65 protein-coding genes, 2 tRNA genes, 1 pseudogene and 1 riboswitch (1 of these 69 only partly in view) are annotated in these 52,215 nt (G+C 63.3%); of the genes and pseudogenes, 27 read left to right on the top strand and 41 right to left on the bottom strand.

From position 1 onward, the window contains the following. Positions 1-335 carry the 3' portion of a PIN domain-containing protein gene (locus AB6802_RS07440; RefSeq protein WP_371009399.1) on the top strand. 106 nt of this gene lie to the left of the window's left edge, so only the last 335 of its 441 coding nucleotides appear in the window; its start codon lies off the left edge, out of view; it ends in the stop codon at positions 333-335. A gap of 62 nt (positions 336-397) precedes the next feature. On the opposite strand, the gene AB6802_RS07435 is transcribed toward AB6802_RS07440, so the two are convergent. Further along, a tRNA-Arg gene (locus tag AB6802_RS07435) sits at positions 398-474 on the bottom strand. A 58-nt stretch (positions 475-532) separates the two neighbouring features. Continuing rightward, a complete protein-coding gene (locus tag AB6802_RS07430) occupies positions 533-838 on the bottom strand; it encodes an ETC complex I subunit (protein ID WP_371009398.1) in 306 nt (101 codons plus the stop codon). 266 nt (positions 839-1,104) lie between these two features. Between AB6802_RS07430 and AB6802_RS07425 the strand changes: the two are divergent. From AB6802_RS07425 to AB6802_RS07415, 3 genes and pseudogenes are all read left to right on the top strand, one after another. After that, positions 1,105-1,674, top strand: a pseudogene (locus tag AB6802_RS07425) (NADPH-dependent FMN reductase); the annotation flags it as partial. A gap of 27 nt (positions 1,675-1,701) precedes the next feature. Further along, positions 1,702-2,073, top strand: coding sequence for a nuclear transport factor 2 family protein (locus AB6802_RS07420; RefSeq protein WP_371009955.1), 372 nt, complete (start codon positions 1,702-1,704; stop codon positions 2,071-2,073). A gap of 145 nt (positions 2,074-2,218) precedes the next feature. Continuing rightward, positions 2,219-3,415: a flavin-containing monooxygenase gene (locus AB6802_RS07415; RefSeq protein WP_371009397.1), complete on the top strand. Its 1,197-nt coding sequence runs from the start codon at positions 2,219-2,221 to the stop codon at positions 3,413-3,415. A gap of 72 nt (positions 3,416-3,487) precedes the next feature. Here the strand turns inward: AB6802_RS07415 and AB6802_RS07410 are convergent, their stop codons facing one another. After that, entirely contained in the window at positions 3,488-4,003 is a 516-nt protein-coding gene (locus tag AB6802_RS07410; RefSeq protein WP_371009396.1) for a YbjN domain-containing protein, read from the bottom strand. A gap of 178 nt (positions 4,004-4,181) precedes the next feature. On the opposite strand from AB6802_RS07410, the gene AB6802_RS07405 reads away from it, so the two are divergent. Together AB6802_RS07405 and AB6802_RS07400 are read left to right on the top strand one after the other, a co-directional pair. Further along, positions 4,182-4,258: transfer RNA gene (locus tag AB6802_RS07405), tRNA-Pro, on the top strand. Positions 4,259-4,633: 375 nt separating this feature from the next. After that, on the top strand, positions 4,634-4,900 hold the full coding sequence (locus tag AB6802_RS07400; protein WP_371009395.1) for a hypothetical protein: 267 nt from the start codon (positions 4,634-4,636) through the stop codon (positions 4,898-4,900). 7 nt (positions 4,901-4,907) lie between these two features. Here AB6802_RS07400 and hdaA read toward each other — a convergent pair whose 3' ends face one another. Genes hdaA through AB6802_RS07385 form a run of 3 tightly spaced genes read right to left on the bottom strand, consistent with a single transcriptional unit; the run spans position 4,908 to position 7,378 of the window. Continuing rightward, complete coding sequence (gene hdaA / locus AB6802_RS07395) at positions 4,908-5,612, bottom strand: DnaA regulatory inactivator HdaA (protein WP_371009394.1); 705 nt, start codon at positions 5,610-5,612, stop codon at positions 4,908-4,910. 1 nt (position 5,613) lies between these two features. Next, complete coding sequence (locus AB6802_RS07390; RefSeq protein WP_371009393.1) at positions 5,614-6,855, bottom strand: AI-2E family transporter; 1,242 nt, start codon at positions 6,853-6,855, stop codon at positions 5,614-5,616. Next, entirely contained in the window at positions 6,776-7,378 is a 603-nt protein-coding gene (locus AB6802_RS07385) for a CDP-alcohol phosphatidyltransferase family protein (RefSeq protein WP_371009392.1), read from the bottom strand. The genes AB6802_RS07390 and AB6802_RS07385 overlap by 80 nt, the downstream gene beginning before the upstream one ends. 255 nt (positions 7,379-7,633) lie before the next feature. Between AB6802_RS07385 and purM the strand changes: the two genes are divergently transcribed. Together purM and purN are read left to right on the top strand one after the other, a co-directional pair. Beyond that, the gene (gene purM, locus AB6802_RS07380; protein ID WP_371009391.1) at positions 7,634-8,713 is read left to right on the top strand and encodes a phosphoribosylformylglycinamidine cyclo-ligase; all 1,080 of its coding nucleotides are present in this window, start codon (positions 7,634-7,636) and stop codon (positions 8,711-8,713) included. Further along, positions 8,710-9,417 (top strand): phosphoribosylglycinamide formyltransferase, encoded by a 708-nt coding sequence (purN, locus tag AB6802_RS07375; RefSeq protein ID WP_371009390.1) that lies wholly within the window; start codon positions 8,710-8,712, stop codon positions 9,415-9,417. The genes purM and purN overlap by 4 nt, the downstream gene beginning before the upstream one ends. Before the next feature lie 44 nt (positions 9,418-9,461). On the opposite strand, the gene AB6802_RS07370 is transcribed toward purN, so the two are convergent. Then, positions 9,462-9,602, bottom strand: a complete 141-nt coding sequence (locus tag AB6802_RS07370; protein WP_371009389.1) for a hypothetical protein — start codon at positions 9,600-9,602, stop codon at positions 9,462-9,464. On the opposite strand from AB6802_RS07370, the gene AB6802_RS07365 reads away from it, so the two are divergent. Continuing rightward, positions 9,602-10,117, top strand: a complete 516-nt coding sequence (locus tag AB6802_RS07365) for a histidine phosphatase family protein (protein ID WP_371009388.1) — start codon at positions 9,602-9,604, stop codon at positions 10,115-10,117. The genes AB6802_RS07370 and AB6802_RS07365 overlap by 1 nt on opposite strands. Positions 10,118-10,236: 119 nt before the next feature. Here the strand turns inward: AB6802_RS07365 and AB6802_RS07360 are convergent, their stop codons facing one another. From AB6802_RS07360 to AB6802_RS07340, 5 genes are all read right to left on the bottom strand, one after another. After that, positions 10,237-10,479, bottom strand: coding sequence for a DUF680 domain-containing protein (locus AB6802_RS07360; RefSeq protein WP_371009387.1), 243 nt, complete (start codon positions 10,477-10,479; stop codon positions 10,237-10,239). A gap of 282 nt (positions 10,480-10,761) precedes the next feature. After that, positions 10,762-10,965, bottom strand: coding sequence for a DUF680 domain-containing protein (locus AB6802_RS07355; protein WP_371009386.1), 204 nt, complete (start codon positions 10,963-10,965; stop codon positions 10,762-10,764). 32 nt (positions 10,966-10,997) lie between these two features. Then, positions 10,998-11,195, bottom strand: coding sequence for a DUF680 domain-containing protein (locus tag AB6802_RS07350; RefSeq protein WP_371009385.1), 198 nt, complete (start codon positions 11,193-11,195; stop codon positions 10,998-11,000). 57 nt (positions 11,196-11,252) lie between these two features. After that, positions 11,253-11,486: a DUF680 domain-containing protein gene (locus AB6802_RS07345; RefSeq protein ID WP_371009384.1), complete on the bottom strand. Its 234-nt coding sequence runs from the start codon at positions 11,484-11,486 to the stop codon at positions 11,253-11,255. A 57-nt stretch (positions 11,487-11,543) separates the two neighbouring features. Next, on the bottom strand, positions 11,544-11,777 hold the full coding sequence (locus AB6802_RS07340) for a DUF680 domain-containing protein (protein WP_371009383.1): 234 nt from the start codon (positions 11,775-11,777) through the stop codon (positions 11,544-11,546). 462 nt (positions 11,778-12,239) lie between these two features. Here AB6802_RS07340 and AB6802_RS07335 point away from each other — a divergent pair, with 462 nt between their 5' ends. Both AB6802_RS07335 and AB6802_RS07330 read left to right on the top strand, forming a co-directional pair. Further along, a complete protein-coding gene (locus AB6802_RS07335) occupies positions 12,240-12,917 on the top strand; it encodes a response regulator (RefSeq protein ID WP_371009382.1) in 678 nt (225 codons plus the stop codon). A gap of 12 nt (positions 12,918-12,929) precedes the next feature. Then, complete coding sequence (locus AB6802_RS07330) at positions 12,930-14,291, top strand: sensor histidine kinase (RefSeq protein WP_371009381.1); 1,362 nt, start codon at positions 12,930-12,932, stop codon at positions 14,289-14,291. Positions 14,292-14,297: 6 nt separating this feature from the next. Here AB6802_RS07330 and AB6802_RS07325 read toward each other — a convergent pair whose 3' ends face one another. The 5 genes from AB6802_RS07325 to speB form a co-directional block, all read right to left on the bottom strand. Further along, positions 14,298-15,176, bottom strand: a complete 879-nt coding sequence (locus tag AB6802_RS07325) for an ABC transporter permease (RefSeq protein WP_371009380.1) — start codon at positions 15,174-15,176, stop codon at positions 14,298-14,300. Between the two features lie 13 nt (positions 15,177-15,189). Continuing rightward, complete coding sequence (locus AB6802_RS07320; protein ID WP_371009379.1) at positions 15,190-15,999, bottom strand: ABC transporter ATP-binding protein; 810 nt, start codon at positions 15,997-15,999, stop codon at positions 15,190-15,192. Positions 16,000-16,108: 109 nt separating this feature from the next. After that, positions 16,109-17,068 carry an ABC transporter substrate-binding protein gene (locus AB6802_RS07315; protein ID WP_371009954.1) on the bottom strand — a complete coding sequence of 320 codons (960 nt, stop codon included), beginning with the start codon at positions 17,066-17,068 and terminating at the stop codon, positions 16,109-16,111. 331 nt (positions 17,069-17,399) lie between these two features. Continuing rightward, positions 17,400-18,173, bottom strand: coding sequence for a 4-hydroxy-tetrahydrodipicolinate reductase (dapB, locus tag AB6802_RS07310; RefSeq protein WP_371009378.1), 774 nt, complete (start codon positions 18,171-18,173; stop codon positions 17,400-17,402). A 67-nt stretch (positions 18,174-18,240) separates the two neighbouring features. Further along, positions 18,241-19,041, bottom strand: a complete 801-nt coding sequence (gene speB, locus AB6802_RS07305; RefSeq protein ID WP_371009377.1) for an agmatinase — start codon at positions 19,039-19,041, stop codon at positions 18,241-18,243. A gap of 199 nt (positions 19,042-19,240) precedes the next feature. On the opposite strand from speB, the gene AB6802_RS07300 reads away from it, so the two are divergent. Both AB6802_RS07300 and AB6802_RS07295 read left to right on the top strand, forming a co-directional pair. Continuing rightward, the gene (locus AB6802_RS07300; protein WP_371009376.1) at positions 19,241-22,051 is read left to right on the top strand and encodes a tetratricopeptide repeat protein; all 2,811 of its coding nucleotides are present in this window, start codon (positions 19,241-19,243) and stop codon (positions 22,049-22,051) included. Between the two features lie 47 nt (positions 22,052-22,098). Then, positions 22,099-22,428, top strand: coding sequence for a hypothetical protein (locus AB6802_RS07295; protein ID WP_371009375.1), 330 nt, complete (start codon positions 22,099-22,101; stop codon positions 22,426-22,428). Between the two features lie 31 nt (positions 22,429-22,459). Here AB6802_RS07295 and AB6802_RS07290 read toward each other — a convergent pair whose 3' ends face one another. Beyond that, positions 22,460-24,565 (bottom strand): molybdopterin-dependent oxidoreductase, encoded by a 2,106-nt coding sequence (locus AB6802_RS07290; RefSeq protein WP_371009374.1) that lies wholly within the window; start codon positions 24,563-24,565, stop codon positions 22,460-22,462. A 283-nt stretch (positions 24,566-24,848) separates the two neighbouring features. On the opposite strand from AB6802_RS07290, the gene AB6802_RS07285 reads away from it, so the two are divergent. Continuing rightward, positions 24,849-25,136, top strand: a complete 288-nt coding sequence (locus AB6802_RS07285) for an addiction module antidote protein (protein WP_371009373.1) — start codon at positions 24,849-24,851, stop codon at positions 25,134-25,136. Between the two features lie 40 nt (positions 25,137-25,176). On the opposite strand, the gene AB6802_RS07280 is transcribed toward AB6802_RS07285, so the two are convergent. Further along, on the bottom strand, positions 25,177-27,054 hold the full coding sequence (locus AB6802_RS07280; protein WP_371009372.1) for an ABC-F family ATP-binding cassette domain-containing protein: 1,878 nt from the start codon (positions 27,052-27,054) through the stop codon (positions 25,177-25,179). Between the two features lie 403 nt (positions 27,055-27,457). Between AB6802_RS07280 and AB6802_RS07275 the strand changes: the two genes are divergently transcribed. After that, positions 27,458-27,661 (top strand): hypothetical protein, encoded by a 204-nt coding sequence (locus AB6802_RS07275; RefSeq protein WP_371009371.1) that lies wholly within the window; start codon positions 27,458-27,460, stop codon positions 27,659-27,661. On the opposite strand, the gene AB6802_RS07270 is transcribed toward AB6802_RS07275, so the two are convergent. From AB6802_RS07270 to AB6802_RS07250, 5 genes are all read right to left on the bottom strand, one after another. Further along, positions 27,643-27,939, bottom strand: a complete 297-nt coding sequence (locus tag AB6802_RS07270; RefSeq protein WP_371009370.1) for a hypothetical protein — start codon at positions 27,937-27,939, stop codon at positions 27,643-27,645. The two genes, AB6802_RS07275 and AB6802_RS07270, sit on opposite strands and share 19 nt — an antisense overlap. Positions 27,940-27,942: 3 nt before the next feature. Beyond that, positions 27,943-28,386, bottom strand: coding sequence for a MucR family transcriptional regulator (locus tag AB6802_RS07265; RefSeq protein ID WP_371009369.1), 444 nt, complete (start codon positions 28,384-28,386; stop codon positions 27,943-27,945). A 353-nt stretch (positions 28,387-28,739) separates the two neighbouring features. Next, positions 28,740-28,964: a hypothetical protein gene (locus tag AB6802_RS07260; protein ID WP_371009368.1), complete on the bottom strand. Its 225-nt coding sequence runs from the start codon at positions 28,962-28,964 to the stop codon at positions 28,740-28,742. After that, a complete protein-coding gene (locus AB6802_RS07255; RefSeq protein ID WP_371009953.1) occupies positions 28,942-29,946 on the bottom strand; it encodes a DMT family transporter in 1,005 nt (334 codons plus the stop codon). The genes AB6802_RS07260 and AB6802_RS07255 overlap by 23 nt, the downstream gene beginning before the upstream one ends. A 59-nt stretch (positions 29,947-30,005) precedes the next feature. After that, complete coding sequence (locus tag AB6802_RS07250) at positions 30,006-30,839, bottom strand: hypothetical protein (RefSeq protein ID WP_371009367.1); 834 nt, start codon at positions 30,837-30,839, stop codon at positions 30,006-30,008. Positions 30,840-30,952: 113 nt separating this feature from the next. On the opposite strand from AB6802_RS07250, the gene AB6802_RS07245 reads away from it, so the two are divergent. Continuing rightward, positions 30,953-31,921 carry a LysR substrate-binding domain-containing protein gene (locus tag AB6802_RS07245; protein ID WP_371009365.1) on the top strand — a complete coding sequence of 323 codons (969 nt, stop codon included), beginning with the start codon at positions 30,953-30,955 and terminating at the stop codon, positions 31,919-31,921. Between the two features lie 239 nt (positions 31,922-32,160). Here AB6802_RS07245 and AB6802_RS07240 read toward each other — a convergent pair whose 3' ends face one another. Next, a complete protein-coding gene (locus AB6802_RS07240; RefSeq protein WP_371009364.1) occupies positions 32,161-32,343 on the bottom strand; it encodes a hypothetical protein in 183 nt (60 codons plus the stop codon). Between the two features lie 133 nt (positions 32,344-32,476). Here AB6802_RS07240 and AB6802_RS07235 point away from each other — a divergent pair, with 133 nt between their 5' ends. The 4 genes from AB6802_RS07235 to AB6802_RS07220 all read left to right on the top strand — a co-directional run bounded on the left by AB6802_RS07235 (position 32,477) and on the right by AB6802_RS07220 (position 35,955). Next, positions 32,477-32,644: a hypothetical protein gene (locus tag AB6802_RS07235; protein ID WP_371009363.1), complete on the top strand. Its 168-nt coding sequence runs from the start codon at positions 32,477-32,479 to the stop codon at positions 32,642-32,644. Between the two features lie 232 nt (positions 32,645-32,876). Then, positions 32,877-34,958: an ATP-dependent helicase gene (locus AB6802_RS07230; protein ID WP_371009362.1), complete on the top strand. Its 2,082-nt coding sequence runs from the start codon at positions 32,877-32,879 to the stop codon at positions 34,956-34,958. A gap of 186 nt (positions 34,959-35,144) precedes the next feature. Beyond that, complete coding sequence (locus tag AB6802_RS07225; RefSeq protein ID WP_371009361.1) at positions 35,145-35,444, top strand: hypothetical protein; 300 nt, start codon at positions 35,145-35,147, stop codon at positions 35,442-35,444. Between the two features lie 208 nt (positions 35,445-35,652). Beyond that, a complete protein-coding gene (locus AB6802_RS07220) occupies positions 35,653-35,955 on the top strand; it encodes a DUF982 domain-containing protein (RefSeq protein ID WP_371009360.1) in 303 nt (100 codons plus the stop codon). A 55-nt stretch (positions 35,956-36,010) separates the two neighbouring features. On the opposite strand, the gene AB6802_RS07215 is transcribed toward AB6802_RS07220, so the two are convergent. Next, positions 36,011-36,826 (bottom strand): sterol desaturase family protein, encoded by an 816-nt coding sequence (locus AB6802_RS07215; RefSeq protein ID WP_371009359.1) that lies wholly within the window; start codon positions 36,824-36,826, stop codon positions 36,011-36,013. A gap of 363 nt (positions 36,827-37,189) precedes the next feature. Here AB6802_RS07215 and AB6802_RS07210 point away from each other — a divergent pair, with 363 nt between their 5' ends. Beyond that, on the top strand, positions 37,190-37,609 hold the full coding sequence (locus tag AB6802_RS07210; RefSeq protein WP_371009358.1) for a hypothetical protein: 420 nt from the start codon (positions 37,190-37,192) through the stop codon (positions 37,607-37,609). 80 nt (positions 37,610-37,689) lie between these two features. On the opposite strand, the gene AB6802_RS07205 is transcribed toward AB6802_RS07210, so the two are convergent. The 3 genes from AB6802_RS07205 to AB6802_RS07195 all read right to left on the bottom strand — a co-directional run bounded on the left by AB6802_RS07205 (position 37,690) and on the right by AB6802_RS07195 (position 40,388). Further along, entirely contained in the window at positions 37,690-38,481 is a 792-nt protein-coding gene (locus AB6802_RS07205; RefSeq protein WP_371009357.1) for a GGDEF domain-containing protein, read from the bottom strand. Positions 38,482-38,920: 439 nt separating this feature from the next. Continuing rightward, entirely contained in the window at positions 38,921-39,532 is a 612-nt protein-coding gene (locus tag AB6802_RS07200; protein ID WP_371009356.1) for a hypothetical protein, read from the bottom strand. 343 nt (positions 39,533-39,875) lie between these two features. Beyond that, positions 39,876-40,388 carry a DinB family protein gene (locus AB6802_RS07195; RefSeq protein WP_371009355.1) on the bottom strand — a complete coding sequence of 171 codons (513 nt, stop codon included), beginning with the start codon at positions 40,386-40,388 and terminating at the stop codon, positions 39,876-39,878. A gap of 59 nt (positions 40,389-40,447) precedes the next feature. Here AB6802_RS07195 and AB6802_RS07190 point away from each other — a divergent pair, with 59 nt between their 5' ends. Continuing rightward, positions 40,448-41,143, top strand: coding sequence for a glutathione S-transferase family protein (locus AB6802_RS07190; protein ID WP_371009354.1), 696 nt, complete (start codon positions 40,448-40,450; stop codon positions 41,141-41,143). A 22-nt stretch (positions 41,144-41,165) separates the two neighbouring features. Further along, the gene (locus tag AB6802_RS07185; protein WP_371009353.1) at positions 41,166-41,462 is read left to right on the top strand and encodes a DUF1905 domain-containing protein; all 297 of its coding nucleotides are present in this window, start codon (positions 41,166-41,168) and stop codon (positions 41,460-41,462) included. A gap of 3 nt (positions 41,463-41,465) precedes the next feature. Here AB6802_RS07185 and AB6802_RS07180 read toward each other — a convergent pair whose 3' ends face one another. Next, on the bottom strand, positions 41,466-41,711 hold the full coding sequence (locus AB6802_RS07180; RefSeq protein ID WP_371009352.1) for a hypothetical protein: 246 nt from the start codon (positions 41,709-41,711) through the stop codon (positions 41,466-41,468). A 136-nt stretch (positions 41,712-41,847) separates the two neighbouring features. On the opposite strand from AB6802_RS07180, the gene ndk reads away from it, so the two are divergent. The 3 genes from ndk (at position 41,848) to AB6802_RS07165 (ending at position 43,390) form a co-directional block, all read left to right on the top strand. After that, positions 41,848-42,270, top strand: a complete 423-nt coding sequence (gene ndk, locus AB6802_RS07175) for a nucleoside-diphosphate kinase (RefSeq protein ID WP_371009351.1) — start codon at positions 41,848-41,850, stop codon at positions 42,268-42,270. Positions 42,271-42,444: 174 nt separating this feature from the next. Next, positions 42,445-42,654, top strand: a complete 210-nt coding sequence (locus AB6802_RS07170) for a hypothetical protein (protein ID WP_371009350.1) — start codon at positions 42,445-42,447, stop codon at positions 42,652-42,654. Positions 42,655-42,784: 130 nt separating this feature from the next. Continuing rightward, positions 42,785-43,390, top strand: coding sequence for a class I SAM-dependent methyltransferase (locus tag AB6802_RS07165; RefSeq protein WP_371009349.1), 606 nt, complete (start codon positions 42,785-42,787; stop codon positions 43,388-43,390). 90 nt (positions 43,391-43,480) lie between these two features. Here the strand turns inward: AB6802_RS07165 and AB6802_RS07160 are convergent, their stop codons facing one another. The 9 genes from AB6802_RS07160 to AB6802_RS07120 all read right to left on the bottom strand — a co-directional run bounded on the left by AB6802_RS07160 (position 43,481) and on the right by AB6802_RS07120 (position 49,757). Further along, positions 43,481-43,819: a DUF190 domain-containing protein gene (locus tag AB6802_RS07160; protein ID WP_371009348.1), complete on the bottom strand. Its 339-nt coding sequence runs from the start codon at positions 43,817-43,819 to the stop codon at positions 43,481-43,483. Between the two features lie 14 nt (positions 43,820-43,833). Beyond that, entirely contained in the window at positions 43,834-44,262 is a 429-nt protein-coding gene (crcB, locus tag AB6802_RS07155; protein WP_371009347.1) for a fluoride efflux transporter CrcB, read from the bottom strand. 4 nt (positions 44,263-44,266) lie between these two features. Further along, positions 44,267-44,659 carry a fluoride efflux transporter CrcB gene (crcB, locus tag AB6802_RS07150; protein WP_371009346.1) on the bottom strand — a complete coding sequence of 131 codons (393 nt, stop codon included), beginning with the start codon at positions 44,657-44,659 and terminating at the stop codon, positions 44,267-44,269. Positions 44,660-44,813: 154 nt separating this feature from the next. Continuing rightward, positions 44,814-44,876, bottom strand: a riboswitch (Fluoride riboswitch). A 26-nt stretch (positions 44,877-44,902) separates the two neighbouring features. Next, positions 44,903-45,316: a YbaY family lipoprotein gene (locus tag AB6802_RS07145; protein WP_371009345.1), complete on the bottom strand. Its 414-nt coding sequence runs from the start codon at positions 45,314-45,316 to the stop codon at positions 44,903-44,905. Positions 45,317-45,392: 76 nt separating this feature from the next. Continuing rightward, positions 45,393-45,872, bottom strand: a complete 480-nt coding sequence (locus tag AB6802_RS07140) for a molybdenum cofactor biosynthesis protein MoaE (protein WP_371009344.1) — start codon at positions 45,870-45,872, stop codon at positions 45,393-45,395. A gap of 1 nt (position 45,873) precedes the next feature. After that, complete coding sequence (gene moaD / locus AB6802_RS07135) at positions 45,874-46,131, bottom strand: molybdopterin converting factor subunit 1 (RefSeq protein WP_371009343.1); 258 nt, start codon at positions 46,129-46,131, stop codon at positions 45,874-45,876. A 1-nt stretch (position 46,132) separates the two neighbouring features. Then, positions 46,133-46,729 (bottom strand): CDP-diacylglycerol--glycerol-3-phosphate 3-phosphatidyltransferase, encoded by a 597-nt coding sequence (pgsA, locus tag AB6802_RS07130; protein ID WP_371009342.1) that lies wholly within the window; start codon positions 46,727-46,729, stop codon positions 46,133-46,135. 164 nt (positions 46,730-46,893) lie between these two features. Next, entirely contained in the window at positions 46,894-48,807 is a 1,914-nt protein-coding gene (uvrC, locus tag AB6802_RS07125; protein WP_371009952.1) for an excinuclease ABC subunit UvrC, read from the bottom strand. A gap of 185 nt (positions 48,808-48,992) precedes the next feature. After that, positions 48,993-49,757 (bottom strand): SDR family oxidoreductase, encoded by a 765-nt coding sequence (locus AB6802_RS07120; RefSeq protein WP_371009341.1) that lies wholly within the window; start codon positions 49,755-49,757, stop codon positions 48,993-48,995. Positions 49,758-50,168: 411 nt separating this feature from the next. On the opposite strand from AB6802_RS07120, the gene AB6802_RS07115 reads away from it, so the two are divergent. Then, the gene (locus tag AB6802_RS07115; protein ID WP_371009340.1) at positions 50,169-50,816 is read left to right on the top strand and encodes an outer membrane protein; all 648 of its coding nucleotides are present in this window, start codon (positions 50,169-50,171) and stop codon (positions 50,814-50,816) included. Positions 50,817-51,013: 197 nt separating this feature from the next. Here AB6802_RS07115 and AB6802_RS07110 read toward each other — a convergent pair whose 3' ends face one another. Then, positions 51,014-51,442 (bottom strand): GFA family protein, encoded by a 429-nt coding sequence (locus tag AB6802_RS07110; RefSeq protein WP_371009339.1) that lies wholly within the window; start codon positions 51,440-51,442, stop codon positions 51,014-51,016. An 83-nt stretch (positions 51,443-51,525) separates the two neighbouring features. Further along, positions 51,526-51,900: a TfoX/Sxy family protein gene (locus tag AB6802_RS07105; protein ID WP_371009338.1), complete on the bottom strand. Its 375-nt coding sequence runs from the start codon at positions 51,898-51,900 to the stop codon at positions 51,526-51,528. Positions 51,901-52,215 lie beyond the last annotated feature (315 nt).

The following is a 52,215-nucleotide window of genomic DNA, read 5'->3' as shown; positions in this document are numbered from 1 at the left end:
TCATCGCTGCGCTGACGGTCGCCGAAATCCGCCGCGGCATCCTGGAAAAGCCGGTCGGCCGCAAGCGCGACGCCCTTGAGCTCTGGTTCGCAGGCCTTGAAGGTCCCCAGTCGCTGTTTGCCGGGCGTGTGCTGTCTTTCGACGAACAGGCCGGCCTGATCTGGGCAACGCTGATGGCCGAAGGGAAGCTGGCCGGACGTCCACGCAACGCCCTCGACATGATTATCGCGGCAGTCGCCGCTGCCAATGATTGCGTGGTCGTAACCGACAATGAAAGAGATTTTTCGGATCTCGATTTCATCAACCCGCTTCGGGGCAAAGCTTCAACCGAATAGCCGATAAGCAGTGCTCGGTATAAACCGTAACCTGTGTGTCCGGAACGGACCCCCAGGAGAAATGGCGATCCCGACAGGATTCGAACCTGTGACCATCGGCTTAGAAGGCCGGTGCTCTATCCAGCTGAGCTACGGGACCGTCGGCCGGCCGGGCCGGCTGGTGCGCTTGACGCCAGGCGACGCAAAGACTCGGGTGGTCAGTGCGTCCAAGGCGTCCTGCGGTCATAGCGGAAATTGTCGGAATAGGAAATCTGCCGGCGCTTGGTCTCTTTCGGTTCCTCGACGCGATAGGCGATCTTTTCCTTGTCGGCGTAGGCCATCGCCTCTTCCTTCGTCTCGAAGGTGAGCTTCACCTGGCTCAGCATGTCGCCCGAGGTGGTGTAGCCCATCAACGGATCGATCTCCTTGCGCTGGGCCGGATCGAACTCCAGCACCCAATGTCCGGTCTTGGCCTTGCCGGACTGCATCGCGGTTTTGGCTGGGCTGAAAATGCGCGCGGACATGACCACCTCGTTGTCGCCCGAATCCGGGCACCCTTTCCGAAGCGCTTGAGCCTGCCGGTTTCCGGCCTGAACTCGCGCGCCAATCCGTCAATACTGTGCAACCGCGCCGGCGGCAAGGCCGCAGGCGGCCTAGGCGCGTAGCGGGGTGTTGCGGAACCTCGCGCTCTGCCCGGCATTATCCGAACGTCAGTCGGCCGCTTCCGCCAGACAATGCGGGCCAATTGCGGCCGCTTCCCCTAAGCCACATCAAAACCGGACATTCCCCCATGACCAAAGCAACCGAACAAGCCGTTCTCCAGGTCGCCGTCCTTGTCGGCAGCCTGCGCGCCCAGTCCTTCAGCCGCAAGATCGCCAAGGCGCTTGCCGCGCGCGCCCCGGATTCGCTGCGCTGCCGCTTCATCGAGATCGGCGAATTGCCGCTCTACAACGAAGACCTCGACGGCGATAAGCCGCCGGCGGCATGGTCGGCCTTCCGTGCCGCGATCCGCGAATGCGATGCCGTCCTGTTCGTCACGCCCGAATACAACCGTTCGATCCCCGGCTGCCTGAAGAACGCGCTCGATGTCGGCTCGCGCCCTTCGGGCAAAAGCGTGTTCAAGGGCCTGCCCGCCGGCGTCGTCAGCGTCACGCCCCACAAGCTCGGCGCATTCGGCGCCAACCATGCCTTGCGCCAGACCTTCGTGTTCCTCGACATGCCGGTGATGCAGCAGCCGGAAGCCTATATCGGCAGTGTCGGTGAGCTGCTCGACGACAAGGGCGCGGTGAAAAGCAGCGAAACAGCCGATTTCCTGGAAAAGTTCATGGGCGCGCTGGAAAACTGGATCAACACTGTTCGTCCCGGCACCTCGGCCTTCGATGCCTTCATGAAGGAACGCGAGAAGATCGCGGCGGACTATGTCAATGGCGACGCCACCTCGCTCAAGGCCATCGTCACCCATTCGGAACCGGCAACCTTCTTTTCGCCGCGCGGCGATCATCTCAAGGGCGCCGAAGCGGTTGCCGGCCGCTATGAGCGCGATGCGGCGAGCTTTCACAAAGGCGGCAGCACCGACCTCGAGGTGCTGCAGTCATCGGCAAGCGGCGACCTGGCTTTCTGGAGCGGCCTTCAGCACGCCAAGGCGAGGATGGGCAAGAACGGCGACGCGACCGACATGACCCTGCGGGTGACGGAGGTGTTCCGGCTGGAGGACGGCGCCTTCAGGCTGGTGCATCGGCACGCCGACCCGGTTCACTAGGCAGCCCAGTTCATTAACCGGGCCGGTTCATTAGCCGGCGCTTGCCAACTCCGCGACACAATGCCGGGCTTGTTTGCAACGGGCGCCTATTCCCTTTGCCGCGCGAGCGGCATATGTCGGATACATGGCCGTGTCAGGTGAGGCCATGACGAAGATTAAGACCAGAATGGGCATGGAAGCGGAAATCGCGCCGGGCTGGAGCGACGAGCCGGCGATCCTCGACGGCGCGATCGTCATCGGCGCGGGCGCCGCCGGGCTTGCCGTTGCCCATGCGCTGGTCGACGTCGGCATGAAGACGCAGGTGCTGGAACGCGAAGGGCGGCTGGCCGAGCCCTGGCACCGCCGGCACGACAATCTGCACCTCAACACGCATCGCGACCTTTCTGCGCTGCCGGGCGTATCCTATCCGGCCGGCACGCCAGCTTTTCCGCACCGCAGCACCGTCATCGGCCATCTCAACGACTTCGCCAAGACGCACCGGCTGCCGATCAGCTTCGGGGTCAGCGTCGAGGAGATCGAATTTCGCGGCGACCACTGGCTGTTGCGGACAAACATCGGGCTGAAAGCGGCGCGCCATGTGGTGATCGCCACAGGACGCGACCAGCATCCCTTCATCCCGGCCTGGAAAGGCATGCAGGATTTTTCAGGATCGATCCTCCATTCGGCCGATTTCGGCCGGGCGAGCGACTATGTCGGCAAAAAGGTGCTGGTGATCGGCGCCGGCAATTCCGGCTTCGACGCGCTCAACCATCTTTCCCGTGTCGAGACCGGCCAGATGTGGCTGTCGGCCCGTAACGGTCCTTCGTTGCTGCCAAAGCGCATCGGCCAGATCGCGGTGCATCGCTTCTCCCCGATCATGGCGAGCCTGCCCACCAAACTGGCGGATGCGGCCATGGCGGCCACGCAGCGGCTGGTGTTCGGCGACCTCACGAAGTATGGCCTGCCCTCTGCCCCGTCCGGCGGCGCCAGCCGGCTCGGCTCCGACTACACCGCGATCGCCGCCGATGACGGCGCGGTGGACGCCATCAAGACGGGACGCATCATCGTCGTGCCGCAAATAAGCGAATTCAGGCACGACAGCGTCATCCTCGACAATGGCCAGGCGATCGCGCCCGATGTCGTGATTGCTGCGACCGGTTATCGCACCGGACTGGAGACGATGCTGGGCAGGCTTGGCGTGCTCGATGGCAAGGGCGTGCCGCTGTTCAACGGCGCGGCCGGTGATCCGAAGCTGCCTGGCCTGTGGTTCACCGGCATGCGGCCGAGCATCCGCGGCTGCTTTGCCAATGCACGGATCCAGGGCGCGGTGATCGCCAAGAAAGTCGCGAGGCGGAAGCGCTAGTCTATGCAACGTCGCCAAGATCGGCCTGTCGACCGCTTCCCTGGCGCGCGCCGAGCGCAATTTTTAGACCGGCTACTGCTGTTTCTGCATGAAGGTCGCGAAGGTGTCGGCGGAAGAGGCGAAGTCCTCGACCACCCCTTGCAGCCACGCCTTTGTCACGCCACCCGTCAGGTCGGCGCGGTAGTCGCCGTAGTACTTGCCGTCCTTATAGGTCATCGCGGTGATCCAGGCACCGTTGTCGAAATGGAACTGGTTGAGCGCTTCCACCGTCGGCGGCGTTTTCAGCGTCCAGCCGCCGGTTTCCATCAGGATGGATTTGCAGATCTTCTGGTCGTCGCAGCCGCCGAGGCTGGCAAAGAAATTCCTGCCGCCCGAAGCGCTGGAGACGTAATCGCCGCTGCTGTCGTTCTTGATCTGGGCGCGATAGCCGGCGTTCTGAAGCGCATCGCGGATGTCTTCCAGGGTGACCTTCGTCAACACCTCCGGCTTTTCATTCACATTCAGCTTGGCGGAATCTTCGGCCAGCGCCGGCAGACCGGCAAGAACCAACGGAAAAGCAAAAGCAATGACGCGTGCAAAGCGTGCCATGTTTCAAACCCCCAATTGACCCAGGGGAAAGTCAACATCAGACGTTTTTGCTTGTCAACGAAACCGAGGCCCCGCGCCGTTCAACACTGTGGCATCCGCCCGCCGATGGCCGGATCGAGGACGCTGCCGATTTTGTGTTGCCTTCCGGCCGTGCGCCCCCTATACGCCGCGGTGACCTCGGAGTGTAGCGCAGCCTGGTAGCGCACCTGATTTGGGATCAGGGGGTCGCAGGTTCGAATCCTGCCACTCCGACCATCACCCCTTCATCGCAAAGTGCTGGCCGCCATGCCCGGGATCGGGCTGGAAACGGTAAACCCGCCGGGCGAGAACCCCAATCTCGAGCCCGGCGAGCCTACAACCCGATCTGGAACGCAATCGGGACCGGGGTCAGCCGGCAATTTTGCGTTGCAAAAGGGATGCCATCGACGGGGTCCCGAAATGGGACAGATCAGGGCGCGCGCCCGGCTCAAATAATCCCTCGCTTAAAGTTCCATCGCCAGTCTGGAGCAGTCCAGCATTTCAAGGAATCGCTGAACCGCTCCAAGTATTTGTTTTTGCGCAATTCCGGACGGAAAACCGCTACGCACTTTTCCTGGAATTGCTCTAGAGTTTGGGCAACGAGGAATCCGGATGCTTGTTCTTGAGCCATTGCTGCCGCTGATCGGCCCTGCCTATTTCGCTTATAGCGGCTACACGGTTCCGTTCATCGTCGTCTGGGCAATTTTGTGCGCTGCCCTGTGGATCTGGAACAACCGGCCGAGCAAGAAGCAGGATGGCCGCGCGCCCCGGTCGTGGTCCGCCGGGCTGATGTTCTTTGCCGTGGTCGCCGCCTGCTACGTGGCGGTGCATACGGGGGTTTATCTGCTGGTCCGGCATCTGGCCGGGCTATGGGCTTAGGGCGGCCCTAAATATCGAATTCGCCCTGCCCTTCGTCCATGGCGCCGACCGTCTCGGCGGCCAAAGCGCGGGTGATCGGCGTTTTGCGTTCCAGGCCAGCGCGGTCGAGACGCTCGACGACGCGCATGGCTGTCGCCAGCGAGCGCTCGATGCGGCGCACCAGATATTGCACGACATGCGGCTCGACCTCGACCTGGCGGTCGGCGAAGAGCTTTGTGATGACGCCTGCGAGCAAAAGGTCGTCCGGCTCGTGGATTTCGACCGTCGCCGCCGCCTTCAGACGCGAGATCAGATCGGGCAGCGCAACGCGCCAGGCCGAAGGAAAACGCCGCGCCGTCAACAGCAGTGTCGAGCCGGCGCCGCGCACTGTGTTGATCAGGTGGAACAGGCCCTGCTCGTCGATCAACCCATTGTCGACGTCGTCGATAAGCGCCGGCCGGCTGCCCAGCCCGGCGATGTGATCGCCAATGCGGGCGGGGTCGATGACGACGGCATGCGCCCGCTCCTGCCATATCCGGGCGAGATGCGTCTTGCCCGAGCCGGGCGGACCTGCCAGCACCACCACCGGCGAAGGCCAGTCCGGCCAGCGCTCGATCAGGGACGCTGCCTGCGCATTGGTCCCGGAGACGACCAGCTCATCGCGCGAATAGCCGGTGCCGTGGCCGAGATCGAGCGGCAATTGGCGCGGCGGATTGACGGGCTGAGCAGCCATTTCAGCCCCGCGTCGAGCGATGGCCGCCGCCGCGATCGGCTGGCAATGGCGGCGCCGGCTCGGCGGCATGGCCCTTGTAGAGCGGCGATTGCAGATAGCGGGAAATGGCGAAGCGCACCAGAACGGCAATCGCCGCCGAAGCCGGCACAGCGATCAAGAGACCGACGAAGCCGAACAGCGCGCCGAAGGCAAACAGCGCAAACATCAGCCAGACCGGATGCAGGCCGACGCTTTTGCCGACCAGCCTCGGTTGCAGGATGTTGCCTTCGATGAACTGGCCGACGACGAACACGCAGGCAACCGCCGCCACCATTGTCCAGTCCGGCCAGAACTGGACGAAGGCGACGCCGACGGCGAGCACCAGCCCGGTCAGCGAACCGACATAGGGAATGAAGGAGATCAGCCCGGCGAAGAAGCCGATAAGGATGGCGAAATTCAAGCCGGTGAACGTGAGCCCGGTGGCATACATGGCGCCAAGCACCAGGCAGAGCGTGCCCTGGCCGCGCACGAAACCGGCGGTGGCGGTGTTGATGTCGCGGGCGAGCGAGCGCACCGTCTCGACATGGTCGCGCGGCACCCAGCTGTCGACCTCGGCCACCATGCGATCCCAGTCGAGCAGCATGTAGAAGGCGACGACCGGGGTGACGACGAACAGACTGACCAGCGACACCAGCGCCACGCCCGAGCTCCAGAGCGAGGTGAAGACGGTGGTCACAATGCTGAAGCCGGAGGAGAGCAGCGAATTCAACCCGTCACGCAGGCTGCCGGCGTTGACGCCGAAACGCTGCTCCAGCCATTTCGGATCGATGCTGGTGATCAGCGACTGCAGGCGCGTCAGATAGTCCGGCAGCTTGCGGCCGAAATCGGCCATCTGTGTCGTCAATACCGGCACCAGGATAACGAAAGCCAGCACCACGACAATGATGAAGGTGATCAGGATAACCACCGTCGCCATCAGCCGCGACAAGCCTAGACGCTGCAGCCGGTCGGCGACCGGGTCGAGGAAATAGGCAAGCACCATGCCGGCCACGAAAGGCAGGAGGATGTTCGAAAAAAGGTAGAGGAAGAGGGCCAGCAAAACGGCCGAGCCCAACCAGAAGAAGATCTGGCGGCGGAGCGCACCGGTTCCGTCTTCAGCCGCCGCTGCCGCCGAGGCGCTGTTGTCAGGTGCCCGTCTTGGTGCTGCCGGTGTTGGTGCTGCCCGTCTTGGGGTCGCTCGGCTGGGAGCCTTCGCCATAACCACTCATATGCCTTAGCCAGGCCACGAGATAGGCCGCGGCCGAAGCCACGGTCAAGACCCCGGTCAGCAATATGAGCGCCGAGCGCAGCGGACCGAGGTGGATGGAGAAGGCCAGTTCGCCGAGCACAAGCGCTGCCAGCACGATCTGCGCGGCAGTGTTGGCCTTCGACACAAAAAGCGGCTTCATCTCGACCGGATGGCTCATGACGCTCGACAAGAGCACCGCGCAGACGATCAGCCCATCGCGCGAGACCATGGTCACCACCAGCCATAGCGGCAGTTCGCCGGCAAAGCCCATGACGACAAACACCGACACCAGCAGAAGCTTGTCGGCGATCGGATCGAGATAGGCGCCGAGCCGGGAAAACTGGTTCCAGCGGCGGGCGATGAAGCCGTCGACGCCGTCGGAGATGCCGGCGACCACGAAGCCGGCGAAGGCCCAGTCCCAGCGCATGTTCAGCATCGCCAGCACCACGGCGGGCACCAGCAGCAGCCGCATGATCGTGATCAGGTTGGGGATGGTCACCTATGTCCCGTCGTGGCTTATTGTTGGACGATAGATGATGGAGATGCGAAGGACGCGCAAGGGAGACTGCCGCCGCTCGCCCTGGCGTGTGCCCGTTCTTGTCCATTTGCGGCTCGATCAGCCGCACCCGCGATGGGCCTGGAGCGCTTTGAACCGCCAAGTATCCACGCTTTTGTCGATGCAAGCGACCGTCATCCTTGCCCGGCGAAACCATTCATGCGAAGAGCCGGCAAGGACAACAGGGACGAGCCGACAATGAGCACGGGCGATCAGGCCAAGCGCAAGAACGGGCTCACTTATGCCGATGCGGGTGTCGACATCGATGCCGGCAATCTGATGGTCGAGAAGATCAAGCCGCTGGTGCGCGCCACGCGCCGTCCGGGCGCCGACGGCGAGATCGGCGGCTTCGGCGGATTGTTCGATTTGAAGGCGGCCGGTTTCACCGATCCGGTGCTGGTCGCCGCCAATGACGGCGTCGGCACCAAGCTCAAGATCGCCATCGACGCCGGAAAACACGACACGATCGGCATCGACCTCGTCGCCATGTGCGTCAACGACCTCGTCGTGCAGGGTGCCGAACCACTGTTCTTCCTCGACTATTTCGCCACCGGCAAGCTCGACCCCGACCAGGGTGCGGCGATCGTCGGCGGCATCGCGCAAGGCTGCCGGCAGGCCGGCTGCGCGCTGATAGGCGGCGAGACGGCGGAAATGCCGGGCATGTATCACGACAAGGACTACGACCTTGCCGGCTTTGCCGTGGGTGCCGCCGAGCGCGGCCAGTTGCTGCCGACCGACGACATTGTCGAGGGCGATGTGCTGCTTGGCCTCGCCTCCTCCGGCCTTCACTCCAATGGCTTTTCGCTGGTGCGCCGCATCGTTACCACGAGCGGCCTTGCCTGGAGCGATCCGGCGCCGTTCAACGACGAGCTGAGCCTCGCCGAGGCGCTGCTCGAGCCGACGCGCATCTATGTGAAGTCGATCCTGAAGGCGATCCGCAACACGCATGGCATCAAGGCGCTCGCCCACATCACCGGCGGCGGTTTCCCGGAAAACATTCCGCGCGTGCTGCCCAAGGATTTTTCGGCCGAGCTCGACCTGGCGGCAATCGATGTGCCGCCGGTGTTTTCCTGGCTGGCGAAAACCGGCGGCGTCGCGCCGGAAGAGATGATGCGCACCTTCAACTGCGGCATCGGCATGATCCTGGCGGTCGCTTCCGGCCAGGCGGCGCAAGTGGCGGCCGTGCTGCAGGAGGCCGGCGAGACGGTGACGCCGATCGGCCGCATCGTGCCGCGCCGCGACGCCGGCGTCATCTACAGGGGCTCGATCGGCCTATGAGCAGGAAACGCACGGTTGTTCTGATCTCGGGGCGCGGCTCCAACATGACGGCGCTGATCGCGGCGGCCGGCGACCCAGCCTATCCGGCCGAAATCGTCGGCGTCATTTCCGATCGAGCCAATGCCGCCGGCCTCGGCATCGCGCAATCGCGCGGCGTCGCCACCAAGGTGATCCAGCGCGCCGACTATCCAAGCAAGGACGCGCATGACGCGGCGGTCGATACCGCGCTCACCGGCTTCGGCGCCGAGATCGTGGCGCTCGCCGGCTATATGCGTATTCTGGGCCGCGGCCTGGTCGAGAAATGGCAGGGCCGCATGGTCAACATCCACCCAGCCCTGCTGCCGGCCTTCAAGGGCCTGGACACGCATGCGCGGGCCTTGCGCGCCGGCGTGCGCATCCATGGCTGCTCGGTGCATTTCGTCACGCCCGAGATGGATGACGGACCACTGATCGCGCAGGCTGCCGTGCCGGTGATGGTCGGCGACAATGAAGACACGCTGGCCGCGCGCGTGCTGAAGGTCGAGCACCGGCTCTACCCGCTGGCGCTTGGGCTGGTCGCGGAAGGCAAGGCGCGCATGGAAAAGGGCCATACCGTGCTTGCCCATTTCGCCGACGATGCCGAAAACGCCACCTCGGTGGTGATGGCGCCCGACCCGCTGCGCGAGGAGAGAGACCTCGAACATCTGGCGCGGATCACGCCGTAGAGGCTTGAACCGAGGATGACGGAATGGCACTTAGCTCAGATCCGCTAAAGCACCAGACCGAGACGGACCGACTGCGCGGAGCATGGCTGGAAGGGCTCGACGGCGGTCAGTTCGAAGCCTTCGACATAGAGGCGATCAAACAAAAGGCTCGTGCTCGCCTGGCCAGCCTGGCTGGTCCTGAACAATGCCCGTGACCCAGCTGCTTCTCCTGCGCCACGCCAAGTCGAGCTGGGACGATCCTGACCTTGCCGATTTCGACCGGCCGCTCGGGCCGCGCGGGCTGAAGACGGCGCCGCTGATCGGGCGCGAGCTCGCCCGGCGCGACTGGTTGCCGGATCTGGCGCTGGTTTCGCCGGCGTTGCGCACTCGCGACACTTGGCGTCTGGTCGCGGCGGAGTTGCCGACGTATGTGCCAGTGGAGTTCGCCGAGGAGCTCTATGAGGCAGCGGCCGGCGCCATCCTGGCGCGCCTTCGGCGGGCGAAGGCGAACAGCCTGCTTGTGATCGGTCACAATCCGGGCTTGCAACAATTTGCGTTGCGGCTGGCCGGCGCGGGATCGGACGAGGGCGTGTTCAAGAAGATCGAAGCGAAATTCCCGACGGCAGCGCTTGCCTGCTTCACGGTAAAGGGCGACTGGGCTGATCTCGATTTCGGCGGCGCCAGGCTGACGCATTGCGTGCGGCCGAAGGACCTGGAGTAGAGGTCGAGGCCGCCGATCTCGCCCCTGCCCTGCCCCATGGTGGGGAGATCAGCGCTTGATCGCCTCGCAAACGAAAAGCGGCGGAGCAAGCCCGCCGCTTTTTGGCATTTGCGGAGCGATCAATTGCCCCAGATGCCCTGGCCCGGGTCCGGCCAGGCCTTGGAGCCGGGGGCACCGGTCGTCATCGTGGTATCGACATTGGCCTGCTTGGCAGTTTCACGCTTGCCGAGCGAGCCCGTGTAAGCGCTGTCGACGCCGACGGTCGCCTGGTTGGCATTGTTGTCGCCATAGTGGTCGCTGCCGGCGAAGGCCGAGCCCATGGCGAGAAGCATTGCGGCGGTGGTGAGAGCGATCCTGGTCATGTTCAAATGTCCTTGTTCCTGTTGCTTGATCCACGGTGGCCTTGGGAGGATGGCCCCGCTGCCGATAAGACCTGCGGCGTCCAGGATTTATTCCCGGCACATTCGCTTTTCAGCGGCCAGAGCAGCGTCGGTCCGGACTTGGCTCGAAAAAAGACAAACGATTACAAATGCTTGTGATACAAATACTTGTGAAGTGGATTTCATATTGCCGGTAGCCGGCTCCACAAAAGCAAAGCGGCGGGCCAAGCCCGCCGCTTTGAGGTCCGTCGAGAACAGGACCGTTTAGTGGTTGCCGAACAGGTCGTGGTTGGCGCCCGTGACGACCGGCTTCTGAGCATTCGCGTCCGACTTGATCGAAGCCGTGAACGACGTGTCGACCGAAGCGGTCGGCTGGTTGGCATTGGCCGAGCCATAGTGGTCGGAGCCGGCGAAAGCAGCACCGGTGGCAACGAGAAGGGCAGCGGCGGTAAGAGCGATCTTGTTCATTTTAATTACTCCAGATTTGAGGTTGTTGGCTGTTAGTGGTTGCCGAACAGGTCGTGGTTGGCGCCCGTGACGACCGGCTTCTGAGCATTCGCGTCCGACTTGATCGAAGCCGTGAACGAGGTGTCGACCGAAGCGGCCGGCTGGTTGGCCGAGCCGTAGTGGTCGGAGCCGGCAAAAGCAGCACCGGTGGCGACGAGAAGGGCGGCGGCGGTAAGAGCGATCTTGGTCATTTTAGGTACTCCAGATTTGAGGTTGTTGGATCAGATTTGGTTGAGGCAGCGATGGGCTTAGTGGTTGCCCCAGTTGCCCTGGCCGGACTGCGGCTGGTTCGAGGAGGGCGTGATGTGGAGGTCACGCGTTTCGAAGGTGCGGATCGAGCCGGTGATGGTGTTGTCCACGTTGCCGGCAGGAGCGGTCACAGCGGCCTGGTTGGCATTGTCGGCGCCGTAGTGGTCGGAGCCGGCGAAAGCGGCGCTTGTGGCAACCAGAAGGGCGGCGGCGGTAAGAGCGATCTTGTTCATTTTAGTTACTCCAGATTTGGAATTGATGGGTCAGTTCTTGGTCAAGGCTGGGGCCGCTTAGCGGTTGCCCCAGTTGCCCTGGCCGGATTGCGGCTGGTTCGAGTCCGGCGTGATCTTGAGGTCGCGCTGTTCGAAGGTGCGGATCGAGCCCGTCACGGTGCGGTCAACGTTGCTCGAAGACTGGGTGACAGCCGGCTGGTTAGCATTGTCGGAGCCGTAGTGGTCGGAGCCGGCGAAAGCAGCGCCTGTGGCAACCAGAAGGGCAGCGGCGGTAAGAGCGATCTTGGTCATTTTAAATACTCCAGATTTTCAAAGTCGTGTCCGTCTAGTGGCGTGCCTTGTTGGAAATTCGCGTCGCTCGGACTACCCCGAAATGGGTCCGCCCTATTGCCATTTCCAATCACGAAAATGTGCGAACCGAACCGTTCGGTTCGATCTTGAAATCACGTGATTGACGCAGCGGTCATATTATTTTTGTTTGATATCAACTGGTTAGAATAATGGCCGTGCAATGCGAGGCCCTGATTGGGCCTAGCAACGTTCACCTCAGCTACACGGACCGTCAACATTAATTGAACCGAACGGTTCGATTTTATCTCTTGTCCGGCCGAATAGGTGGCTGAACAGCCGCCCCGCCCGCTCCCCGTGCCGGCGTTTGCCTTGCGGGCGGATCGATACTATCGGTTGATTCCGAGAGCCAATCCGGACGCCGCCTCCGGCGAAGGCCGGCGCCATTGCGGAGAACAACGACGCATGCGGCTGCTGCTTGTCGAGGACAATCGCGAACTGGCCGACTGGCTGAGCAAGACGCTGCGTCAGGCGAGCTATGTCGTCGACGTCGTCCATGACGGCGAGGATGTCGAGCATGCACTTGCCGCCGGCGAGCATGCCCTCATCATCCTCGACCTTGCCCTGCCCGGCATGAGCGGCATGGAGGTGCTGAAGCGGCTGCGCGCCCGCGGCAATCCGGTGCCGGTGATCGTGCTCACTGCCAATGCCAGCCTCGATGGCCGCGTCAAGGGTCTCAATGAAGGCGCCGACGACTATCTGGCCAAGCCGTTCCAGATCGAGGAGCTGGAGGCGCGCATCCGCGTGCAGCTGCGCCGCGCCAACGACCGCACCGCCCCGGTCATCGCCTGCGGCGATCTCGTCTTCGACACCAACACACGGCTGTTTACGCTCGGGCCGGAGCCGCTGTCGCTGACGCCGCGCGAGCACGCGGTGCTGGAACAGCTGCTGGTCAAGGCCGGACGCACGGTGAGCAAGGCGCAGCTCTCGGCGGCGATCTACGACTTCGACACCGACGCCGACCCCAGCGCCATCGAGATCTATGTGCATCGCCTGCGCAAAAAGCTCGAAGGGTCGCGCGTCCAGATCGCCACCTTGCGCGGTCTCGGCTATCTCTTGCGGCACGACGACCTGACGCCATGACGATGTGGCGCCATGAGGATTAACAGTCTCCGTCTGCAGCTTCTGGCTTGGGTGGTGTTACCGCTCGTCGGGCTCGCGACCATCAATCTATGGACCAGCCACCGCAACGCGCTGGCGACAGCGGATCTTGTCACCGACCGCATGCTGATGGGCTCGGCGCGGGCCATTGCCGAACGTGTCGCTGTGGCCGACGGCGTGCTCGACGCCACGATACCGCCGGCGGCGATCGAGATGTTCGATACCGGCGACCAAGACAGCGTCTACTACCATGTCAAGACGGCTGGAGGGCGGCTGCTGACCGGCTACCCTAACCTGCCGGAGGCACCAAAGTCTTCCAGCACGGAGGCAAGCTATCGCGACCACCGGCTGAGGTTGCTTACCTTCAGCCACACGGTGGTCGGCGCCGGCAACGATTCGCCGATCACCGTTACCGTCGGCGTTTCGCTTGCCGGGCACGACGCCATGGTGCGGCGTCTATGGTTCGGCGCCTTCGCCCAGCAGCTGGCGCTGGTGGCGATTGCGGGCTTGTTCGTCCTGCTGGGTCTGCATCGTGGCCTTGCACCCTTGATCCGGTTGCGCGACGCGGTGCGCTCGCCCAGCCGCAGCGATCTCGACCCGGTCGAAGTGGCGGGCGCGCAGAACGAGATCCGGCCGCTGATCGATGCGCTCAACGCCTATATGGCGCGGGTGCGCGCGCAAATGGCGGCGCAGCGCCGCTTCATCGCCAACGCGGCCCACCAATTGCGCACCCCGCTGGCGCTGCTGTCGACGCAGGCGAGCTATGCCTTGCGAGAAACCGCGTCCGACCAACGCCAGGAAGCGCTGGTGGCGCTGCAGGCAAGTTCCGGCAAGCTGGCGCGTTTGGCCGAGCAGTTGCTCACCCTGTCACGCGCCGAGCCGGGCAGCCGGCGGCCGCGCGCCGACCGCATCGACTTGACCGAGGCCGCCCGGCATGTGCTGGAAGCCCAGGCGCCGGCCGCGATCAAGCGCGGCATTGACCTCGGCCTCGACGAGACCGGACCGGTGCCTGTCATCGGCGACGGCACCATGCTGCGCGAAATGATCGTCAATCTGGTCGACAATGCCCTGCGCTACACGCCAGCCGGCGGCACCGTCACCGTCAAGCTGGCGACCTTGGATAGCCAAGCCGTGCTGACGGTTTGCGACGACGGTCCGGGCATCCCGCCCGAGGAGCGCGAGCATGTCTTCGAGCGCTTCTACCGCCTCCCAGGCGCCGCCGAGGACGGCAGCGGGCTTGGGCTCGCCATCGTGCGCGAGGTGGTCGAAAACGCCGGCGGCAGCGTCACCCTTGCGGATGGCGCGGCTCGCGGTCTGATGGTTGAAGTGCGGTTGCCACTGGCGGCTGATTCCTAATCTGATCTACTGCGTCTCGTGCAGCGGCTGCGGGCGCCATTTCGCCACCCGGTTCTCGACCATCGTCATCAGATATTCTGCGCCCAGCGCCACCACCATGATGACCACGATCGCGGCATACATGCCGGCGGCGTCGAATGACCCCTTGGCGATGTTGATCAGGAGGCCGATGCCGTAGCGCGAGCCAACGAACTCTCCAACAATTGCGCCGATGATGGCGAAGCCGAAGGAGACGTGCAGGCTGGCGAAGATCCAGCTCATCGCCGACGGCACGATCACCGAGCGAGTCAGTTGCCAGTCGGAGGCGCCAAGGATGCGGGCATTGGCGATCATCGCCCGGTCGGCCTCGCGCACGCCCTGGAAGGCATTATGGAAGACGACAAAAAACACCATGATGAATGCCAGCGCCACCTTCGAGGCAAGGCCGAGGCCGAGGATCATGATGAAGATCGGCGCCAGCACGACGCGAGGAATGGAGTTGATTACCTTGATGTAGATGGAAAAGATGTCGGCGGCCATGCGATTGCGGCCGAGCGCGACACCAATGATGATGCCGGCGACCGAGCCTGACACGAAGCCAAGGACCGACTCCTCCATGGTGACATAGAGATGGTACCAGAGTGGCCCTTCGGAAGTGCCTTCCGTCACCCATTCATAGAGCCTCAGCGCGATCGCGCTTGGCGTGGCGTAGAAGAACGGATCGATCCAAGCCATACGCCCCGCGACCTCCCAGGCGGCGAGGAAGACGACGAGGATGGCAAGCCGCCAGAAGATCACCGCGCGGCGGCGATGTTGCGCCGCCTTGGCGGCGGCAGCTTCTATTTCCGCGTCGGAGGTTCCCGGCTTGAAGCTTCCGGCGCTGATGTCGATGGCGGCATCGGTCATGGTGTGTCCTCCCTCACGCGGCGGCGCGGGCATAGCTGGTCTCGACCTCTTCCTTGAGATCGGCCCAGATGGTGCGCGAATAGTCGATGAAGCTTTGCTCGTAGCGGATGTCGGCGACGACGCGCGGGCGCGGCAGATCGATGGTATAGACCGACTTCACCGTCGCCGGTCCGGCGGTCAAAACATAAACCTTGTCGGCCAAAGCGATCGCTTCCTCGAGGTCGTGGGTAACAAAGACGACGGACGCCCTGGCTTCGGACCACAGTCGCAGCAGCTCCTCATGCATAAGGACGCGCGTCTGCACGTCGAGGGCGGAAAACGGCTCGTCCATCAGCAGGACCTCAGGGCCGTTGATGAAGGTCTGGGCAAGCGCCACGCGTTTGCGCATGCCGCCGGAAAGCTGATGAGGATAATGTTGCTCGAAACGAGACAAGCCGACGCGCGCAAGCCAGTCGCGCGCCGCGACCTGGGCCTGTGGCCTCGGCTTACCGCGGAAGAGCGGCCCGGCCATGACATTCTCGATCACCGTGCGCCACGGAAACAAAGCGTCGGTCTGGAAGACGAAGCCGATGCGCGGGTCTATGCCCTTGACGGGTGCGCCCATGACGCGGACCTCGCCGGCGCTCGGGCTCGCCAAGCCGGTGACGAGGTTGAGGGTGGTGGATTTTCCGCAACCGGTCGGGCCAACGACGGCGACGAATTCGCCGCGCTCGACCGTCATGGTGAAATCGCGGATCGCGGTCAGCGACTTGCCCGTGGGTGAGAGGAAGCGGCGGCTGACGTTGATCAGCTCAATTGCCGGTGCGTTTTTTTCATGTGCCATGCTGGTCAAGCTCCGGGTTCGAACGAACACCCCGCCGTCGGCAAGGGCCGCCGGACGTGAAAATCAGGCGATTGCCGGCGCGATGCTGTGCATCACGCCGGCAGGCCGGTCACTTCGCGTTTTTGACGAATTCGGTTGTGTAGGTCTTCGACAGGTCGATCTGCTTGCCCTGCAGTTCCTTCTTGAAGGCGGAAAGAACCTTCAGCACCGTTTCGGGCCCTCCCTCAGGCATGATACCGTCGGGAGTGAACATCGCCTTGCCGGCATCGAGAGCCTTCACATAGCCTTCCTTGTCGCCGACATAGTAGTCCTTCGGCATCTTGTCGGCGATTTCGGCACCGCTGTGGGTGTTGATGAACTTCTGCGTCTTGACGAAGGCATTCGCCAGCTTCTGCACAACATCCTTATGGGCCTCGACCCAGTCGGTCTGCATATACAGAGAGGCGGCGGGATAAGTGCCGCCGAGCGCGGCCTTGGTGCCTTCCATGGTGCGCATGTCGATGAGCACGGTAGCTTCGCCTGTTTTAAGAAGCCGGGTAATGGTCGGTTCGGTCGTCATGCCGGCCTGGATCTTGTCCTGCTGCATGGCGGCGATGAACGTATCGCCAGCGCCGACCGGAATTGAGGTGAATTCACCCAGCTTCAGGCCGTTCTTCACGGCGAGGTATTCGGTCAGGAAGTTGGTCGAGGAGCCAAGGCCGGTGACGCCGAGGTTCATGCCCTTGAAATCGGCCGGCGACTTGATCTCGGGATGCTTGGTCGAAACAAGCTCGACTTCGCCTGGCGCCTGGCTGAACTGGACAATGGATTCCACGAATTTGCCCTTTGCCTGCAGGTCGATGCAGTGATCGTAGAAGCCGACGACGCCTTGCACGGCGCCTGCCAGCATCTCGTTCTCAGCATCGACACCGGCCGGTTCGTTCAGCAACTCGACATCGAGGCCCTCGTCCTTGAAGTAGCCGAGAGCTTCGGTCAGCTTGGCGGGCAGATAGATCTGCTTTTCGTAGCCGCCGACCATGATCGATATCTTGTCGGCCGCCGATGCCGCCGAAGCGCCTGCGGCGACCATGGCAAACGTCAGCGTCACGGAGCGCAGGACGCGCTTAGGGATGAAACCGTTCACGTAACTTCCTCCACCTGGGCGGCGCGCTATCCGAGCTACGCCGCATCTCCTCCTTGCCGGCCGCTCCCAGGCCGGTTACGGCGAACGCCGCAAACCTGTCATGACACGGTCAAGCTTTCAGCTGGCTTTCAGCCATTTTGGCGACCGCAGAAATGGAAAACGGCGAATTCGCGTAGAGCGGTTCAGCACTTCACGGAATCGCTGAACCGCTCCAAGTTTTGTTTCTGCGCAATTCCGGACGGACAACCGCTACGCACTTTTTCTGGAATTGCTCTGGTCACGAGGCAGTGAACCCCAACACGTCACGCATGTCGTATTCGCCAGGCGGCTGCCTTGCCACCCAGAGCGCCGCCGCGATGGCGCCGCGCGCGAACATCGAGCGGTCGCCGGCCGCATGCGAGAGCGTGAGTGTCTCGCCTTCGGTAAGGAAGCTCACGCTGTGCTCGCCGACGATGCTGCCGCCACGCAGCACGGCGAAGCCGATCTCGCTGGACGGGCGCGGACCGGTGAGCCCGTCGCGGGCACGTTTGGCCACATCGTCAAGCCTGACGCCGCGCCCGCGCGCCGCTGCTTCGCCGAGCATCAACGCCGTACCCGATGGCGCGTCGACCTTGAAGCGGTGATGCGCTTCGAGGATTTCGAGATCAGCGTCGGGACCGAGCGCCCGCGCCGCCTGCTCGACCAGCCCGGTCAGCAGGTTGAGCCCGAGCGAATAGCTGCCGGAGCGCACGATGACGATGCTCTTCGCCGCCTCGGCTATGGCTTCCAGCTCGGCGGCATCGAAGCCCGTCGAGCCGATGACCAGCGCCGGGCCGCCGCGCGCGGCGCAGGTCTTTGCCAATTCGGCTGACGCGGCCGGCGTGGTGAAGTCGATGACGATTTCGGCAAGCGCCAGCGCCGCATCGCGCTCGACCAGCCCCTCACCCACGCTACCCGGCCGATGGAAGCGCGCGACGAGCTGCAAGCGTGGATCGGCAGCAACAGCCTCCGCCATCTGCCGCCCCATGCGGCCGAGCCCGCCGGCGATGGCAATCTTCAGCGGCTCAGGCATGGCGGATCCTGTCGAAAAGCTGGTCGAAACAATCGTCTAACACGCTGCGTTGGCAAATTGATTCAGCCTAGGCTGCGCCTGTCTTCAGCATCATACCGGCGATCTCCTTGACCAGCTTGGCGGCGACAAGCGCGGTAATGTTGGAAACGTCCTGGCGCGGATTGTATTCGACGACATCTGCGGCGACGATCGGCTGGTCGATCGACTGGATCAGGCCGATCACCTGACGCGTGGTGAAGCCGCCGGGCTCGCGATGCGAGACGCCCGGCGCGAAGGCCGGATCGAGACCGTCGAGATCGACCGAGAGGTAGACGGGCGTCTTGAGGTCGAGCGGCAAGCCTTCCTTGAAATACCGCATCTCCACCACCTCGACACCGAAACGCTCGAACTGGCCGCGAAGCTCGTCGTTGAGGGTGCGCAAACCGATCTGGATCAGGCGGTCGGCCAGCCGCTCCTCCATGATGCGCGCGAAGGACGAGGTGTGCGAGCGCGGATTGTCCTGATAGGCATCATACATGTCCGGATGGGCGTCGATCTGGACGATCGTCAGCTTGGGATGGCGACGGCGCGCGGCGCGCAGCACCGGCCAGGCGATCGCGTGGTCGCCGCCAAGCGAGATCAGCGGATGGCCGGCATCGAGCGCGCGGCCGACCTCGCTTTCGATCCGCTCCCACGGATCGCCGCCTTGCGCGAAATCGATGTCGCCATGGTCGACAAGGCGGTCGACCACGTCGAAGCCGGTCTCAGACCACGAGGTGTGGGCGTCGGAATGCAGTTCGCGCCGGATCAGCGGCGGCGCCTCGGCCGGGCCCTTGAGATAGGATGAGTTCGCGTCATGCGGAATGCCCAGGAGCGAGACCTTGGCCATGACATCTCTCCGCATCATTGAAACAGAACCCCTCTATAGAAGCCGGAGCTGGCGGGTGCGACGAGAGGCGCTTGGGCCAGATCGAATGTCGCCACGGGGTGCAAGCGAATGTGAAGCACCACACTCATCATCACTCGTAGAGCATGCTAATTTAGCTTGTGTGTCCGGCTGCGCCCGGACGGGTTGGAGGGGAGCGCCAATGTTGCGGCCGGTGCATGTCCTGGTTCTTTCCTGCCTCGCGCTCTCCCAGGTTGGCGGCGGCGCCTTCGCGGCCCAGCCGGCTGCGGAGAAATCCGAGGATGCGGCCAAGAAGGCCGCCGAGGATGCGGCGGCCCGAAAAAAGGCTGCCGACGACGCAGCGAAGAAGGCCGCCCTCGCCGAGGCGATCAATGTCTGCGATCGGGGCGCCGCCGTGCCGCTCGACCCAACAGCCAAGGCGCCGCCGGTCCCGTATGGCGAGCTCTTCCCGCAGGATTTCGACCTCAGCAAGCTCAAGGTGCTGGCCGACAAATGCCAGGCGGCGATGCTCGGCGCGCCACAGGAAAAGCGGCTGACGCTTGAGTGGCTGAGGCTGCAGGTCGCGCTCAACGACAAGGGGCTGGTCTGGCTCCTGCCGCAGATCAAGCTGCTGGCCGATGGCGGCAGTCCTGAAGCAAATTTCCTTCTCTATGAGTTCTACTCGGTGCATCGAAATGACGATGCGGACGCTGGCTCGCCGGCGGTCTCGCGCGAGACGGCGCTCGATGCCTTGCGAAAATCCGCCGATGCCGGCCATCTCACCGCCCTGGTGGCGCTGCTGAACCAGTACGGCAACGGGCCGCTGTTGCGCCGTGACGCGCGCAAAGCCGTCGAGACCGCGCGGCGCATCATCGATGCGCCGGTACAAGGCCAGTCGCCTGGCGAATGGGACGCCCGGGTTCGCGCGGCTATGCCAATGCTGATCGCCCAGGCGACGCTGGAGAAGGACGGTTTCACCGGCGACGAGCAGAAAAAGGCCTTCGACGCCGTGGAGGCGGATGCCAAGGCCGGCACCGCCAGTTCCGGACGATCCATGCTCGCCTATATCACGGCGCTGCGGCTCGGCCGCGGAACGCCGCAGGACGCGGCCAAGGCAAGGCAGATGCTCGAGGCGCGCATCGGTCAGGACAGCGACGCCATACCGATGTTGGCCGACATGCTGGCCAAGGGTGAAGGCGGGCCGGCCGACGGCAAGCGCGCCATCGCCATGTTGCGCGCCGCCACCAAGAAGGTCGCTGCGGCAGGGCCATCGCTTGCCGGCCTGTTGATGGATGGCAAGTTCGTCGGCCGCCAGCCGCGGGAAGCAATCCAACTGCTCAATGCCTCCTGGGATCTCGACGCCGGCATCCGGCTTGCCGGCCTGATCCTCGACTATGACGGCGCCCAGATCGACAATCCCGAAAGGCTGATCGAGCGCCTGAGCGACGGCGCGGAGGCCGGCGAGCCGGGCGTCGCACTGGCGCTGGCGCGGCTGCAGCTTTCGGACGATCAGCAGTTCCAGAACGAAGACCAGGCGCGCGCCATGCTGAAGCCGCTGGCGGATGCGGGCGACCGCGACGCGTTCTGGCTCTACGCCTCGACGCAATATGCCAATCTGGATTCGACCAGCTACCGTCCGTCGCGCCGCGACGATGGGCTGAGCGACGATCAGCTGAAAACCCTGATCGACGAAGGCGAGGCCAAGAAAGAGGCGCCGGCCTATCTGCTGCAGGCGAAGCTGTTGCGCAAAGGCGTGGTCTACCCGCAGGACGACGCCAAGGCGACCGCAATGCTGATCAACGCCGCCAATCTCGGTAATGTCGAGGCCATGGTGCTGCTCGGCGACGCTTATGACGATGGTCTGGGCATCGACAAGAACCCGCGCGAACGCCTGCATGCGTGGCGCGAAGCCGCCCGGCTCGGCTCGCTCAAGGCAAAGCGCAAGCTTGCCGACGCCTTCACCTTCGACAGTTTCGACCATCTGATGACGCTGCGCGAAGGCATCACCGACCGCATCGCGCTTTACAATGACGGGTTCGGCCGAATGGGTGCCGGCGTGTTGGGCGACAGCGCAGCCAGCATCGAATTGAGCGGCCTCTTTTCCGGGCCGGCTTCGAGCGCTGGAACCGCGGCGGTCGCGGCCGCGGTGATGGATGCGTTCCGCGAGGCGCCAGCCGGGCTCGATGAAGAGAACCTGGTCGGCATCGGCAAGGCGTTGCCCGACGACATCCGCATCGCCATCGAGACCACGCTGAAGAGCGAAGGTTTCTATGCCGGCGAGCCGAAAGGCTATTTCGGCCCGGACGCGCGCAAGGCGCTGGGGGGTTGGGTCGATGCCAAAGGCCCGCTCGCCGATGTCCCCGCCTCTGAAACCGCGGGCAAACAGCCCACTGCGCCGGCTTCAGGCCTGCTCGACGCGGACATCATCAACCGCGTCGGCAAGAAGGTCTTCGCCCAGGCGCAGGCCGCCAAGACCGACAAGCAGAAGCTTGCCGCCATCAAGCAGCTCAGCGTGCTCGCCCGCTATGGCGACCTCCCCTCGCGTTGGGCGCTGGTGCGCAACTACCATCAGGCAAGGGCCATCCGCTCGGTCGTCACGCCCGACGAGATCACCCGCTACGCGCTGGACATCCTGGTGTCGAAGCCTGAAGGCGTCGACAAGCCGGAGTTCGAGTTCATCTTCGACCTGACGCAGATCGCGCAGGACCGGAAATCCAAGGCCGTGGGCAGCGCCACGCTACAGGCCATCCGCGACGATCCACGCCTGCAGGACCCGCTGACGCTGGGCGCCATCATGGGCCAGTACAGCTTCGCGCCGGAAGCCTGCGACTCCGTGCTGGCCGCCGCCCGCAAGGCCGGCGTCGACGGAATCGGATCGGATGGATGCGACGAGGAAACGCGTACAGCGCTGATTGCCTATGCCAAGGACAAGGGCGCGTCCGGCACCGATGCCGCGGCGCGCAAATCGGCCGCCGAAGCGATCAAGACGCTGGATGCGCAGGCGATGAAGTAGCAGTCAGCGAGTTGTCGCCGCTACAGTGGAATGTCACAATACCGCCCATGAAAAATATCCAGATCATTGATGGCGCCTTGAATGCGACCTTCAGCGTGTTCCAGGCAACAGACGAAGAGTTCGGCCTCATCTTCCCCGGCGATCGAGATATGGAGTTGGCCGAAGACCTCTTTGAACGACTTGGCGACGAGGAGGCCAATCGCGTCCTGATTCCGCTTTGGACCCGTCCCGTTCTGAAGCGCGATGCGCTCGGAATCCATGAGACGCTATTCTACAACAACGAAGGTCGACGCATCCCGAAATCAAAGCGCGAGGTCGATTGGGATGATGGCGCCATCAACCAAGCCCAAAGAGAACTGTTCTTGCGGCATCGGTGAAGTCACAAGCCAATTCGTCCGCACTGGGTAGTCAAAGCGCCCTGAGCCAAACCTTGTTGTCATGGAAGGCGGCGCCGCCATAAGGCGCTGGCGCATCGGCGCCGGTCAGCACGTTGATGCCCTCGCCGCGCTCATGCGCGCTGTTTGGCCAGATGCCTTCGGCCACCACCACACCGCGCTTCACGCCGCCGAAAAGCTTGGCATGCAGCACGATGTCGCCGCGCTTGTTGCCAACCTCGACGCGGCCGCCATCCTCGATGCCGAGCGTGGCCGCGTCGTCGGGATGCACGAGCAGTTCCGGCCTGCCTTCCTTGGCCTTCGACACCGGCGTCTCGGAAAAAGTCGAGTTGAGGAAATTGCGCGCCGGCGATGTGGTCAGCCGGAATGGATGCTCCTCATCCGCGACCTCGATCAGCTCGACGTAGTCGGGAAATTCCGGCAGTTGCTCGACCGGGCCGAACAGGCCCATGCTTTTTGGCGGCCGGTTGGGCGCCGCCTGCCCACTCCAATTGGCGCGGAAATGGAATTTCTTGTCGGCATGGCCGAAGCCGTTGACGAAATGCGCGTCATCGAAGTCGGGCTGCAGATCGATCCATTTCTCAGCCTTCAGGCTATCGAAGCTGCCCAGCCCGCGCTTGCCCAGAATGATGTCGATATGCTGCTTCTCGGTCAGGCCGAAGCCTGGCCGGTCGGCGACGCCGAGGCGTTTTCCGAGCTCCTCGATAACATAGTGGTTGGTGCGCGGCCCTTCCGGCGGCTCGATCAGCTTGGGGCCGAGCGTGATGTGCTGGTTGCCGCCGCCCTTGTAGATGTCGTCATGCTCCAGGAACATCGTCGCCGGCAGCACGACATCGGCAAGCTTGGCCGTATCGGTCATGAACTGCTCGTGCACGCAGGTGAACAGGTCGTCGCGCAGAAAACCCTGGCGCACCAGGCGCTGCTCGGGCGCGACATTGGCCGGGTTGGTGTTCTGGATCAGCATCGCCGTCACCGGCGGGCCGCCATAGAGCGCGTCGGCCGCCCCTGTCAGCACCGGGCCGGTGCGCGACTGGTCGAGATAGCGCACATTCGGGTCGCGCATCGCGGTGCCTTCGAGCACATCCTGGTTCAGCTTGAAGATGCCGGAATTCGTGTGGAAGGCGCCGCCGCCTTCATACTGCCAGGCGCCGGTGACGGCGGCGATGCAGGAAGCGGCATGCATGTTGACCGAGCCGTTACGCTGCCGCGCGAAGCCGTAGCCGAGGCGGAAGTAAGTCTTCTTCGTCGTGCCGACGATTTGCGCGAAAGCTTCGATCTCGGCGATTTCGAGCCCGGTGATGGCAGCAGCCCACGCCGGCGTGCGCGTCTTGAGATGCTCTTCCAGTCCGCACGGATCGTCGGTGTATTTTTCCAGATAGGCACGATCGGCCATGCCGTCGCGGAACAGGACATGCATCACCGCGCAGGCGAGCGCGCCATCGGTGCCGGGCTTGAGCACCAGGCCGAGATCGGCCTGCTTCATCGTGGCGTTGTCATAGATGTCGATGACGACGATCTTCGCGCCGCGCTCTTTGCGCGCCCGCATCGCATGGGTCATGACATTGACCTGCGTGACCACGGCATTGGTGCCCCAGATCACCACGCAATCGGCCTTGGCCATCTCGCGCGGGTCGGGGCCGCGCATGGCACCGGCGCCCATTATCCAGCCGGTCCAGGCGAGATTGGTGCAGATCGAGCCGAAGAAGCCCGAGTATTTTTTCGCGTGCCGCAGCCGGTCGATGCCGTCGCGCTGCACCAGCCCCATCGTGCCGGCATAATAATAGGGCCAGACAGTCTCAGATCCGTATTTCTCCTCGGCGCGGACGAATTTCTCCGCGACGAGATCGAGCGCGGCTTCCCAGCTGGCTTCCTTCCAGGCGCCCTCGCCCTTGCCGCCGGCGCGGATAAGCGGCTTCAGCAGCCGGTCCGGGTGGTGCACACGGTCGGCATAGCGCGCGACCTTGGCGCAGACGACGCCCGACGTGTAGCTGTTCGACTTGGCGCCATGCACGCGGCCGATGCGGTGGGTGTCGAGCAGCTCGACTTCGAGCGCGCAGGTCGACGGGCAGTCATGCGGGCAGGCGGAATGGCCGATCCGGGGTGGCGTGTGCTGGTTCATAGTCCGTACTTAGCGGCTTTGAATGGCGGCGTGTAGGGGCAAATGAAGGCGCTTGAATGGGCCTTGACGACCAGTAGTTTAAAAACTACAGTGAGCCGATGTTTGAGCTGAAACAAACTGAGACTTTTCGCAAATGGCGAATGCAGCTCAAAGATGAACGCGTACGCGCGTTAATCGCTTCGCGCCTGGATCGTCTCGCTTTCGGTCATCCCGGAGATGCCCAGGCCGTAGGGGACGGAATCAGTGAACTGCGAATCCACTTCAGGTGACTGGAGTGAATGACATGCCTGAAAAACTGACGACATACGATCCCGCCGAGGATCTCGCCTCCGATGAGGCCATTGCCACCTTTATGGCAGAAGCCTTCGAGACCGATGACAGCGGATATATTGCCCATGCACTCGGCGTGGTGGCGCGCGCCAAGGGCATGACACAGATCGCCAAGCAGACGGGGCTATCACGCGAACAGCTCTACCGATCCTTCAGCGGCGATGGCAATCCGACACTGAAGACGACGATTGCCGTTATGAATGCGTTGGGCATGCAATTGACCACGAGGCCACATCCCTGACCTGCAATTCCATTCCCGCCAGGAAATGATCGAGGGACTCCTATTCCGCGATCCCTTCCTCATACTCGGCCGACATGGTCAGCCATTTCTCCTCGTTCTGCGCCAAGGTCTGCGCCAGCTGCGAGCGCTCCTTGGCGAGCCTGGTCGCGGTCGAGGGGTCCTTCTCGTAGATCGCCGGGTTGGCGAGCTCGTCCTCGATAGCGTCGATGCGCTTGCGGATGCGGTCCATCAGCGCCTCGGTGGCCCGGATTTCCTTGGCCAGCGGTTCGAATGCGGCGCGCCGCTGCGCTGCCTCGCGGCGGCGATCGGCCTTGGACGCCTTGTCCGCCTCCTTCTGCTCGCGGCGGTTGGACGAGACGCCGGTGACCAGCGTTTTGTAATCCTCGAGGTCGCCGTCATACGGGTTGACCGCGCCGTCCTTGACCAGCCAGAGCCGGTCGGCTGTGGCTTCGAGCAGGTGCCGGTCGTGCGAGATCAGGATCACGGCGCCAGGAAACTCGTTCAGCGCATGGATCAGCGATTCACGGCTGTCGATGTCGAGGTGGTTGGTCGGCTCGTCGAGGATGAACAGGTTCGGGCCCTCGAAGGCCGAAAGCCCCATCAGCAGACGCGCCTTCTCGCCGCCCGAAAGATCCTTGGCGGCGGTGTTCATCTTCTCGGTGGCAAGGCCGAACTGGGCGACGCGGGCGCGCACCTTGGCTTCCGGCGCGTCCGGCATCAGCCGCCGCACATGCTCATAGGCGTTCTCTTCCGGGCGCAGATCGTCGAGCTGGTGCTGGGCGAAGATCGCCACTTTCAGACCCGGCGCCACCGTCATGGTGCCGGTCTCCTGCTTCAGGCGGCCGGACAGAAGCTTGGCGAAGGTCGACTTGCCGTTGCCGTTGGCGCCGAGCAGCGCGATGCGGTCGTCGGCATCGATGCGCAGCGTCATCTTCTTCAGGATCGGGCTGCCCTCGGTGTAGCCGACATTGACGTTGTTCAGCGCCACGATCGGTGAAGCGACGGTCTTGACCGGCTCGGGGAAGGAGAACGGCCGCACGCTGTCGTTCACGATCGCGGCGATCGGCTTCATTTTCTCCAGCGCCTTGATGCGCGACTGCGCCTGCCTGGCCTTGGAGGCCTTGGCGCGGAAGCGCTCGACGAAGGATTCCATGTGCTTGCGCGCGGCTTCCTGCTTGACGCGGCCCTTTTCCTGCAACTCGCGCTGCTCGGTCAGCTGGCGCTCGAACTGGTCATAGCCGCCGCGCCAGAAGGTCAGCTTCTTCTGGTCGAGATGGACGATCGAGTTGACGGCGCGGTTGAGCAGGTCGCGGTCGTGCGAGATCAACAGCACGGTGTGCGGATATTTCGAAACGTAATTCTCCAGCCAGAGCGTGCCTTCGAGATCGAGATAGTTGGTCGGCTCGTCGAGCAGCAACAGGTCCGGCTCGGAAAACAGCACGGCCGCGAGCGCCACGCGCATGCGCCAGCCGCCGGAGAAGGACGAAGCCGGCCGCTTTTGCGCGGCGTCGTCGAAGCCGAGGCCGGCAAGGATGGTGGCGGCGCGGGATTCCGCCGAATGCGCGTCGATGTCAGCCAGCCGCGTGTGGATCTCGGCGATGCGGTGCGGATCGCTCGCCGTCTTTTCCTCTTCGAGAAGTGCCGAGCGCTCAAGATCGGCCTTGAGCACGATCTCGATCAGCGGCTCTTCCGTGCCGGGCGCTTCCTGCGCCACCTGGCCGATGCGCGTGTTCCTGGGCAGGTTGATCGAACCGGTCTCGGATGGGAAATCGCCGGTGATCGCCTTGAACAGCGTCGTCTTGCCGGTGCCGTTGCGTCCGACGAGGCCGGCCTTGGTGCCGGCCGGCAGGGTCAGCGAGGCATGATCGAGAAGCAGGCGCCCTGCCATGCGCAGCGAGAGATCGTTGATGATAAGCATGGCCGGGCTTTTGCACGGGACATAAGGGCTGCGCAAGAGCCGGCGATCCGGCAGGCTGATCTGCGCTCTGGAAGCGGCTCCGATCCGATGCCCCGCGACCGCGGCGATCACTCGTCCGCTTATCGCGCTCGATCGGCGATGATCATCTCGCCGCGGAAGAACAACCTAACGACGCAAGACAACCGCAAGTTTCGTAAGCTTAATATTCACGCTGTCATCTATGACATGTCCAAAAAAAGTCAGCAAAATCTTTTGGCCCAAACCGGATGCTTACCAAAAATTGATTTCAGTTTTAATGCAAACCTGCAAACCTATGAATGCGCCGTGAGTCGTGAGTGGGCGCCAACGATAACTTGGCCAACCTCACTTGGCCCAATTAAACTGGCGATGTCAGGAGCTCACGATGGACGGGGCGGCCAACGATCCACGCACGCTGAGATATGTCGCGGAAATCACGCGCAAGCTGGCGAAGATGCTCTCGCGCTCGCGCTACCATATGCTTGTCTATCTTCTTGAAATGACGGCGGTCGAGGCGGACAGCCTTGCCGATGAACAGGACCCCAAGCGTGCGCCTGAGCCCAAGCGGCCTCAGTCAAGCGGCGGCTGACTGCTCGCAATAAGACGATCCAGAATGGCCAGGCATTTCAACCGCTTGACTTCTATGGCTGGCGGATCGGAGGCTTCGACGACGGTGCGCTCGAAGTGGTCGAGCGCCGCGAGCAATTCGCCGGACGGGTTGCCGAGCGAAAACAGGACGCGCCGCGCCTTGACGCCCTCGGCGGTATCCACCGAAGACTGAGCAGCCACCCTGCGGCGCAGAGCGCCGAGGGCGGCCAGATGGCCGCGCCATGGTGATGGCGCGGCGTCATCCATTGCAGGCAACATGCCTCAGGCCTTGACCTTGCGCTTGGCCTTGCCTGCGTCGGCGGTAGCCGGCTTGCGGCCGAGGCCGGACGATTTGGCCAGTGCCGAACGGGTGGCCGAATAGCTGGGCGCCACCATCGGATAGTCGGCGGGCAGGCCCCATTTGGCCCGGTACTCATCAGGCGTCAGGCCGTGATCGGTCGCCAGGTGCCGCTTCAGCGACTTGAACTTCTTGCCGTCCTCCAGGCAAATGATGTGGTCCGGGAAGACCGAGCGCTTCGGATTGACGGCTGGCGTCAGCGCCACCGCCTCCTTGACGGCAACACCGCCAGCGAGCTTGCGCACCGACGCGCTGACGCTGGCGATGAGATCAGGCAGGCCGGAGGCCGGGAGCGGATTGTTGCCGACATAGGCCGAGACAATGTCGGCCGTCAGTTCGATTGCGGTCTTGTCATCGATATTGGACAATTTTTTTCACTTTCTGCCGGCTCTCAAATCGCCAGCTCTATTTTCAGACTTTAGTCGGTGTATCGAATAGGACCTGTCCCCCAACGGACCGCCCAGAGTCAGTAACGCAACGAGACTCAATACCGGATGATGTTTCAGTGCGTTGTGCGGACGCGCAAGTTAGGAATTCTAATAGCTATAATGGACGCATTATAGCACGGTACGCCCGGCGAGCAGCGTAAAGGCGTGTTGCAGCACTTCGATTTGCGCCGAAAGTTGCTGAAATCCAAGTCCAGAGCAAGTCCACAACCAGCAAGTGTGGTCAGCGAGATACAATCCGCCATGTCTGATTCGACATTCTTATTACCGATCGCTCATTTTGCGGCGACATTGCCCCTGAGCTCCGCTGGCGGCCCGTCGTCGAGTATCTCCAGCACCCGCTTCCAGCGCGCGCAACGGCTGAAGTCCTTCTGCTCGATGGCCTTTTCGGCCTTCAACGCCGCATAGAGCGGCGCCTCGGCGCCGAACTCCCTTTGCAGCCAGCGCGCCTCCTGCCTGGCGCGGCGTTCATCCTCGTCAACCATCGTCCTGGGCATCATCCTTGGCCTCCATACCTTCGATGCCGACCGCAAGGCAGCTGCCGATGACGAGGACAGCGCCGGCAATCGCGGTCCTCGACAGGCTTTCGCCCGACAGCGCCAGTAGAAACGTCGACGCGATCGGCGTCAGATAGGCGACGATCGCGATCCTGCCGCCCCGGTCGAGTTTTGCCGCGCGCGACCAACAGTAGTAGCCGAGCCCCATCGGACCGGCGCCGAGATAGAGCCCGAGCAAGAGGTCGACAGCGGCCGGAAGGGCGACACCATCATACAGGCACCAGGCAAAAGTCAGCGCGATACCTGCCAGCGCCGAGGGCAGCAGCAGGCGCTCGGGCGCCACGCCGAGGCGGCCAACCACGAGCGAGTAGAAAGCCATGCAGAGCGCCGAGCCGAAAGCCGCGCAATAACCGGCAAGACTGCCGCCCTCGAACCAGGCCCTTTCGAACCAGGAATGCGTGCGGCCGCCCGACATGACCAAGGCCACGCCGACGAAGCCGGCCATTGCCGCAAGCGCAAGCAGCAAGGGGCGGCGCGGGCGGCCAAACACGATGACCGCTGCGGCGAGCATCAATGGCCAGGTATAGGCGACAAGATTGGCCTCGATGACCGGCATGGAAGCAAAGGCGATGTATTGCAGCATCATGGTGCCGACCAGGCCGATGAAACCGACGACATAGGCAGTGAGCGCAGGCCTTTCCTTCTCCCCTTGTAGGAGAAGACGGCCGGGCGCGGCGCTGGAGCCATCCGCCTCGGCGCCGGGCGATCCAACTTCCCCCGCAAGGGGGGATGGAAAGAGCCTGATCAGCGCAAACACCAAGGCAGCGCCGCAGAACTGCAGGAACTGCACGTGCGAGACCGGATATTCGGCAAGCAGCGTCTTGCCGACAGCAGCGTTGGTGGCCCACAGCCCGACCGCGCCGAAAGCGAAACCCAGCGCTCCCTTCGGGGCGCTGGACCGATTGATCTCCTGGTTTTCGGCCATGACCGAAACGGGGTTCAGCGACGCCATTTGCGACTGTCCCGCAACGGTAACACGGCTTCCTACCATGTGTCCCTCGCGCCGCCCGAGACCGGCTCGGCGCCCGGCTGCGGCACCGGATGCTCCTCGGCGTGGCGGCGGTAGGCGGGCAGTTGGTTGGTCCACACGTCCTCGGCAAGCTCGTCGACCCAGGCGCGGTCGTGGTCGTTGTCGGCGGCGAGATAGAACATGCGGTTGTCGTCGACATAGGGCTTGGTCGCCGAGCGCTGGTTGAGCACCAGGGTGACGCGCTCGCCGAGCTGGATCGGTGCGGTGCGGTGAAGCACGCCGAGGAACTGGCCGAGCGTGGCATAGTTCATCTTGTGGTCGATGCGCATGATCTTGTTGCGGGGAATGTCGCGGCCGGATTCCAGGATTGACCGGCCGGTCTCAGAATCGTCGCAATAGATTTCAAGATGACCGCCGATAAGGGGATCGCTGATCGAAAGCGGGATGAGTTCCGTCACCGGAACGCCATCGCAATGCCACTCAACGGCACCGTCCCTGGGGTTCATGAAGGTGACGGTCGAGCCGACGATCGACAGCGGATAGGGTTCGAGCTTGGTGCCCATCATGTCGGAAAGCCTTTCCAGGCGCAGCTTGTCGTGCAAAAGCTCCTTGATCTCCGGAATATACCGGTCGGCGCCGGTAATGAAAGTGAGGTCGAGATGCTTGTGCACGGCATGGCTGGCCTTCAGCTTCAGAGCAGCTTGCTCGATCGCGGCAAGCAGGTCTGGATCATAGCCGTGACGATACTGAGCGACCCCGAAGGTCGACACTTTCCACGACGTCTCATGGCCAATGATGGCTTCTCGGCTCATTGCGCAACGCAGTTCGGGAATTGTATGGGCGTTCATTTTTATTTTCTCCAAGGTGGGGGCAACACTTGGTAAACAGTCAATTAATCGCCTACCCCTGTAAATTTAGGAATGCTGGTGCTAGCGTAAGCGCAGCTTAAGGTCCAAAGCCCGTGCGTCTGCTCAGTCAGGTCAACCTCAACTCGCTGAAAATCGTGGAAAGCGCCGCGAGGCATAAGAATTTCACGCGCGCCGGCGAGGAGCAGTTCATCACCGCCTCGGCCGTCAGCCAGCGGGTGAAAAGCCTGGAGGACCAGCTGCGCTTCAAGATCTTCGAGCGCGGCGGCAATGCGGTGTCGCTGACGCCGGAGGGCGAGACCTATGTCGCGCGCGTTCGCGAGGCGCTGGAGCGGATCGTGGCGGCCAGCATGGAGGCCACCGGCCAGTCGCAGGCGCATGTGCTGAGACTCTGCGTCTTACCGACTTTCGCGGCGCGCTGGCTGTTTCCGAGGCTCTTGAGCTTCCAGCGGCAGTTTCCCGATATCGAGATGCGGGTGTCGACCTCCTATGCCACGCATGAATTCTCGACCTCGGAATACGATCTCGAGATCCGCTACGGCGACGGCAATTTTCCCGGCCTGCTCTCGGACCTGCTGTTCAAGGAGGATCTGACGCCGGTGTGCAGCCGCAAGCTGTTCCACGAGGTGCTGGGCGACAAGCCGTTGTCGAAGGTGACGCCGGAGGATCTGCGCTACTTCACGCTGCTTCACTCCGACACCTGCACGCAGAACTGGCAGTCGTGGCTGGGCTTTGCCGGCGCAAGCTTCGTGCTCGGCGAAACCAGAAGCGCCTATTTCGATAGCTGCATGATGTCCTACGAGGCGGCCAATGCCGGCATGGGCTTTGCCGTCGCCAACCGCGCCTATATGGCAAGCGACATCCGCGCCGAGCGCCTGGTGGCGCCCTTCGCCGTGCACCATCCCAACACCGCCGGCTGGTATTTCGTCAGCCCGCTCAAGACGCTCGGCACGCGCAAGGTGGAGCTGTTCAAGCAGTGGATCATGGCCGAGGCGGCGCTGACGCAACGCCAGCTCGACCTCGAGATCGCCAATGTGCCGGTGAGGCGATCGGCGCTGGCGTGAGACGCCAGCCTTCCTCGCGCAAACACCACCAGCAGATTTTGGGATTTTCTTCCGCCGTTTCAGGCCGTCTCGATCTGTAGCCGGCTGGTGCGGTCGCACCATGACGCAAGGGCGAGACTCAGCTATCTTGGATTGCGCGGCGGGCCTGATTTCCCGCTTGGCCGGCGCTATCCAGCTTCCTCCCAAGCAGCGCCGGCCTTCTTCTGTGCGACGCTGCTTCCTCCGTCAACATTCCAGAATCACTGCTTCGGCGGCGTGCCCTGCTGATCACCGCCGGTGCTTGATTGGGGCACCGGGTTCTTGTCGACCTGCGGGTTCTGGTTGACTTCGCCGCCCGCCGCCTTGGTCGGCGGCGTGCTGTTGTCGCAGGCGGCGAGCGCAAGCCCTGCCGCGACAGCCAGCAGCACAGGAAGTTTCGTCATGACGACCTCCTTCGTTCGCTCCCTCGAATTGAGAGCAAACGAGAGGGTGACGGTTTGGTTGCCTTGTTGGTGGGAACCAATCGCGCGGGTTCCGGTTGACCTGCCAACGATCCAACCACTTGAGGAGATGATCATGTTCCGACTGCTGCTGACCGGCCTGTTCGCCTACACCGCCTATCGCGTCACGATGCGGATCATCGAGGAAGTGCCCAGCACTGTCGCCCCGCTGGAGATGCCGGGCGATGAGAGGCGAACGCTGCGGCGACAGTCGGCGAGGATGGGTGTCGCACCGAAGCGGTAGACGTTAGCTGATCTTCCCCGCTCGTGGGGGACAGGTAGCGCCCTCCCTACCTTTGGCGGGCGAGGAACCCAAGCTTGATGTGTCGGCGGGACAGCGCCCCTCTCTGCCCTGCCGGGCATCTCCCCCACGAGGGGGGAGATCAGCTGTCTCGCCAGCTTTCGCCAAGCGCCGAGGTAAGGCAGATCGGCTGTATCCCCGTTGCGAACAAAGCGGAAACGATGCTTGATGGGCGATGAACCTTGCTGCCCGTGATTCGTCCTTTGAAACACCCGCCTATCTTGCCCGGCTGAACGACGAGCAGCGGCTGGCGGTGGTGCATGGCGACGGCAAGGTGGCGGCGCCGCTGCTGGTGATCGCCGGCGCCGGCTCCGGCAAGACCAACACTCTGGCGCATCGCGTGGCGCATCTGATCGTCAAGGGCGCCGATCCGCGCCGCATCCTGTTGATGACCTTCTCGCGCCGCGCGGCGTCCGAGATGGCCAAGCGCGTCGAGCGCATCGCCGGCGAGGTGCTGGGCCGCGATGCCGCCATCATCGCCGATGCGCTGGCCTGGACCGGCACCTTCCACGGCATCGGCGCCAGGCTGTTGCGCGACTATGCCGAGCAGATCGGCCTTGAGGCGGCCTTCACCATCCATGACCGGGAGGATTCCGCCGATCTGATGAACCTTGCCCGGCATGAGCTGGGTTTTTCCAAGACCGAAAGCCGCTTCCCGACAAAGGGCACCTGCCTGCAGATCTATTCGCGCGCGGTCAACGCGCAGGCGCCGCTGGGCGAAGTGCTGGGATCGGCCTTCCCCTGGTGCGCAGCCTGGGCGGACCAGCTGAAGGAGCTGTTTGCGGCTTACGTCGAGGCCAAGCAGGCGCAGAACGTTCTCGATTACGACGACCTCCTGCTCTACTGGGCACAAATGTCGGCGGAGCCCGAGATCGCGGCGCATCTTTCCTCGCGCTTCGATCATGTGCTGGTCGACGAATACCAGGACACCAACCGGCTGCAAGCCTCGATCCTGCTGGCGCTGAAGCCGGATGGCTCAGGCCTTACCGTGGTCGGCGACGACGCGCAGTCGATCTATTCCTTCCGCGCCGCGGAAGTACGCAACATCCTCGATTTCCCAAAGCAGTTCGCGCAAGGCGCCGAGATCGTCATGCTGGAGCGCAATTACCGCTCGACCGAGACGATTCTTTCCGCCGCCAACAAGGTGATCGGCGAGGCCAGCGAGCGCTTCACCAAGAATCTGTGGACCGAGCGCCGGTCGTCGCACAAGCCGCAACTGGTCAGCGTGCGCGACGAGGGCGAGCAGGCCAACTACGTCTGCCAGGCGATCCTTGCCGAGCGCGAGGCCGGCACGGCGCTGAAGGCGCAGGCTGTGCTGTTCCGCACCTCTAGCCACAGCGGGCCGCTGGAAGTGGAGCTGACGCGCCGCAACATCCCGTTCGTCAAATTCGGCGGCCTGAAATTCCTCGACGCCGCCCATGTCAAGGACATGCTGGCGATGCTGCGCTTCGCCGAAAACCCGCGCGACCGTGTCGCCGGTTTCCGCGTGCTGCAGCTCATGCCCGGCATCGGACCTTCGGCCGCCTCGCAGATCGTCGAGGCGATGGCGACGTCGCTGGACGAGACGCTGGGCCTGGCCCGCTTCCGGCCTCCGCAGCGCGCGGCCGGGGACTGGCCGGTGTTCCTCGATATCTACAGCGGGCTGCGCACCGGCCCCAAATGGCCGGCCGACCTGGAGCGGATCAGGCTGTGGTACGAACCGCATATGGAGCGCATCCATGAGGACGCGATCACGCGGCGCGCCGACCTGCTGCAGCTCGAGCAGATCGCGTCCGGCTATCCGTCACGCGAGCGGTTCCTGACCGAGCTGACGCTCGATCCGCCGGACGCCACCAGCGACCAGGCCGGGCCACCGCATCGCGACGAGGACTATCTCATCCTGTCGACCATCCATTCGGCCAAGGGCCAGGAGTGGAAGAACGTTTTTGTTCTCAACACCGTCGATGGCTGCATCCCGGCCGATCTCGGCGTCGGCACCAAGGAGGACATCGAGGAAGAACGCCGGCTGCTCTATGTGGCGATGACGCGGGCCAAGGACAGCCTGCATCTGGTGGTGCCGCAGCGCTTTTATCCGCACAACCAGGCGGCGCGCGGCGACCGCCATGTCTATGCCTCGCGCACCCGCTTCATCCCGGCATCGATGCTGTCGGCTTTCGAGCAGTCGTCCTGGGCAAGTGCGGCGCTCAAGGACGACCCGCGCCAGAAGCCAGGGGTCAAGGTCGATCTCGGCGCGCGCATGCGCGGCATGTGGAAATAGGTCGCCAATCAGTAATGACGACCACGCTGAAGCATCCAAAGCCCTGTATTTGTTCGGGCTTTTTGCCTTATCAGCAAAGAGCCGTCCGTCATTTCCAACAAACACCATGGAACCTTCCACGGCGCCAAAAGGTTTTCACGTCGCCATCACGATTTCGTTAAATGGTTCTAATAGAGGAGTGGGATTATGAAGACCCTTATGCTCGCGGTTGTTGCGGCTGCAATTTCCGTTTCGGCGCTTCCGGCAATGTCCGTGCCGTCGAAGGCGGCAAGCCTGGTGATCACCACGGATAACGACAATATGCGCCATGATGACCGCTACTGGCGCCACCATCATCGCGACCGCGACCATTGGCGAGACCGCGACCGTTGGCGAGATCGCGACCGCTGGCACGACCGCAAATGCCGTGTGAAGATCGTGAAGCGCTGGCATCACGGGCACCCGGTGATCCGCGAGGTCAAGATCTGCAGGAGCAATGACTGGTAGGTTTGCGAACTGGCCAGGCGTTTCGGATCGGGCTGTTGCCGGCACAGGCAGGGGCCCGATCCTTTGTTGTGCAATGGCCAGGCGGGCCGGCGCCTGAGAAAAGTCGACATGCGCGGAACCTCTCTGCGCACGATGCGTTGTCAGCGCGTCCCACCAGACCGCAGGATGACAGCCCCGCCATCCCGCGCAGCCAATCGACGAGGTCCGAATGTACGACAGGATGTTCTTCACCCCGGTCGCCGTCAGCGTCGGCGCCGGCCACAAGCGCATGATTGCCTCGCTGTCCGACATGCACGAATTGCTGACCGAATTCCCGCCGTCGCGCCGGCGCCTCAGCTATGGCGCCGCCGTAAAGGCCTGCGAGGCCGCGCGTGCGGGTGAAATCTCGGCCGAAGCGGCGCGCGATGCGCTGATCACCTTCGCGGTGACGGCGGGTGTGCTGTGGCCCGCCGAGCAGCAGATCATTTCGGTGAAGCCGGTGGCACGCGGCTATGGCGGTTTTGCCGCCTGAACGTGCACCTTACCGGATGCGCAGCAGAGCCCGCCGACGTTCGGCGGGCTTTTTGCTATTCGGCCTTGGCGGCGGCCGGCGCTGCCTCGGCGATCGGCGCGGCCGACCCGGCATCGGCGACAAACGGATAGATGAGCTGCTGGTGGTAGAGTTGCGGCACCGGCTCGTCGACGCCGTATTTTTCCGGCATCTGATCAGGCATCAGCAATGTGCCGCCGATCAGGTCGAGGAACGGCAGCTGTCCGGCGAAATTCTTGTCATAGGCCTGGCGTTCGTTGGCGTGGTGCCAATGGTGGAATTGCGGCGAGGCCACGAGCCATTTCAGCGGCCCGAATTTGATGCGGGTGTTGGAGTGGATGAACACCGACTGCCAATGGTAGATCAATATGTAGATCAGGATCGCTTCGCTGGAGAAACCCAGCGCAAACAGCGGCACGTATGAGGCCGACTTGGTCAGGATCTGGTCCACCGGGTGGACGCGGTGGGCGGCAAGCCAGTCCATCTCCTCGATCGAATGATGGACGGCGTGGAAACGCCATAGAAACGGCACCGCGTGGAAGATGCGATGCGCCACATAGAAGCCGATATCGGCAATCACCAGCGCCTCGATCGCCTGCAGCCAGAGAGGTTGCGATTGAACCGCCGTCGTAAGCGCCTCGGGAATGAAACGCCCGATCAAAAGCATCACCGCGCCGACCACCGCCAGCATGCCGAATTTGACGAGGATGCCGTTGAAGAAGAGGTAGAAGACATCGTTCAGCCAGTGGCGGCGTGTCATCGCCTGCTCGCGATGCAGCGGCAGCAACTGCTCCAGCGGGATGAAGATGAGGGCGATGACCAGCACCGCCTTGAAGTCGATGAGATCGAACACGGTCGCTCGCGAATATCGGCCAAGACTAGCCGCCGACACTAGCCGTGAAGGGATGAACGGACGGTTGATGATGTCGCTTGCATTCGCGCGGTGCGCCGGCTGCGGGTTTCCGTGAAACTTTTTCGATCGCTGCGTGAAACACCGCACGGACCGTTCGCGTTGCCCATGCCAGTTGCGGGCACGCTTTAAGTCTTTGTTTTGATGCGTGTCGTTGTCCCAGAACGGCTGCACACTTCTGGGCGACATGCATTAGAGCGTTTCACCGTTTCACGGAAACGGCGAAGCGCTCTAACTCTTTGTTTTTACGCAATTCCGGACGGAAAACCGATCACACTTTTCCTGGAATTGCTTTTGGGGGAGCGGATGTTTCTCGATCGCGAGCAATTCAAGCCGGCGGCGGAAATGCGGCTCAGCCGGGATAAATCGTCGATCCGGGTGACGGTAACCGATCCGAAAATTTGCGAGCTCGGCGAAGCCGTCTATGCGTGGATCACCACCGACGGCCAGCCGGTGAGGATCGGCACCTGCGGCGCGTCGGCCGGCAAGCGCCTGCTTTCCTATCCGGGCTATATCAACCGCAGCCTCACCGGGCGCGGCGGCGCGACACCGAAATGGGAGGCGCTGAAATGGCTTGGCCTGCTCACCGAGCATGGCATGCTGACGGCCGTGGTGCATCGGCCGGAGCCGACGCTGACGGCGGCGGGCCTGATCAGGCCCTATCTCGATGTCGAGCGCCAGCTGATCCGCCAGCACAGGCCGTTGCTCAACCGTGGCCATCGCTGACCATTACAGGGCAATTGGTCCGTAAAGAGCCGAAAACGCCGAGTCACACGCGGGCGGCATCATCTCAGCATCAACAGTCCCTAGTGGACCACACGCAAGACGTCGCCCGGGTGCACGCTGCGCGGGCCGAAGCTTTCGAAGCTCACCTGGTCGCGACCGTTGGACTTGGCCTTGTAAAGGTGCCGGTCGGCAATCTGGAACATGCTGGCATAGGTGGTAGGCCCACTGAAGGCGATGCCGCCGATGCTGACCGAGAGCGGCCAGCGCCGGCCGTCGGGAGCGAACTCGGCCTCACGGATGCGGCGCCTGATGGATTCGGCGACCAGGAACGAGCGTGCGGCGTCGGCGCCGGGAAGGAAGACCGCGAATTCCTCGCCGCCAATGCGACCGACGATGTCGGCGCCATGCAATTGGCCCTTGATCGTGGTGGCGATCAACTTGAGCGCCTGGTCGCCGCAATCGTGACCGAGGCGGTCGTTGATCGACTTGAAGTGGTCGGCATCGACGATCAGCAGCGCGCCGGTGTCGGCGACCGCATGGCGGTGCGCCTGGTCGAGATAGGCCTCGACCAGCATCGAGAAGGCGCCTCGGTTGAAAACCGTCGTCAGGCTGTCGGTCGCGGCAATGACGCTGAGCTCCTTCTGGGCGATCGCCAGCTGGCGCAGCTTCCACATCAGGAAGGACAGGAAGGAGCCGCCGAGGATCATTGGCAGGAAGAGATCCGTGAGCTGCGCCCAACGCAGCGCCTGCGGCGACAGCGAGGGGAAATTGAAGGAATCGACGAAGAAGGCCGTGGCAATGAAAAAGGCGGTGCCGGCGGTGGTCACCACCACGACCCTGCCCCAACTCGTCGGGGACAAATCGATGCGCATGCCGCTGCTCCCCTTTGGGCTCCCGTTGCGTCATGCCATCTTGCCGTGGGAAGGCAAACGAACTGCTAATATACGCGACGACCCGCTAACTTGGTTAATTCCGCCCAGCAGCCGGACGGGCCGGCACAACCGGAAAGCCAACGACGCCAGAAAGCCCACCACGAATGTGGCGGGCTTTCCGACTGGCCGGAGGTTCTCGTCAGCGCGCCGCCGGCCGCGGGGTTGGTCGGCGACGCGATAGGAGAGTGCCGCAGAGCCTCACGGCTGGTCCGACACTCCCGGCTAAGCGTTGCCGGGCGCCGTCCGATGCGGCACCGGGAACGGCATGGCACTCAGACCTGACACATGATCGCTGCCGAACCTCGGCGGATCATGCCTGGTCTTTTGCTCGATGCATGTCGTTGCCCCAAAACCGCTGCGCACTTTTGGGCGACATGCATTAGCGGCGCGCGATCATCAGGCAAAGCTGCCTGAGCTGGGCATCATAAGTGCCTTCGCTCGCAAGCACGTCAACGCAGCGCTTCTTCATGCGCGTGAGGTTGCTGCCCGTCAGCTGAGCCACGGAAGCCGGCGGCTTGGATCCTGGCGTTCCGGGTGTGCCCGGGGTGCCGGGCGTTCCGGGGGTGCCTGGTGTTCCTGGGATACCCGTGCCGATGCCGACGCCGACACCGAGCCCAACGCCATTGCCCACATTGGCGCCGAGACCCGCGCTGACGCCGTCGCCGACGTTGGCGCCAAGACCGGCGTTGATGCCGCCGGACCCGCCGACCGAAGCACCCGCGCCAGCGGTAACGCCATTCGATCCGCCGATCGAAGCGCCGGCGCCGGCATTGACGCCGCTCGAGCCGCCGACCGAGGCGCCCAAACCGGCGTTGACGCCGCCTGAGCCACCGATAGATGCGCCGACGCCGGCATTAACACCGCCGCTGCCGCCGATAGATGCGCCAACACCGACGCCAATTCCGCCGCCAGCATTCGCCGGAACGGCAAAAATAGCGATAATTGCGCCACTTACTAATGTTCTAGCGATTTTTTGAGAAATACTAGACATGACACTCTCCTCTGTGGACACACTATTTGCTGCACCGCATCATCGGAGGCCAACCACCGTTTCAGATGACAGCGCACGAGGAGACACGCGCCGAGTTTCACATCAGTTTCTTTATTTTTTTGATGAAGACAGCCATAGTTTGTATTTATTCTATCGTCGTTTTAAAAAAATAGACGATTTTGCTTTAATATTTAATTTTCTATCGAATTCATAAACAGAAATTCGACCGTGAGTTGCTTGCGGTTGCGCGACCTCCGAGGCATCATTGCCGCATGACTGGAGCCGCGCGATCGCGCCATCGTCACAACTGTTCAAACCGTGGAAATTTCTTGAGACGCGCGCGTCAGGCGTAAGCACGCCCTTCCTCGGAGCGCTGGAACAGCATCAGGTCAAGCGGCACCGAGGGACGGCCGAGCATTGTGAGAACCATATGCGCCTGGCCGCGATGATGGGTCTGATGGTTGAAGAAATGGCCGAGGGCCGGCGACAACCGCTGCGAGACGGTGCGCATGTCGGTTAGCGTCGTATAGGAAAAGCGGCCGGCGAGAGCCTTGTCGCTCATGCCGTTCATCCAGTCGAGGATCCGCTTGTCCTCGGCCTCACGCGCCAGTTTCAGGGCCGGCAAAGCGCGGTAGAGGATGGCCGACGTGTTCGAAGGCGCGTCGCCTTCGCCGGTGAAACGCTTCATCCAGACGCGGTCGACGGCAAGCAGCTGGTTGAGCGTGCCCAGCATCGAGCCGAAGAACGCGCCGACGTCGCGGCCGAGCTCTTCTTCGCCAAGATCGGCAACGGCATCATAAAGGCGCCCGTTGGCCCATTGATTGTAGGTCGCAAACATCATGAAATGCTGTTTCATTCTTCCACCGCTCGCAACCGAATCCCGGCCCTTCGTAACCCGCTGCAACGGACCCGCCAATGACCATTGTGCTTTATGACCTCGTCGGCCATGACGTCGCCCGTCCTTTCAGCCCGCATTGCTGGAAGACCAAGATGGCGCTCGCCCATAAAGGGCTCGCCGCCACCAAGGTGCCGACCCGCTTCCTGGAGGTGCCCAAGGTCGAGGGCGGCGTATCGAAGACGGTGCCGGTGATCCGCGACGGCGAGCGCGTGGTGGCCGATTCCTTCGCCATCGCGCTCTATCTCGACGAAGCCTATCCGGAACGGCCGACGCTGTTTTCCGGCGAAGGCGGCAAGGCGATGGCGCGCTTCATCGAGCGCTGGTCGCAACTCACCATCCACCCCTATGTCGCGACGGTTGCGCTGACCGATCTGCATGCGATGCAGGACGAGGTCAACGCCGTCTATTTCCGCGAAAGCCGCGAGCAGCGTTACGGCAAGCCCCTCGAAGAGGTTATCGCGGACCGCGACGCCGGGCTTTCCGCCTTTCGCGCCTCGCTGGAGCCGCTGCGTGCGACGCTCGGCCTCCAGCCTTTCCTCGGCGGCGAGGCGCCGTTGTTTGCCGATTACATCGTCTTCGGCGCGCTGCAATGGGGCCGCGTCGCTTCGCCCTACAAGCTGCTCGACGACAGCGACCGCGTCGCGCAATGGTTCGAGCGCTGCCTCGACCTACATGGCGGGATCGGCAGGGAGGTTCAAGCAGCGACGGCCTAAAGGACAGGTCGGAGAATTTGCAATGTTTCGTTATGAGATGCAGGCCGAGATTTGGGTCTACCCCGGCAAGGGCGGCTGGCATTTCGTGACGCTGCCGGTCGAGTTCGCGACGCGGATCAAAGCGGCGATGGCAGGCTTGGCGCGTCCCTGGGGCTCGCTCGGCATCACGGCAAGCATCGGCCAGACCAGATGGCAAACGTCGCTCTTCCCGGACAAAGCGTCCGGCAGCCTGTTCCTGCCGATCAAAGCCTCGGTGCGCCGGCGCGAAACTCTCAAGGCGGGCGACGTGCCGACGCTGACCATCGAGGTCGAGCTTTAGAGCCTAGTTCCGGCGCTCCTTCGGCGCGTTCTTGTCGACCAGCCTGACGCAGATCGGGTCGCCCTGTCCCACGGACGTGCATTGCCATTCGCGACCAAAGCCGAAATTCTGATCGCGCAGCGGATGAAACAGCAGCACGTAGCCAAGCACGGCAAAAACCGCGGCCATCAAAAGAATGCCGGCAATGTCGCCACGTCTGAGATAAGGCCAGCGCATCGCCTCGAACTCCGCCGCCACGGGCGCCGGCATTCACAGGCCGGCGCCAACGCAGCCGTCTGATTATCCCGCAAACAACGTCTCACGGCCAGATGCCGCCCTCCCCTTGGCAAGGCGTCGGGCGGCTTGTATAGAGCCCGCCACTCCAATTCCACAACAAGGACGACACATGGCGCTCGAACGCACTTTTTCGATGATCAAGCCGGACGCTACCCGGCGCAACCTCACCGGCGCCATCACCAAGATGCTGGAAGACGCCGGCCTGCGCGTCATCGCTTCGCGCCGCGTATGGATGAGCCGCCGCGAGGCGGAAGGTTTTTACGCCGTCCACAAGGACCGCCCGTTCTTCGGCGAACTGGTTGAATTCATGTCGTCGGCTCCGACGATCGTCCAGGTTCTGGAAGGCGAGAACGCCATTGCCCGGAATCGCGAAGTGATGGGCGCCACCAACCCGGCCAAAGCCGCCGAAGGCACCATCCGCAAGGTGCATGCGCTGTCGATCGGCGAGAATTCGGTGCACGGTTCGGACGCGCCGGAAACCGCCGCGCAGGAGATCAAGTACTGGTTCTCGGACACCGAGATCGTCGGCTGAGCAGCAAGCCTCTCGGACAGATCAAAACGGCCCGGCTCGACCGGGCCGTTTTTTTGCTTGACGAGTATGGTCTCGCCAAGTCGACACCCTAGGTTTCGGAAACGGCAAAATCGAACTGGGCGTCACCGATCGCAGCTAACGATCGCGCTTCCGCCCCAGAGCAGGGAGGAGAGAATGCTCAATGCTCATGCTTCAGACAACGGCGCAGCATATCCGGACGATCTCGTCCTGCTGAAGCGTATCTATGACCAGGTTTGCGAAGAACGCGGCATAGGCGTCGGCAGTGCGGAGGCCTCGGCCCTTGCAGTCGGGGCCATGAAGCTCTTTTCCGCTGGCATCTTCGATGAGGACACGATCAGCATGCGCCTGCGGCGCATGCGGTAGCCAACGGGATCAAACCCTGGCCCGTTCCAGGCCCTTATTCTTATGAAATGTCGTTTCCGCCGCCTGTTTTCTGGCGGCATGGATTAAATTGAACCTGTCCGCTTTCTGCCGATGGGAGATGCCTTCGACCATGACCAGCACCATTCCCGGTTTCTTCCAGGGCACGGAGATGCCATCCGCAAGCTGGTGGGAGGCGCTGTGGCCCGATCCCGCCAGCGTGCTCGTGGCAACAGATTTCAGGCCAGGCGTGGACGCGGTCGACCTCTGTTGTGGCGATGGCTGGTTCACGCTGCCTATGGCGCGGCTTGCCGAGCATGTCACCGCCATCGATATCGATGCCGGGCAGCTCGACCTCGCCCGACGCCGGCTTGGCGGCTACGGCATCACCAACTGCGAATTCGTCACCGGCGATGCCTATGGGCTTGCCGGCCTGGTATCGCGGCCCGCCGACTTCATCTTCATGGCCAATGCCTTCCATGGCGTGCCCGACCGACCGCGACTGGCGCGCACGGTCGCCGCAGTCCTTTCCCCGGCAGGACGCTTCGTCATCGTCAACTGGCACCAGCGTCAGCGCGAGACGACGAAGGTGCTGGGTGAACCGCGCGGGCCGAAAACCGAGCTCAGGCTCTCGCCGGAGCAGACTATCGCGGACGCCGAAGCAGGCGGCCTGCGGCTGACGGCGCTTGTCGATGTGCCGCCCTATCACTATGGCGCGGTGTTTGAGCTAGGGCGGTAGGGGAAATAGAGCTCGGATCGGCGCCGACACATTCGTACTGCCCTACTGCCCTACTGCCCTACTGCTCTACTGCTCTACTGCCCTACTGCCCTACCCACCTTCCCCGTAGCGGATGACCTCGACCTTTTCCCGGGTGATCAGACAGCTTCTGGTCAGCGCCTTGATCCGAGGGATCAGCGCGTCGATCTTTTCCGGCGCGTCGACAATCTCGACGACGATCGGCAAATCCTGCGACAGGCGCAGGATCTTGGCCGTGTGCAGCACGCTGGAACGACCGAAGCCGAGCGGGCCCCTCAGCACCGTGGCTCCGGCCATGCCGGTTTCGCGTGCCTTGATGACGATCGCTTCGTGCAGCGGCCTGCCGTCGGCCGATCTGTCGTCCTCGCCGAAGAATATCCTGAGCAGCACGCATTGCGCGGGAAGTTCCATTTTCTCCTCCCTGGTCAGCTGTTGACCGGCAGACGGTTGAGCCTGGACGCCATGAGATAGCCCAGCCAGGCGGAAGCAAGTGACAAGCCGACCACACTGATGAGATAGGTCACGGCCAGCGAGAAGTCGCCCTCGAACAGCAAGATGAAGGTGTCGAGGCTCATCGCCGAAAAAGTGGTGAGCCCGCCGCAGAAGCCGGCCATGACGAAGGCGCGGCCTGCGGGGCCGATCATGAGGCGGCCGTCCGGCCGGGTCAGCGTGGCGAAGGCCATGATGATCCATGATCCGACGACATTGACGAATCCGGTCGAGCACAGCGTGCTGAGGCCGAGGAGCGAGACGATGACATAACCGGACAGGAAACGCGCCAGCGAGCCGATCGCCGCACCGCAGCCGACGGCCATATAGAGGCGCAGCGCCATCTGTTTGTCGTTCCCAGCCATGACTCTAACCAACCACCCACTGAATGGCCCAGAAGCCGAAGGCGACGGCAAGCACGCACAGGACCGTCGAGGCGATGATGTTGAAGGTTGCGAGACGCCCCTGGCCATCGAGCGCGAGGTTCAGCGTCTGCAGGCAGAAGGAGGAGACCGTGGTGTAGCCGCCGAACAGGCCGACGACGATCAGATCGCGGAAGAGGTCACTGGCGAAAATGCCGCCATGAACCCGCGCGGCGCCGGCAAAGGCGCCGATGGCGACGGCGCCGGAGACGTTGACCAAGAGCGTGCCCCAGGGAAAAGTCTCGCCGACGCTGCGGCCGACAAGGCCGGACAGGAAGAAGCGGGAAATGCCGCCGAAGAAGCCGCCGATCAGGACCAGGGCGCAAGCCGCAAGCGTCATCGCTTCACATGCCTTTCCAAATGCTTCCCATGCGGGAATCACGTTACCTATCTATTTTCGCAATTCCGGACGGAAAACCGCAGTGCACTTTTCCTGGAATTGCTCCAGTCAGGCACGATGCGAGCGGGAAAACAAATCCTGCCGCGCGCAAGCACGCCTGGCAGGAGTCATCAGCCCCCAAGGGCGGTTTCGGGGGAACCCCATCCCCATTTTTGAGGACGCTAAACGGTGACCTCGGGGCGGTCAATCGGCTCGTATCACCACGACCGTCACCGGCTTGGCGTCGAGCGGATCGATCAGATGGCGTCTGTCGGGTATGAACAGCAACCGCTCCCCGACGAAGATGCGCGCCTGCAGCGTATAGATCCGGCCCTGCTCAATCGCCTTTGGGTCGAAGCCGATCTCGAATCTGATCGGCACCTGTCCGGCGGGCGCTATTCTACGTTTGGCGATCACGGCCGGCGGCCTGTCGGCCAGCGAGATGTCGGCGAGTTCCACCATCAGCACGGCATCGGGCGGCAGCGCGATGCGCTCGCGATAGGTCACCTCGCCGGCAATGGTCTTTTCGCCGGCATTGGTGATCTCCGGCACGGCAAGCACGCCAACCACCAACGGCACCAGCCCGAAGATGAAGAATTCCGCGATCCTGTCCAGCACGGGATTGCTCCGCCAGGCAAATCAAACCGATGAGCAGGCTTGGGTCGGATTGCGGTCGTTCGATGGCGTGGGGATGTTATTCGCTGGATTTCGTCCAGCGGCCGGCCGCCTTGTCGTCGGCTTCCTTGGCCTCGACCCAGCCGCCCTCGGAGCCATCCACAAGATGCTCCTTCTTCCAGAAGGGCGCGCGCGACTTCAGGTAGTCCATCAGGAAATTCGCCGCCTCGAAGGCCGCCTGCCGGTGGGCGGACGCCGCCACCACCAGAACGATGTTTTCGCCCGGCGCTATCTTGCCGTGGCGGTGAATGACGGTCAGCCCCTGCAATGGCCAGCGCCCGGTCGCTTCCGCCGCTATGCGGCCGATCTCGGCCTCGGCCATGCCGGGGTAATGCTCAAGCTCGAGCGCCGACAGCGTGCCTTGCTCGTCGCGGCACAGGCCGGAGAAAGTGACGACGGCGCCGATGTCGGCGCGACCTTCGGTCAGCGCCGCAATCTCGGCGGCGACGTCGAAATCCTCGCGCTGGATGCGGATGGCGGGCACGACCGCGCCGGCCATCTCAGCCCCCGGTCATCGGCGGAAACAGCGCGATCTCGCGCGCGCCCGCGATTTTCTCGCGGTGGCCGACATGTTCCTGGTTGATGGCGACGCGGATGACCTCAGGATATTGCAGCGCGTGCTCATATTCCTCGCCGCGCGCCTTCAGCCAGCGCAAGAGGTCGGCCACCGTTTCGATGCCGGCCGGCAGCTCGACGTCCTCTTCCGGTATGCCGATGCGCTCGCGCACCCAGGCGAAGTAGATGAGCTTCGTCGACATCTCACTCGTCCATGATGTGCTTCAGGCCGGCGCGGAAATAGTCGTAACCGGTGTAAAGCGTGACCAGCGCCGCAACCCACAGCAGCACCAGGCCGGTCTGCGTGGTCAGCGGAAAGATCTTGTCGCCGGCGGGACCGGCAAGCAGGAAGGCGATGGCGACCATCTGGATGGTGGTCTTCCACTTGGCGAGCTGGGTGACCGGCACCGAGACCTTCAGCGCCGCCAGATATTCGCGCAGGCCCGAAACCAGGATCTCGCGGCACAGGATGATGATCGCCGCCCACAGCGACCAGCCGGCGATGCCGGCATGGCGGTCGGTGTCGGCGGCCAAAAGCAGCAGGCAGGTGGCGACCAGCAATTTGTCGGCGATCGGATCCAGCATCTTGCCGATGTTGGAGGTCTGCTGCCAGGCGCGCGCAAAATAGCCGTCGAAGTAATCGGTGATCGAGGCGAGCAGGAAAATGACCAGCGCCGACCAGCGGGCGAAGTCGGACGACTTCAGATGGCCTTCGAGGAAAAAGCACAGCACGACCAGCGGCACCGCGACGATGCGGGCGTAGGTGAGGATGTTCGGCAGGTTGAACGCGCGCTGGGCCATGTGGTCTCGGGAAACTCCTGCGTCTGTCGTACTCAAATCAGAAGCCAATGTAGGGGGTCAACAGGCGAGATTCGATTGACCAGGCAAAAATAGCATTTGTAGCGGCGGCGGCCTCGCCACCTCTTGGGCCAGGCCGTCAAACTTCCGTGCCTGAAAGCTGGCCCTTAGCTCTCGTGAAAATGATTGTAGACCAGCTTTGCCACGTGCTCGGAAATGCCGTCGACCTTGACAAGATCCTCGACCGCGGCGCGGCTGACCGCCTTGGCGGTGCCGAAGGCAAGCAGCAGCGCCCGCTTGCGGCCAGGGCCGATGCCGGCGATCTCGTCGAGCGGGCTTTTGACCATCTCCTTCTTGCGCCGCGCCCGGTGCGAGCCGATGGCGAAACGGTGAACCTCGTCGCGTAGGCGCTGGACGAAATAAAGCACCGGGTCGCGCACCGGCAGCATGAAGGAGTCCCTGCCCCTGACGAAAAAGCGCTCGCGGCCGGCGTCGCGGTCCGGGCCCTTGGCGATGCCGATGGCGACGACCCGGTCCTCGATACCGAGATCGGCAAGGATCTGGCGCACCGCCGTCATCTGGCCCTGGCCGCCGTCGATCAGGATGACGTCCGGCCAGGCCGGGAAGTTGCCCGTGCCGGTGACCAGGTCTTCGTCGCCGGCATCCTGAGACTCCGGACCTTCCGGCCCCGAGGGCTTCTGCTCGTCGCCATGTTCCTTGATCAGTCGCGAAAAACGCCGCTGCATCACCTCGCGCATCATGCCGAAATCGTCGCCGGGCGTGATGTCGGTCGAGCGGATGTTGAACTTGCGGTACTGGTTCTTCACGAACCCTTCCGGACCGGCGACGACCATGGCGCCGACCGCGTTGGTGCCCATGATGTGCGAATTGTCATAGACTTCGATGCGCGTCGGCGGCTTTTCCAAGCCGAAGGTCTCGGCAAAACCGGTGAGCAGCCGCGCCTGCGTCGAGGTTTCGGCCAGCCGGCGGCCGAGGGCTTCGCGCGCGTTCTGCAGCGCATTGTCGGTCAGGTCCTTCTTCTCGCCGCGTTGCGGCACGGAGATCGTTACCTTGCGGCCGGCATGGGTGGAAAGCGCCTCGGCGAGCAGGTCCTGCTCCTGCGCGGTCTGGGACAAGAGCAGCGTGCGCGCCGGCACCTTGTCGTCATAAAACTGCGCCAGGAACGAGCCCAGCACTTCCGATGCTTCCAGCGCCGGATCGGCCTTGGGGAAATAGGCGCGATTGCCCCAATTCTGGCCGGTGCGGAAGAAGAACACCTGGATGCAGACCTGGCCGCCTTCCTGGTGGATGGCGAAGACGTCGGCCTCCTCCACCGTCTGCGGGTTGATACCCTGATGGCTCTGCACATGCGAGAGCGCGGCAAGGCGGTCGCGATAGATGGCGGCGCGCTCGAAGTCTAGCTCTTGCGACGCCTGCTGCATGGCGGCCGAGATCTCGGTCTTGACCTTCTGGCTGCGGCCGGAAAGGAAGTCCTTTGCCTCGGAAACCAGTTCGGCATAGCCCTCATGCGAGATCTCGCCGGTGCACGGACCGGCGCAGCGCTTGATCTGGTAGAGCAGGCAGGGCCGGCTGCGGTTCTCGTAGAAAGAATTGGTGCAGCTGCGCAGCAGGAAGGCGCGCTGCAGCGAATTGATGGTGCGGCCGACCGCGCCGGCCGAGGCAAACGGCCCGAAATAATCGCCCTTGCGCGAGCGCGCGCCGCGATGCTTGTAGATGCCGGGCGAAACATGGTCGCCGGTCAACAGGATGTAGGGAAACGATTTGTCGTCCCGCATCAAGACGTTGAAGCGGGGCCGCAGCCGCTTGATGAGGTTGGCCTCGAGCAGCAGCGCCTCGATCTCGGTGCGGGTGACGACGAACTCCATCGTCGAGGTCTCACGCACCATGCGGCCGATGCGGGCAGTGTGGAAGCGCCCCTGCGCGTAATTGGTGACGCGCTTCTTCAGGCTGCGCGCCTTGCCGACATACAGCACGTCGCCGGCGGCGTTCATCATGCGGTAGACGCCGGGCGCGTTGGGCAGCCGCTTGACCAGCGTCTGGATCACCTCGGCGCCGAGCATGCCGTCGGCATCGCCGGCATGCGGCGTCCAGTCGATAGCCGTGAAGGCGACATCGGGACCGGCGAGCACGGCTTCCGGCTCGACGATCTCCTCGGCCGCCTCGTCCTCGATGTCGATATCGGGGTCGAGATCGGGCGGCATGTCGTCGGCGGGGCCGCCGCTTCTGTGTTTTCGGGTTGTGGGACTCATTCCACCATGCCTGTCACATCGGGCGTCTGCCATGCAAGATGCTGGCCGCCATCGAGCGCGATCATCTGGCCGGTGACCGAACGCGCCTGCCAGAGATAGCGGATGGTGGCGCCGAATTCCGACAATTGCGGGCCGCGCTTCAGGATCAGGCCCTCGACCTGGCTATCGAAATCGTGATCGTCCTGGCGCGCATTCTTCAAGGTCGGGCCCGGACCGATGGCGTTGACGCGGATGCGGGGACCGAGCGCCTGGGCCAGCATCTGCGTTTGCGTCCACAGCGCCGACTTCGACAGCGCATAGGAAAAGTAGCGCGGCGTCGGCCGCCAGACGCGCTGGTCGACGACGTTGACGATCAGGCCCTGCGCGCGCTCAGGCAAAGCACGGGCGAAATTCTGCGCGAGCAGCGCCGGGGTCTTCACATGAATGGCGAAATGGCGATCCCAGGCCTGCCAGTCGAAATCCTCGACACTGTCGTCAACGAACAAAGAGGCGTTGTTGACGAGCAGCGTGACCGGCCCGAGGGCTGCCTCCGACTGGCCGACGAGGTCGCTCACGGCATCCATGTCGGTAAGATCGGCGGCGATCACAACGGCGCGGCCGCCCTCGCCCCTGACTTTGTTCGCCAGAGCCTCCGCCTCGGCGCCGGAACGATTGGCGTGGATGGCAACGGCAAAGCCGTGCGCGGCAAGGTCCTCGACGATTGCCTTGCCGATCCTTTTGGCTCCACCCGTCACCAGCGCAACGGCGGCGGCTTTGGTCATGTTGTCAATCCTCAATCGGCTTCACGATTCCGCGAAGCCGGCACAATATGACCGACCAAGCGTTAAATGCCATTTCCACCTGGGGCAGGAATGTGGCGAAGCGGGCCGGACGCGGAATTTCGGACCCGGATTCGGGCGCGACGTCAGCGCAATATAGGTCGCGACATCCCTTGAACCAAGCGGTGTGCAGCGCAACATAATTAGCCTGCTGACATTTCGCTGTTGCGAAGATGCAACGTCAATTTTCGGCCTCATTCGCGCCAGGGAATGACCCAAGTTCAGGTTCGCTTCAGCCGCATTTCAGCACGACATTCGGAACCGTAGAGCGCCAGGCCCGTTTATCCCCCCGGACGGGCCGGGGCGTTCAAGGACAAACAAGCCTAAGTGTCTTGTGGCTTAAGGAGTATAATAATGAAGACCAATCTCAAATTCGCGCCGCTTGCCGCCGCGCTCGGGCTGTTCGCCTTCGCCGGCACTGCGTTTGCGGCCGACGTCGTTTCCGAAGAGCCGCCGGCGCCCGCCCCGGTTGCCGAACTTCCCGTCGCAGCCTGGGCCGGCCCCTATGCCGGTATCAGCCTCGGCTACGGCTTCGGCGGTCACGCCAATGCCAAGGACCAGGGCGTCAACGTGAAGACCAAGGGCTTCATCGGCGGCGTTTTCGGCGGCTACAACTGGCAGCAGGAAAACTTCGTCTACGGTGCTGAAGCCGACCTCGGCTACAACGGCACCAAGGGCTCCAGCAACGGCATCGACGCCAAGTCGGGTCTCGAAGGTTCGCTGCGCGCCCGTCTCGGTTATGCTGTGACCCCGGAAATCCTGCTTTATGGCACGGGCGGTGTCGCCGCCAAGAACCAGAAGATCGAGGACACCGGCTTCAGCGACAGCAAGGCCGTTGTCGGCTGGACCGCCGGCGCCGGTACCGACATCAAGATCACGGACAACGTGTTCGGCCGTGTCGAATACCGCTACACCGATTTCGGCAGCCACAGCTTCGGCAGCGAAGGCAAGGTCAAGTCCTCGGACAACCGCGTCACCTTCGGCGTCGGTATGAAGTTCTAAGTCTTCAGAGCCAAGACACGGAAAAGCCGGGCCTCGCGCCCGGCTTTTTTTGTTGGACTGCGCAGCTCAGGCTTTAGAGCCTTTTACCGTTTCACGGAAACGGCAACCGCTCTAACTCTTTGTTTTTACGCAATTCCGGACGGAAGGCTACGGCGAAGTCGCCGAGCCTGACCGTTCACACCTTCCCTGGAATTGCTCTAACGCGTTTCGGCGAGCGAATGACCTGACGGCTGGTGCTGGAAGCCCTCATGGGTAGGAATGGACGGCAGCCGGTCCAGCCATTTCACCCGCGAAGGCATGAAGACCTGCGCGTCGGGCCGATAGTCGTCGGGGTCGGTCATGGTGGCGGCGTGAACGTGGATCTCGTGAGGCCATCTATCGGAACGGAAATAGAGCCTCGTGCCACAGAACGGGCAGAACCCGCGAAACGTCTTCGGGCTGCTTTCATAGTGCCTGATGTCGCCGGTCCAGCTCACCTGTTCCCGCCTTAGTCCCAGGAAGGCCGTGATGGGAGAGGACGTGGCGCGCTGGCAATCGGCGCAGTGACAGACAAGGTTGCGTGTGACCTCCCCGGAATAGGTCCAGGTGACCGCGCCGCACATGCAACGTCCTGTCAGCGATGTCATTGCGTCCTCCCTGGCCGCGCGTTCGTCAACGCCAGCGAAGCCATACTGACACATCGCGGTCCAGAAAGCCGTGAACCAGCGGCTTAGGCGCGCTTCTTTGCGACCTTGGCTGCCTCCATTTTCGGCGACATCGTCTCGACGAAAGCCAATGCGCGATCGAGCCAGCCGGCGAGATCGGCATCGCTCGCAGTGCCTTCCGGCGCGACACGGATATAGCCTTCCATCGAGCGCCCGCCCATCTCCATCGGGCTCGCATAAGGATGGGCGGCCGCGGCCGCATGCGCGGCTTTGCCGACGCGCACCAAGAGCCCGCGCTTCGAGGTGCCGATCAGCATGTTGCCGTTGATCATGAAACAGGTGCCGCCGAACATCTTCCGCTCGGTGAAAGCGCGCCGGCCGAGCGCGGCGCGCAGGCGCTCGACCATCGGGTCGGGCGCGCTGGTTTGAAGCTTTGGCATGCTCGCCACTCCAGATTGGTGATGTCAGGCAAGCATGGAAGCGGGCGGGGTTCAAGGTGGCGCACCCTTCCCTTCTCCCCTTGTTGGAGAAGGTCGCCGAGCGAGGCTCGGACGGATGAGGGGTGCTCCAGCTTGGCGAAAGCGCCTGTGCAGCGAAGGGCATGGCGGCGGAAAAGACCAGCGCCTCACTCCGCTGGAGCACCCCTCATCCGTCTCGGCGCTATCGCGCCGATCCACCTTCTCCCACAAGGAGGGCTTTGCACGGGAGCCGGTATCTGGCGCACATGGCGCACAGGCGTTTTTTGAAATGCAATC

It is taken from the genome of Mesorhizobium sp. RCC_202, from assembly GCF_041355295.1.
Taxonomy (GTDB): Bacteria; Pseudomonadota; Alphaproteobacteria; order Rhizobiales; family Rhizobiaceae; genus Mesorhizobium.
This window is presented reverse-complemented; position numbering and strand designations above follow the sequence as displayed.

Excerpts from the sequence above, each read along its gene's own strand:
- AB6802_RS07430 (WP_371009398.1), bottom strand. The coding sequence starts at position 838 with ATGTCCGCGCGCATTTTCAGCCCAGCCAAAACCGCGATGCAGTCCGGC.
- AB6802_RS07420 (WP_371009955.1), top strand. The coding sequence starts at position 1,702 with ATGAAGGAACGCGAGAAGATCGCGGCGGACTATGTCAATGGCGACGCC.
- AB6802_RS07415 (WP_371009397.1), top strand. The coding sequence starts at position 2,219 with ATGACGAAGATTAAGACCAGAATGGGCATGGAAGCGGAAATCGCGCCG.
- AB6802_RS07410 (WP_371009396.1), bottom strand. The coding sequence starts at position 4,003 with ATGGCACGCTTTGCACGCGTCATTGCTTTTGCTTTTCCGTTGGTTCTT.
- AB6802_RS07400 (WP_371009395.1), top strand. The coding sequence starts at position 4,634 with ATGCTTGTTCTTGAGCCATTGCTGCCGCTGATCGGCCCTGCCTATTTC.
- hdaA (WP_371009394.1), bottom strand. The coding sequence starts at position 5,612 with ATGGCTGCTCAGCCCGTCAATCCGCCGCGCCAATTGCCGCTCGATCTC.
- purM (WP_371009391.1), top strand. The coding sequence starts at position 7,634 with ATGAGCACGGGCGATCAGGCCAAGCGCAAGAACGGGCTCACTTATGCC.
- purN (WP_371009390.1), top strand. The coding sequence starts at position 8,710 with ATGAGCAGGAAACGCACGGTTGTTCTGATCTCGGGGCGCGGCTCCAAC.
- AB6802_RS07365 (WP_371009388.1), top strand. The coding sequence starts at position 9,602 with ATGCCCGTGACCCAGCTGCTTCTCCTGCGCCACGCCAAGTCGAGCTGG.
- AB6802_RS07360 (WP_371009387.1), bottom strand. The coding sequence starts at position 10,479 with ATGACCAGGATCGCTCTCACCACCGCCGCAATGCTTCTCGCCATGGGC.
- AB6802_RS07355 (WP_371009386.1), bottom strand. The coding sequence starts at position 10,965 with ATGAACAAGATCGCTCTTACCGCCGCTGCCCTTCTCGTTGCCACCGGT.
- AB6802_RS07350 (WP_371009385.1), bottom strand. The coding sequence starts at position 11,195 with ATGACCAAGATCGCTCTTACCGCCGCCGCCCTTCTCGTCGCCACCGGT.
- AB6802_RS07345 (WP_371009384.1), bottom strand. The coding sequence starts at position 11,486 with ATGAACAAGATCGCTCTTACCGCCGCCGCCCTTCTGGTTGCCACAAGC.
- AB6802_RS07340 (WP_371009383.1), bottom strand. The coding sequence starts at position 11,777 with ATGACCAAGATCGCTCTTACCGCCGCTGCCCTTCTGGTTGCCACAGGC.
- AB6802_RS07335 (WP_371009382.1), top strand. The coding sequence starts at position 12,240 with ATGCGGCTGCTGCTTGTCGAGGACAATCGCGAACTGGCCGACTGGCTG.
- AB6802_RS07330 (WP_371009381.1), top strand. The coding sequence starts at position 12,930 with ATGAGGATTAACAGTCTCCGTCTGCAGCTTCTGGCTTGGGTGGTGTTA.
- AB6802_RS07325 (WP_371009380.1), bottom strand. The coding sequence starts at position 15,176 with ATGACCGATGCCGCCATCGACATCAGCGCCGGAAGCTTCAAGCCGGGA.
- AB6802_RS07320 (WP_371009379.1), bottom strand. The coding sequence starts at position 15,999 with ATGGCACATGAAAAAAACGCACCGGCAATTGAGCTGATCAACGTCAGC.
- AB6802_RS07315 (WP_371009954.1), bottom strand. The coding sequence starts at position 17,068 with ATGGTCGCCGCAGGCGCTTCGGCGGCATCGGCGGCCGACAAGATATCG.
- dapB (WP_371009378.1), bottom strand. The coding sequence starts at position 18,173 with ATGCCTGAGCCGCTGAAGATTGCCATCGCCGGCGGGCTCGGCCGCATG.
- speB (WP_371009377.1), bottom strand. The coding sequence starts at position 19,041 with ATGGCCAAGGTCTCGCTCCTGGGCATTCCGCATGACGCGAACTCATCC.
- AB6802_RS07300 (WP_371009376.1), top strand. The coding sequence starts at position 19,241 with ATGTTGCGGCCGGTGCATGTCCTGGTTCTTTCCTGCCTCGCGCTCTCC.
- AB6802_RS07295 (WP_371009375.1), top strand. The coding sequence starts at position 22,099 with ATGAAAAATATCCAGATCATTGATGGCGCCTTGAATGCGACCTTCAGC.
- AB6802_RS07290 (WP_371009374.1), bottom strand. The coding sequence starts at position 24,565 with ATGAACCAGCACACGCCACCCCGGATCGGCCATTCCGCCTGCCCGCAT.
- AB6802_RS07285 (WP_371009373.1), top strand. The coding sequence starts at position 24,849 with ATGCCTGAAAAACTGACGACATACGATCCCGCCGAGGATCTCGCCTCC.
- AB6802_RS07280 (WP_371009372.1), bottom strand. The coding sequence starts at position 27,054 with ATGCTTATCATCAACGATCTCTCGCTGCGCATGGCAGGGCGCCTGCTT.
- AB6802_RS07275 (WP_371009371.1), top strand. The coding sequence starts at position 27,458 with ATGGACGGGGCGGCCAACGATCCACGCACGCTGAGATATGTCGCGGAA.
- AB6802_RS07270 (WP_371009370.1), bottom strand. The coding sequence starts at position 27,939 with ATGTTGCCTGCAATGGATGACGCCGCGCCATCACCATGGCGCGGCCAT.
- AB6802_RS07260 (WP_371009368.1), bottom strand. The coding sequence starts at position 28,964 with ATGATGCCCAGGACGATGGTTGACGAGGATGAACGCCGCGCCAGGCAG.
- AB6802_RS07255 (WP_371009953.1), bottom strand. The coding sequence starts at position 29,946 with ATGGCCGAAAACCAGGAGATCAATCGGTCCAGCGCCCCGAAGGGAGCG.
- AB6802_RS07250 (WP_371009367.1), bottom strand. The coding sequence starts at position 30,839 with ATGAACGCCCATACAATTCCCGAACTGCGTTGCGCAATGAGCCGAGAA.
- AB6802_RS07240 (WP_371009364.1), bottom strand. The coding sequence starts at position 32,343 with ATGACGAAACTTCCTGTGCTGCTGGCTGTCGCGGCAGGGCTTGCGCTC.
- AB6802_RS07235 (WP_371009363.1), top strand. The coding sequence starts at position 32,477 with ATGTTCCGACTGCTGCTGACCGGCCTGTTCGCCTACACCGCCTATCGC.
- AB6802_RS07230 (WP_371009362.1), top strand. The coding sequence starts at position 32,877 with ATGAACCTTGCTGCCCGTGATTCGTCCTTTGAAACACCCGCCTATCTT.
- AB6802_RS07225 (WP_371009361.1), top strand. The coding sequence starts at position 35,145 with ATGAAGACCCTTATGCTCGCGGTTGTTGCGGCTGCAATTTCCGTTTCG.
- AB6802_RS07220 (WP_371009360.1), top strand. The coding sequence starts at position 35,653 with ATGTACGACAGGATGTTCTTCACCCCGGTCGCCGTCAGCGTCGGCGCC.
- AB6802_RS07210 (WP_371009358.1), top strand. The coding sequence starts at position 37,190 with ATGTTTCTCGATCGCGAGCAATTCAAGCCGGCGGCGGAAATGCGGCTC.
- AB6802_RS07205 (WP_371009357.1), bottom strand. The coding sequence starts at position 38,481 with ATGCGCATCGATTTGTCCCCGACGAGTTGGGGCAGGGTCGTGGTGGTG.
- AB6802_RS07200 (WP_371009356.1), bottom strand. The coding sequence starts at position 39,532 with ATGTCTAGTATTTCTCAAAAAATCGCTAGAACATTAGTAAGTGGCGCA.
- AB6802_RS07195 (WP_371009355.1), bottom strand. The coding sequence starts at position 40,388 with ATGAAACAGCATTTCATGATGTTTGCGACCTACAATCAATGGGCCAAC.
- AB6802_RS07190 (WP_371009354.1), top strand. The coding sequence starts at position 40,448 with ATGACCATTGTGCTTTATGACCTCGTCGGCCATGACGTCGCCCGTCCT.
- AB6802_RS07185 (WP_371009353.1), top strand. The coding sequence starts at position 41,166 with ATGTTTCGTTATGAGATGCAGGCCGAGATTTGGGTCTACCCCGGCAAG.
- AB6802_RS07180 (WP_371009352.1), bottom strand. The coding sequence starts at position 41,711 with ATGCCGGCGCCCGTGGCGGCGGAGTTCGAGGCGATGCGCTGGCCTTAT.
- ndk (WP_371009351.1), top strand. The coding sequence starts at position 41,848 with ATGGCGCTCGAACGCACTTTTTCGATGATCAAGCCGGACGCTACCCGG.
- AB6802_RS07170 (WP_371009350.1), top strand. The coding sequence starts at position 42,445 with ATGCTCAATGCTCATGCTTCAGACAACGGCGCAGCATATCCGGACGAT.
- AB6802_RS07165 (WP_371009349.1), top strand. The coding sequence starts at position 42,785 with ATGACCAGCACCATTCCCGGTTTCTTCCAGGGCACGGAGATGCCATCC.
- AB6802_RS07160 (WP_371009348.1), bottom strand. The coding sequence starts at position 43,819 with ATGGAACTTCCCGCGCAATGCGTGCTGCTCAGGATATTCTTCGGCGAG.
- crcB (WP_371009347.1), bottom strand. The coding sequence starts at position 44,262 with ATGGCTGGGAACGACAAACAGATGGCGCTGCGCCTCTATATGGCCGTC.
- crcB (WP_371009346.1), bottom strand. The coding sequence starts at position 44,659 with ATGACGCTTGCGGCTTGCGCCCTGGTCCTGATCGGCGGCTTCTTCGGC.
- AB6802_RS07140 (WP_371009344.1), bottom strand. The coding sequence starts at position 45,872 with ATGGCCGGCGCGGTCGTGCCCGCCATCCGCATCCAGCGCGAGGATTTC.
- moaD (WP_371009343.1), bottom strand. The coding sequence starts at position 46,131 with ATGTCGACGAAGCTCATCTACTTCGCCTGGGTGCGCGAGCGCATCGGC.
- pgsA (WP_371009342.1), bottom strand. The coding sequence starts at position 46,729 with ATGGCCCAGCGCGCGTTCAACCTGCCGAACATCCTCACCTACGCCCGC.
- uvrC (WP_371009952.1), bottom strand. The coding sequence starts at position 48,807 with ATGCTCGGCGCCGAGGTGATCCAGACGCTGGTCAAGCGGCTGCCCAAC.
- AB6802_RS07120 (WP_371009341.1), bottom strand. The coding sequence starts at position 49,757 with ATGACCAAAGCCGCCGCCGTTGCGCTGGTGACGGGTGGAGCCAAAAGG.
- AB6802_RS07115 (WP_371009340.1), top strand. The coding sequence starts at position 50,169 with ATGAAGACCAATCTCAAATTCGCGCCGCTTGCCGCCGCGCTCGGGCTG.
- AB6802_RS07110 (WP_371009339.1), bottom strand. The coding sequence starts at position 51,442 with ATGACATCGCTGACAGGACGTTGCATGTGCGGCGCGGTCACCTGGACC.
- AB6802_RS07105 (WP_371009338.1), bottom strand. The coding sequence starts at position 51,900 with ATGCCAAAGCTTCAAACCAGCGCGCCCGACCCGATGGTCGAGCGCCTG.